At 70.2% G+C, this 55105-nt stretch carries 56 protein-coding genes and 2 pseudogenes (2 of these 58 only partly in view); 29 read left to right on the plus strand and 29 right to left on the minus strand.

The window, feature by feature from the left end:
* A protein-coding gene (locus tag ACIQZO_RS19675; RefSeq protein ID WP_403627654.1) for a phosphodiesterase crosses the window boundary here: on the minus strand, positions 1 to 16 show its start. The gene continues 1160 nt to the left of window position 1, outside the view; the window shows 16 of its 1176 coding nt (coding positions 1–16); it begins with the start codon at positions 14 to 16; its stop codon lies beyond the left edge, outside the window.
* Positions 4 to 609 (minus strand): rRNA adenine N-6-methyltransferase family protein, encoded by a 606-nt coding sequence (locus ACIQZO_RS19680; RefSeq protein WP_403627656.1) that lies wholly within the window; start codon positions 607 to 609, stop codon positions 4 to 6. Before ACIQZO_RS19680 ends, ACIQZO_RS19675 begins: the two co-directional genes overlap by 13 nt.
* 233 nt (positions 610 to 842) lie before the next feature.
* On the opposite strand from ACIQZO_RS19680, the gene ACIQZO_RS19685 reads away from it, so the two are divergent.
* Positions 843 to 2165 carry an XRE family transcriptional regulator gene (locus ACIQZO_RS19685; protein ID WP_403627658.1) on the plus strand — a complete coding sequence of 441 codons (1323 nt, stop codon included), beginning with the start codon at positions 843 to 845 and terminating at the stop codon, positions 2163 to 2165.
* A gap of 89 nt (positions 2166 to 2254) precedes the next feature.
* Here ACIQZO_RS19685 and ACIQZO_RS19690 read toward each other — a convergent pair whose 3' ends face one another.
* The 11 genes and pseudogenes from ACIQZO_RS19690 to ACIQZO_RS19740 all read right to left on the minus strand — a co-directional run.
* Complete coding sequence (locus tag ACIQZO_RS19690; protein WP_403627659.1) at positions 2255 to 2536, minus strand: helix-turn-helix domain-containing protein; 282 nt, start codon at positions 2534 to 2536, stop codon at positions 2255 to 2257.
* Between the two features lie 14 nt (positions 2537 to 2550).
* On the minus strand, positions 2551 to 3000 hold the full coding sequence (locus ACIQZO_RS19695) for a hypothetical protein (protein ID WP_403627661.1): 450 nt from the start codon (positions 2998 to 3000) through the stop codon (positions 2551 to 2553).
* Positions 2997 to 3161, minus strand: coding sequence for a hypothetical protein (locus ACIQZO_RS19700; protein WP_403627663.1), 165 nt, complete (start codon positions 3159 to 3161; stop codon positions 2997 to 2999). The genes ACIQZO_RS19695 and ACIQZO_RS19700 overlap by 4 nt, the downstream gene beginning before the upstream one ends.
* The gene (locus tag ACIQZO_RS19705; protein WP_403627665.1) at positions 3158 to 4975 is read right to left on the minus strand and encodes a glycoside hydrolase family 15 protein; all 1818 of its coding nucleotides are present in this window, start codon (positions 4973 to 4975) and stop codon (positions 3158 to 3160) included. The genes ACIQZO_RS19700 and ACIQZO_RS19705 overlap by 4 nt, the downstream gene beginning before the upstream one ends.
* A gap of 236 nt (positions 4976 to 5211) precedes the next feature.
* Positions 5212 to 6324 carry an HAD family hydrolase gene (locus ACIQZO_RS19710; RefSeq protein ID WP_403627667.1) on the minus strand — a complete coding sequence of 371 codons (1113 nt, stop codon included), beginning with the start codon at positions 6322 to 6324 and terminating at the stop codon, positions 5212 to 5214.
* Positions 6321 to 7535 carry a cytochrome P450 gene (locus ACIQZO_RS19715; protein WP_403627668.1) on the minus strand — a complete coding sequence of 405 codons (1215 nt, stop codon included), beginning with the start codon at positions 7533 to 7535 and terminating at the stop codon, positions 6321 to 6323. Before ACIQZO_RS19715 ends, ACIQZO_RS19710 begins: the two co-directional genes overlap by 4 nt.
* A 183-nt stretch (positions 7536 to 7718) precedes the next feature.
* Positions 7719 to 8357: a hypothetical protein gene (locus ACIQZO_RS19720; RefSeq protein ID WP_403627669.1), complete on the minus strand. Its 639-nt coding sequence runs from the start codon at positions 8355 to 8357 to the stop codon at positions 7719 to 7721.
* Positions 8358 to 8437: 80 nt separating this feature from the next.
* Positions 8438 to 9634, minus strand: a complete 1197-nt coding sequence (locus ACIQZO_RS19725; RefSeq protein WP_403627671.1) for a hypothetical protein — start codon at positions 9632 to 9634, stop codon at positions 8438 to 8440.
* Between the two features lie 76 nt (positions 9635 to 9710).
* Complete coding sequence (locus tag ACIQZO_RS19730; RefSeq protein WP_403627673.1) at positions 9711 to 10028, minus strand: hypothetical protein; 318 nt, start codon at positions 10026 to 10028, stop codon at positions 9711 to 9713.
* Between the two features lie 200 nt (positions 10029 to 10228).
* Positions 10229 to 10492, minus strand: a complete 264-nt coding sequence (locus ACIQZO_RS19735) for a DUF5999 family protein (protein WP_403627815.1) — start codon at positions 10490 to 10492, stop codon at positions 10229 to 10231.
* Positions 10493 to 10528: 36 nt separating this feature from the next.
* Positions 10529 to 11020 (minus strand): annotated as a pseudogene (locus tag ACIQZO_RS19740) (DUF6415 family natural product biosynthesis protein); the annotation flags it as partial.
* 62 nt (positions 11021 to 11082) lie between these two features.
* On the opposite strand from ACIQZO_RS19740, the gene ACIQZO_RS19745 reads away from it, so the two are divergent.
* Both ACIQZO_RS19745 and ACIQZO_RS19750 read left to right on the plus strand, forming a co-directional pair.
* Positions 11083 to 12468 carry a Tat pathway signal protein gene (locus ACIQZO_RS19745; RefSeq protein WP_403627675.1) on the plus strand — a complete coding sequence of 462 codons (1386 nt, stop codon included), beginning with the start codon at positions 11083 to 11085 and terminating at the stop codon, positions 12466 to 12468.
* A 60-nt stretch (positions 12469 to 12528) separates the two neighbouring features.
* Complete coding sequence (locus ACIQZO_RS19750) at positions 12529 to 13029, plus strand: TrmO family methyltransferase (protein ID WP_403627677.1); 501 nt, start codon at positions 12529 to 12531, stop codon at positions 13027 to 13029.
* 167 nt (positions 13030 to 13196) lie between these two features.
* On the opposite strand, the gene ACIQZO_RS19755 is transcribed toward ACIQZO_RS19750, so the two are convergent.
* Entirely contained in the window at positions 13197 to 13712 is a 516-nt protein-coding gene (locus tag ACIQZO_RS19755; protein WP_403627678.1) for a hypothetical protein, read from the minus strand.
* On the minus strand, positions 13709 to 14569 hold the full coding sequence (locus ACIQZO_RS19760; protein WP_403627680.1) for a TauD/TfdA family dioxygenase: 861 nt from the start codon (positions 14567 to 14569) through the stop codon (positions 13709 to 13711). Before ACIQZO_RS19760 ends, ACIQZO_RS19755 begins: the two co-directional genes overlap by 4 nt.
* A 170-nt stretch (positions 14570 to 14739) precedes the next feature.
* On the opposite strand from ACIQZO_RS19760, the gene ACIQZO_RS19765 reads away from it, so the two are divergent.
* The 4 genes from ACIQZO_RS19765 (at position 14740) to ACIQZO_RS19780 (ending at position 18856) form a co-directional block, all read left to right on the plus strand.
* Positions 14740 to 15180 carry an NUDIX domain-containing protein gene (locus ACIQZO_RS19765; RefSeq protein ID WP_403627682.1) on the plus strand — a complete coding sequence of 147 codons (441 nt, stop codon included), beginning with the start codon at positions 14740 to 14742 and terminating at the stop codon, positions 15178 to 15180.
* Between the two features lie 6 nt (positions 15181 to 15186).
* Positions 15187 to 16368 carry a helix-turn-helix domain-containing protein gene (locus ACIQZO_RS19770; RefSeq protein ID WP_403627684.1) on the plus strand — a complete coding sequence of 394 codons (1182 nt, stop codon included), beginning with the start codon at positions 15187 to 15189 and terminating at the stop codon, positions 16366 to 16368.
* A 284-nt stretch (positions 16369 to 16652) separates the two neighbouring features.
* Positions 16653 to 18146, plus strand: coding sequence for a helix-turn-helix domain-containing protein (locus tag ACIQZO_RS19775; protein ID WP_403627686.1), 1494 nt, complete (start codon positions 16653 to 16655; stop codon positions 18144 to 18146).
* Complete coding sequence (locus ACIQZO_RS19780; RefSeq protein ID WP_403627687.1) at positions 18143 to 18856, plus strand: HAD family hydrolase; 714 nt, start codon at positions 18143 to 18145, stop codon at positions 18854 to 18856. Before ACIQZO_RS19775 ends, ACIQZO_RS19780 begins: the two co-directional genes overlap by 4 nt.
* A 67-nt stretch (positions 18857 to 18923) precedes the next feature.
* Here the strand turns inward: ACIQZO_RS19780 and ACIQZO_RS19785 are convergent, their stop codons facing one another.
* On the minus strand, positions 18924 to 19115 hold the full coding sequence (locus tag ACIQZO_RS19785) for a hypothetical protein (protein WP_403627689.1): 192 nt from the start codon (positions 19113 to 19115) through the stop codon (positions 18924 to 18926).
* A 1266-nt stretch (positions 19116 to 20381) separates the two neighbouring features.
* Here ACIQZO_RS19785 and ACIQZO_RS19790 point away from each other — a divergent pair.
* Together ACIQZO_RS19790 and ACIQZO_RS19795 are read left to right on the plus strand one after the other, a co-directional pair.
* A complete protein-coding gene (locus tag ACIQZO_RS19790; RefSeq protein WP_403627691.1) occupies positions 20382 to 20576 on the plus strand; it encodes a helix-turn-helix domain-containing protein in 195 nt (64 codons plus the stop codon).
* 65 nt (positions 20577 to 20641) lie between these two features.
* On the plus strand, positions 20642 to 21790 hold the full coding sequence (locus tag ACIQZO_RS19795; protein WP_403627693.1) for a tyrosine-type recombinase/integrase: 1149 nt from the start codon (positions 20642 to 20644) through the stop codon (positions 21788 to 21790).
* A 1064-nt stretch (positions 21791 to 22854) separates the two neighbouring features.
* On the opposite strand, the gene ACIQZO_RS19800 is transcribed toward ACIQZO_RS19795, so the two are convergent.
* Positions 22855 to 23820: an alpha/beta hydrolase gene (locus ACIQZO_RS19800; RefSeq protein ID WP_403627695.1), complete on the minus strand. Its 966-nt coding sequence runs from the start codon at positions 23818 to 23820 to the stop codon at positions 22855 to 22857.
* A gap of 210 nt (positions 23821 to 24030) precedes the next feature.
* Here ACIQZO_RS19800 and ACIQZO_RS19805 point away from each other — a divergent pair, with 210 nt between their 5' ends.
* On the plus strand, positions 24031 to 24489 hold the full coding sequence (locus tag ACIQZO_RS19805) for a MarR family winged helix-turn-helix transcriptional regulator (RefSeq protein WP_403627697.1): 459 nt from the start codon (positions 24031 to 24033) through the stop codon (positions 24487 to 24489).
* Between the two features lie 220 nt (positions 24490 to 24709).
* Here ACIQZO_RS19805 and ACIQZO_RS19810 read toward each other — a convergent pair whose 3' ends face one another.
* Entirely contained in the window at positions 24710 to 25720 is a 1011-nt protein-coding gene (locus tag ACIQZO_RS19810) for a helix-turn-helix transcriptional regulator (RefSeq protein ID WP_403627699.1), read from the minus strand.
* A gap of 165 nt (positions 25721 to 25885) precedes the next feature.
* Between ACIQZO_RS19810 and ACIQZO_RS19815 the strand changes: the two genes are divergently transcribed.
* Positions 25886 to 26308, plus strand: a complete 423-nt coding sequence (locus ACIQZO_RS19815; RefSeq protein WP_403627700.1) for a VOC family protein — start codon at positions 25886 to 25888, stop codon at positions 26306 to 26308.
* 166 nt (positions 26309 to 26474) lie between these two features.
* Positions 26475 to 27578, plus strand: a complete 1104-nt coding sequence (locus ACIQZO_RS19820; RefSeq protein ID WP_403627702.1) for a winged helix DNA-binding domain-containing protein — start codon at positions 26475 to 26477, stop codon at positions 27576 to 27578.
* 736 nt (positions 27579 to 28314) lie between these two features.
* Here ACIQZO_RS19820 and ACIQZO_RS19825 read toward each other — a convergent pair.
* On the minus strand, positions 28315 to 28875 hold the full coding sequence (locus tag ACIQZO_RS19825; protein ID WP_403627704.1) for an SRPBCC family protein: 561 nt from the start codon (positions 28873 to 28875) through the stop codon (positions 28315 to 28317).
* A 134-nt stretch (positions 28876 to 29009) separates the two neighbouring features.
* On the opposite strand from ACIQZO_RS19825, the gene ACIQZO_RS19830 reads away from it, so the two are divergent.
* The 3 genes and pseudogenes from ACIQZO_RS19830 to ACIQZO_RS19840 form a co-directional block, all read left to right on the plus strand.
* Entirely contained in the window at positions 29010 to 29969 is a 960-nt protein-coding gene (locus ACIQZO_RS19830) for a helix-turn-helix domain-containing protein (RefSeq protein ID WP_403627706.1), read from the plus strand.
* 177 nt (positions 29970 to 30146) lie between these two features.
* Positions 30147 to 31112 carry an SMP-30/gluconolactonase/LRE family protein gene (locus ACIQZO_RS19835; RefSeq protein ID WP_403627707.1) on the plus strand — a complete coding sequence of 322 codons (966 nt, stop codon included), beginning with the start codon at positions 30147 to 30149 and terminating at the stop codon, positions 31110 to 31112.
* Positions 31113 to 31210: 98 nt separating this feature from the next.
* A pseudogene (locus ACIQZO_RS19840) lies at positions 31211 to 31741 on the plus strand (carboxylesterase family protein); the annotation flags it as partial.
* 50 nt (positions 31742 to 31791) lie between these two features.
* Here the strand turns inward: ACIQZO_RS19840 and ACIQZO_RS19845 are convergent.
* Entirely contained in the window at positions 31792 to 32367 is a 576-nt protein-coding gene (locus ACIQZO_RS19845; RefSeq protein WP_403627709.1) for a TetR/AcrR family transcriptional regulator, read from the minus strand.
* 104 nt (positions 32368 to 32471) lie between these two features.
* On the opposite strand from ACIQZO_RS19845, the gene ACIQZO_RS19850 reads away from it, so the two are divergent.
* Positions 32472 to 33353 (plus strand): SDR family oxidoreductase, encoded by an 882-nt coding sequence (locus ACIQZO_RS19850; protein WP_403627710.1) that lies wholly within the window; start codon positions 32472 to 32474, stop codon positions 33351 to 33353.
* Positions 33354 to 33461: 108 nt separating this feature from the next.
* Here the strand turns inward: ACIQZO_RS19850 and ACIQZO_RS19855 are convergent, their stop codons facing one another.
* Positions 33462 to 33653, minus strand: coding sequence for a hypothetical protein (locus tag ACIQZO_RS19855; protein ID WP_403627712.1), 192 nt, complete (start codon positions 33651 to 33653; stop codon positions 33462 to 33464).
* Here ACIQZO_RS19855 and ACIQZO_RS19860 point away from each other — a divergent pair.
* On the plus strand, positions 33645 to 34721 hold the full coding sequence (locus tag ACIQZO_RS19860; RefSeq protein WP_403627714.1) for an FAD-dependent oxidoreductase: 1077 nt from the start codon (positions 33645 to 33647) through the stop codon (positions 34719 to 34721). The two genes, ACIQZO_RS19855 and ACIQZO_RS19860, sit on opposite strands and share 9 nt — an antisense overlap.
* Positions 34722 to 34802: 81 nt before the next feature.
* On the opposite strand, the gene ACIQZO_RS19865 is transcribed toward ACIQZO_RS19860, so the two are convergent.
* Both ACIQZO_RS19865 and ACIQZO_RS19870 read right to left on the minus strand, forming a co-directional pair.
* On the minus strand, positions 34803 to 34976 hold the full coding sequence (locus ACIQZO_RS19865) for a hypothetical protein (protein WP_403627819.1): 174 nt from the start codon (positions 34974 to 34976) through the stop codon (positions 34803 to 34805).
* Between the two features lie 193 nt (positions 34977 to 35169).
* Positions 35170 to 36027, minus strand: coding sequence for a class I SAM-dependent methyltransferase (locus ACIQZO_RS19870; RefSeq protein WP_403627715.1), 858 nt, complete (start codon positions 36025 to 36027; stop codon positions 35170 to 35172).
* Between the two features lie 84 nt (positions 36028 to 36111).
* Here ACIQZO_RS19870 and ACIQZO_RS19875 point away from each other — a divergent pair, with 84 nt between their 5' ends.
* Complete coding sequence (locus ACIQZO_RS19875; protein ID WP_403627817.1) at positions 36112 to 36651, plus strand: helix-turn-helix domain-containing protein; 540 nt, start codon at positions 36112 to 36114, stop codon at positions 36649 to 36651.
* 152 nt (positions 36652 to 36803) lie between these two features.
* Here ACIQZO_RS19875 and ACIQZO_RS19880 read toward each other — a convergent pair whose 3' ends face one another.
* The 3 genes from ACIQZO_RS19880 to ACIQZO_RS19890 form a co-directional block, all read right to left on the minus strand.
* On the minus strand, positions 36804 to 37694 hold the full coding sequence (locus ACIQZO_RS19880; protein ID WP_403627717.1) for an alpha/beta fold hydrolase: 891 nt from the start codon (positions 37692 to 37694) through the stop codon (positions 36804 to 36806).
* Between the two features lie 93 nt (positions 37695 to 37787).
* Positions 37788 to 38792 (minus strand): NADP-dependent oxidoreductase, encoded by a 1005-nt coding sequence (locus ACIQZO_RS19885; protein WP_403627719.1) that lies wholly within the window; start codon positions 38790 to 38792, stop codon positions 37788 to 37790.
* A gap of 170 nt (positions 38793 to 38962) precedes the next feature.
* Positions 38963 to 39649 (minus strand): SDR family oxidoreductase, encoded by a 687-nt coding sequence (locus tag ACIQZO_RS19890; RefSeq protein ID WP_403627721.1) that lies wholly within the window; start codon positions 39647 to 39649, stop codon positions 38963 to 38965.
* A 112-nt stretch (positions 39650 to 39761) separates the two neighbouring features.
* On the opposite strand from ACIQZO_RS19890, the gene ACIQZO_RS19895 reads away from it, so the two are divergent.
* Positions 39762 to 40364: a TetR/AcrR family transcriptional regulator gene (locus ACIQZO_RS19895; RefSeq protein ID WP_403627723.1), complete on the plus strand. Its 603-nt coding sequence runs from the start codon at positions 39762 to 39764 to the stop codon at positions 40362 to 40364.
* A 328-nt stretch (positions 40365 to 40692) separates the two neighbouring features.
* Here the strand turns inward: ACIQZO_RS19895 and ACIQZO_RS19900 are convergent, their stop codons facing one another.
* The gene (locus ACIQZO_RS19900) at positions 40693 to 41670 is read right to left on the minus strand and encodes a helix-turn-helix domain-containing protein (protein WP_403627725.1); all 978 of its coding nucleotides are present in this window, start codon (positions 41668 to 41670) and stop codon (positions 40693 to 40695) included.
* Between the two features lie 146 nt (positions 41671 to 41816).
* On the opposite strand from ACIQZO_RS19900, the gene ACIQZO_RS19905 reads away from it, so the two are divergent.
* The 5 genes from ACIQZO_RS19905 to ACIQZO_RS19925 all read left to right on the plus strand — a co-directional run bounded on the left by ACIQZO_RS19905 (position 41817) and on the right by ACIQZO_RS19925 (position 44150).
* Entirely contained in the window at positions 41817 to 42248 is a 432-nt protein-coding gene (locus ACIQZO_RS19905) for a YybH family protein (RefSeq protein ID WP_403627727.1), read from the plus strand.
* A gap of 151 nt (positions 42249 to 42399) precedes the next feature.
* On the plus strand, positions 42400 to 42795 hold the full coding sequence (locus ACIQZO_RS19910; protein ID WP_403627729.1) for an MmcQ/YjbR family DNA-binding protein: 396 nt from the start codon (positions 42400 to 42402) through the stop codon (positions 42793 to 42795).
* Positions 42792 to 43163, plus strand: a complete 372-nt coding sequence (locus ACIQZO_RS19915; RefSeq protein ID WP_403627730.1) for an MmcQ/YjbR family DNA-binding protein — start codon at positions 42792 to 42794, stop codon at positions 43161 to 43163. Before ACIQZO_RS19910 ends, ACIQZO_RS19915 begins: the two co-directional genes overlap by 4 nt.
* 43 nt (positions 43164 to 43206) lie before the next feature.
* On the plus strand, positions 43207 to 43719 hold the full coding sequence (locus ACIQZO_RS19920; RefSeq protein ID WP_403627732.1) for an AAA family ATPase: 513 nt from the start codon (positions 43207 to 43209) through the stop codon (positions 43717 to 43719).
* On the plus strand, positions 43605 to 44150 hold the full coding sequence (locus ACIQZO_RS19925) for a hypothetical protein (RefSeq protein ID WP_403627734.1): 546 nt from the start codon (positions 43605 to 43607) through the stop codon (positions 44148 to 44150). Before ACIQZO_RS19920 ends, ACIQZO_RS19925 begins: the two co-directional genes overlap by 115 nt.
* Positions 44151 to 44302: 152 nt before the next feature.
* Here the strand turns inward: ACIQZO_RS19925 and ACIQZO_RS19930 are convergent, their stop codons facing one another.
* Positions 44303 to 45208 (minus strand): NADP-dependent oxidoreductase, encoded by a 906-nt coding sequence (locus tag ACIQZO_RS19930; protein WP_403627736.1) that lies wholly within the window; start codon positions 45206 to 45208, stop codon positions 44303 to 44305.
* Positions 45209 to 45488: 280 nt separating this feature from the next.
* Between ACIQZO_RS19930 and ACIQZO_RS19935 the strand changes: the two genes are divergently transcribed.
* Together ACIQZO_RS19935 and ACIQZO_RS19940 are read left to right on the plus strand one after the other, a co-directional pair.
* Positions 45489 to 45866: a winged helix-turn-helix transcriptional regulator gene (locus ACIQZO_RS19935; protein ID WP_403627737.1), complete on the plus strand. Its 378-nt coding sequence runs from the start codon at positions 45489 to 45491 to the stop codon at positions 45864 to 45866.
* Positions 45867 to 46203: 337 nt separating this feature from the next.
* Complete coding sequence (locus ACIQZO_RS19940) at positions 46204 to 46326, plus strand: hypothetical protein (RefSeq protein ID WP_403627739.1); 123 nt, start codon at positions 46204 to 46206, stop codon at positions 46324 to 46326.
* Between the two features lie 238 nt (positions 46327 to 46564).
* On the opposite strand, the gene ACIQZO_RS19945 is transcribed toward ACIQZO_RS19940, so the two are convergent.
* Entirely contained in the window at positions 46565 to 47266 is a 702-nt protein-coding gene (locus tag ACIQZO_RS19945) for a hypothetical protein (protein ID WP_403627741.1), read from the minus strand.
* Positions 47267 to 47475: 209 nt separating this feature from the next.
* On the opposite strand from ACIQZO_RS19945, the gene ACIQZO_RS19950 reads away from it, so the two are divergent.
* From ACIQZO_RS19950 to ACIQZO_RS19960, 3 genes are all read left to right on the plus strand, one after another.
* Positions 47476 to 50064 (plus strand): DUF262 domain-containing protein, encoded by a 2589-nt coding sequence (locus tag ACIQZO_RS19950; RefSeq protein WP_403627743.1) that lies wholly within the window; start codon positions 47476 to 47478, stop codon positions 50062 to 50064.
* A 223-nt stretch (positions 50065 to 50287) separates the two neighbouring features.
* Entirely contained in the window at positions 50288 to 53551 is a 3264-nt protein-coding gene (drmD, locus tag ACIQZO_RS19955) for a DISARM system SNF2-like helicase DrmD (RefSeq protein ID WP_403627745.1), read from the plus strand.
* Positions 53548 to 55105, plus strand: partial view of an Eco57I restriction-modification methylase domain-containing protein gene (locus ACIQZO_RS19960; RefSeq protein WP_403627747.1) — the 5' end (the start) only. Its footprint extends 2672 nt past the window's final position; only the first 1558 of its 4230 coding nucleotides appear in the window; its start codon is at positions 53548 to 53550; its stop codon lies off the right edge, out of view. The genes drmD and ACIQZO_RS19960 overlap by 4 nt, the downstream gene beginning before the upstream one ends.

Below are 55105 nucleotides of genomic sequence, written 5' to 3' on the forward strand. Positions count from 1 at the left end.
CGATCAGTTGCTGCACGTCGACCTCCGGCTGATCGCGAGGACTCGCAGCACGGTGGGCGCGGGAGGCCAGAACGAGGACCGGGCGATGCCGTCGACCTCTTCGGCCACCAAGTCGGCTCTGTCGCTGAGCAGCTCGGCGCTGGCGCTGGGTACGACGACCAGTCCGTACGCCACGCGGGAGCAGGTGAACACGTGCTTGATCAGGTCGGCGGACAGCTTGGGGTCGAACGGCATGATGGACACCAGCGCGCTGCCCAGGTCCAGGCCGCTGTCCAGGTCGATGCGGCGGACGTCGGCGAAGGTGACACGGGCCCGGGTTCCGAACGGGGCCAGCCGTTCCGTGAGGTGCTCCCGCAGCCGCTCGTCCTTCTCCACCGCCCAGATGCGGTGTCCGGCGGCCGCGATCGTGGACGAGAGGGTGCCCAGCCCGGCTCCGACCTCCAGGACGTGTGCTCCCGCCGGAATGCCCGCTCGCTCCAGCAGGGCGCGAGCCGCCTCCGGGGTCCGCAGGAAGTGCTGCCCGAGGTCTCCGCGGGTCTGGAAACCGAGAGCGGCATACCGGTCGGCCACGCCGACGACTTCGTCCACCGTCAAGGGTTGCTTGAGCACTGAGGAAGTCCTTTCGCAGGGCACCCGCTCGGCGTCAAGGGATGCAGGTGGGTGCGCACAGGGGCGCCGTGCAGACGGAGCCTGGGTGATGCGCCGCAGCGCCAGAGGGGTCGCCGGGATGATCGAGTGTCGATCAACTGTCTTTCCCGCCACAGGGTTTGACGGGGGTCCCGTAGGGGTCCCGCCGCTTGCGGCAGTACGCTCAGGCCGTGCCTGCCTGATTGGATTTCGTCGTGGACGATGAAGAGCGCACACCTCACCCGCTGGCCGCGCTGCGCCTCGCGCTCGGCTTGAGCCGCGTGGAGTTCGCCGAGGCCGTGCACGGCGCTGCCCGCCGTCGCGGACTCCGCTCCGGCGTCGACAAACACCGGGTGCGTAAGTGGGAGGTCAACGGGGTGCGGCCCGACGCCGTCTCCCAGATCTACATCGCGGAGGTCCTGGGCATCCCAGCCGGTGATGTCGACCATGCCGCCTGGCCTGCGTGGCTTCCTCTCGTCGACCAAGGTGTGGTGCCGCTCGGCCACGCCAGCACCGTGTCCGCTCTGCGAGAGGCCCTGCACACCATGGACCGCCGAACCCTGCTCAGTGCCATCCCCGGATCCGCGCTCGTCGTCCTGGCCGGGAGCTGGGCCGGAACCGAACCAACGGCCCTTGCCGACGGGCCCCCACGGCCCGGAGCCGCGGTGGGTGAGGAGCTTGTGACCCTGCTGGAAGAGACCAGCGCCCGACTCAACGCGCTGGCTACCGAGCAACGCCAGCACATCGCGCCCCTCTACGACGCCCACCTCGCCCGCGTCACCGACCTGATCGACGAACAGCGCTACACCCGCCCCCTGGGAGTACGCCTGCACAAGCTCGCCGCCAGCCTCTCCCAGACGGTCGCCTGGATCCGCTTCGACCACGGCCAGCACGGCGCCGCCAGCCGCTACTGGATCGCCGGCCTGCACAACGCTCACGCCGGAAACGATCGAGACATGGGCGCCGCCCTCCTCAGCGACCTCGCCTACCAGGCCTCCTGGCGCAACGACCCCACCACCGCCGCTGGCATCCTCACCAAGGCACTGAGCCGCACCACCCACCCCGCAGCCAGCTCCCTGCTGCACCTGCGCCTCGCACGCGCCCAGGCCGCGCTCGGCGAACGCCGCGCCACCCAGTACTCCCTGACCGAGGCCGAACGCCTGCTCGGCGCCGGTGACAACGGCGACGTCCCGGCCTGGTGCTCGTGGATGTCGCCCGCCGACCTCGCTGTCGACTCGGGCCGCTGCCTCCTCGACCTCGGCGACACCACCCAGGCGCACCGCCTCATCGCCGAAGGCCAAGCCCTCCTGCCGGCCAGCCGCGACAAAACCCGCGGCATCTTCCTCGCATACCGAGCTCAAGGCCACCTCAGCCGCCGCGAACCCGAAGCCGCGGCCGCCGACGCCCTCGAAGCCCTCCACCTCGCCGAACGGATCGGAGCCCCCCGGTGCGTCCAACTCGTCCGCGACCTGACCCCCGCCTTCACCCCGTACCGGACGGCACAGGGCGTGGCTGAGCTGCTGCACGCCGTCGCATAACGCGGGCACCGCCATCGGCGGCCCACCCATCGCGCTCACCTCGGAAGACGGCGGGGTTCGCGACCGGCCCACGAGCCCATATAAAGGAGTCATGGGGTACGCGAGCCGCCGCGGGGTCGCAGCGCCACCGTCGCGCTGGTGAGGATCCCCTGGATCGTGGCGAAGGCCCGCCCCGTCTCCTCGGCGATCTGCCGGATGCTTGGCTGCTGCTCGCCGGTGTACGCCTCGATGACGGCCCGGTCGAACTTGGCGCGGTCCTCTCCTGTCAGACGGGCGCCCTTGGATACGCGGGGCAGGCCGAGGACGGGCGAGGTGAGGGCAGACCTGGACGTCCTTCTGCCCGTGGTGTGGCGAGCGTGTATGGCGGACATGGTGTTTCTCCCGGTCAGATGGCGGTTTCGGCGTGGGCCAGGTCGAGGAAGCCCCCGGCACGGCCGAGCTTGTCGAGGAGGGCTTCGTAGTCGTCGGCGAAGGAGCTGAAGTCGGTCTGGGACACCGCGACGATTCCGGTGCTTTCGCCGCGGGTGATCCGGTCCAGGGCGAGGGCCAGCGCGGGGCGCAGGGCGAGATCGGTGCCTGGGCCGGTGGTGTCAGTGAGGGTGCGGGTGATGGCCCACCCTCGGTTCTGAGCAGCGGTGGTGGCGCATTTCGTGCGGGGCCCGGCGTCACGACCGGGTACGACGAGCACGTACACGTCCACGTACAGCTGCTCCTCCACCCCCTGGGTCAGGACGGCCAGCTGGGCCGTGCGCCGCTCACGCAGCGCCTTCGCGCCGGCCGTCTGGGCGTTGATCTGCCGCACCACGACGCCCCGCCGGGAGACCGGTGCCTTCACCGCGAGCTCCCGCAGTGCACCGCGAGGCTGTCCCCGGTGTGGAAGCCGGCGGCTCCCCGTACCGCGGCCTGCTCCAGGTGTGCGGCGGCGCCCACCATTGGCAGTGCCGAGGCGAGCAGGTACACGGCGTAGAGGGCCTCGGTCAGCAGTCGGGCGGTCACAGGGTCCTCCCGGCGGTGCCCGCGTTGGTGAGGCGGAGGATCGAGTCGCACATCGCCACGTGGCTGAACGCCTGCGGGAAGTTGCCGACCAGGCGCTTTCGTGCTGGGTCCCACTCCTCGGAGAGCAGCCCCAGGTCGTTGCTGAGGTCCAGCAGTTTCTCCAGGAGGATGCGGGCCTGGTCGGTGCGGCCGATCATGGCGAGGGCGTCGACGAGCCAGAACGAGCAGGCGAGGAAGGCGCCCTCGTCCCCTTCGAGTCCGTCGACTCCCACCGTGACGCCAGCCGTGGGGTAGCGCAGGAGGAAGCCGTCCGGGGTGGACAGCTCGCGCTGGATGGCGTCAATCGTGCCGATGACCCGCGGGTCGGTGGGAGGCAGGAAGCCCGTCTGGGGCAGGAGGAGCAGCGAGGCGTCCAGTTCCTTCGATCCGTAGGACTGGGTGAAGGTGCCCCGTTGGGGGTCGAAGCCGTGCTCGCAGACCTGGGTGTGGATCGTGTCGCGTACCTGCCGCCAGCGGTCCACGACACCGGGCTCTACGGTCGCCCCGCCGGACTCGACGAGGGTGATGGTGCGGTCCACGGCGGCCCAGGCCATGACCTTGGAGTGGACGAAGTGGCGGCGCGGGCCGCGGATCTCCCAGATCCCCTCGTCCGGCTGGTCCCAGACCGTCTCCAGGTATTCGGCCAGCTTGACCTGGAGGTGGGCAGCGGTCTCGCCCGGCCCCAGGCCGGCCTCCCGCGCGGCGTGCAGGGTCATGGCGACCTCGCCGTACACGTCGAGCTGCAGCTGGTGCGCGGCGCCGTTGCCGACCCGGACGGGCCGGGAGTCCTCATAGCCGGGAAGCCAGTTGAGCTCGACCTCGCCGAGCGAGCGCTCGCCCGCGATGCCGTACATGATCTGCAGGTTCTCGGGGTCGCCGGCCACCGCGCGGACCAGCCAGGTGCACCAGGCGCGGGCCTCCTCGCGGTACCCGGTGCGCAGCAGCGAAGACAGGGTGATCGCGGCGTCGCGCAGCCAGGTGTAGCGGTAGTCCCAGTTACGGGATCCTCCGATCTCCTCCGGCAGGGAGAAGGTCGGTGCGGCGACGATGCCGCCGGTCGGCGCGTAGGTGAGGGCCTTGAGGGTGATCAGGGATCGCAGCAGGGCGTCGCGGTAGGGGCCGTAGTAGGTGCAGTTGGCGCTCCACTGCGCCCAGTACTTCTCCGTCGTCTCCCGGGCGTCGGCGGCGTCGGGGACCGGGGGCGGCGTGTGGTGGGAGGGCTGCCAGCTGAGCACGAACGCGACGCGCTCGCCGGCGCGGACGGTGAAGTCCGCGTAGGTCGTCTCGTCCTGCCCGTACGTCGGGATGGCGGTGTCGAGCCACAGGGAGTCGGGTCCGGCGACGGCGTGGAGGCGGCCCTGGGCCGTTTCCACCCACGGGACGATGCGGCCGTAGCCGAACCGCATCCGCAGGGTGCTGCGCATGGCGGTGGTGCCGGTGATGCCTTCGACGATGCGGATGACCTGGGGGGTGCCCTCGCGCGGCGGCATCAGGTCGGTGATGCGGACGTGCCCGGTGGGGGTTTCCCATTCGGACTCCAGGATCAGGGTGCCGGGCAGGTAGCGGCGCCGTCCGGCCGCCGGTGCGGGGCGGTGGCTCGGGTGGGCGGGGCCGATGCGCCAGAAGCCGTGCTCTTCGGTTCCCAGGAGGTGGGCGAAGACGGCGTCGGAGTCGAAGCGGGGCAGGCACAGGGAGTCGATGGATCCGGTGCGGCTGACCAGCGCCGCGGTCTGCATGTCGCCGATCAGGGCGTAGTCCTCGATACGCGCGGGCATAGGTGTCCTTCTGCGGAGCGCCGACCGGCCCGAAGGGACCGGGTCGGCGCGGGTGAGCTGTCGGGTGGTGATGCGGCCGGGGCGGAACACTGCCCGGCGGCTGGTGGGAGGGTCAGCGGGGCATTTCGGAGGCGAGGATGAACACGGCAAGGAACAGGACGAACGTGCCGATCCGCCACCGGTTCAGCGTGGAGATCCGCCGGTCGGCGCCGTTCCGGGCCGGCGGCCGCCGCCCGTTACGCCGCGGCGGGAAGCGGGGCATCGGTGTGCTCGCGGAGCAGGTCGACCGCGTCCAGGACGGTGGGGACGGTGTGGTCGGGCATCGGGCCGGTGGGCGGCCGCTCTCGGCCGCCGGACACCCACACCGTGCGGAGCCCGGCCTGGCTCCCTCCCCGCACGTCCGCGTCCAGGTCGTCGCCGACCATGACGGCGGAGCTCGTGTCCAGGGCGTCCAGCGCGATTCGGAACAGGTCGGCATCCGGCTTGCGGATCCCGTACTCCCCGGAGATGACGACGGCTTCGAAGAGGTCCGCGAGGCGTGCGCTGCGCAGCTTGAGACGCTGCGCTGCCGGGTCGCCGTTCGTGATGACTCCCAGGCGCCAACCCTCCTTGCGCAGCGACCGGATCGCGGTGCAGACCTGTGGACGGTGGGGGACCAGCTCGGCGGTCCGCTGGCGGTATTGGGCGTGGAGGCCGACCAGGGACGTCTTGATGTCGTACTGGGCTTTCAGGTTGGCGAAGAACCGGTCCCGGCGGCCGGCGCAGCGTACTTCGGCGTCGTCCACGTCCTTGAGAGTGATGCCGTAGCGGGTGGCGAACTCCCCGGCCCACCGGTGGAAGCTGGTGGCGTGGTCGGTGAGGGTGGCGTCCAGATCGAAGAAGGCGATCTTGGGGGAGGGCATGGTGGGCGGCTCCAGGAGGCGAACACGGGGAGGTGGGGCGGCCGGGACAGCTTCCGGGCGGTGCCGGGTCGCGATGTCGGCGAGGACGGCGTGGAGGAGAAGCGGGGCTGTGTAGATGGGGCCGTGGCTCCAGCGGATCCATGCCGTCGCGGCATCGGCATTCGGGGCGGGGGGCAGGGTGAGGGTGGCTCCGGCGCCGACGTAGCGGGCCGGTGCGGGCCAGGCCGGATGGCCGGACTCCTGCGGGAGGAAGAAGCCCCACTCGTCGTGGTGCGTGAAGACCGATCCGACCGCGGTCAGGCCTAGGGCGTCGAGTCGGGCGACGGCTTCGCGAGCGTGGTTCTGGTCGACGAGCACGACGTCGAAGCCCTCCAGGAGCACCGGCCCGGTCCTGGCCAGGGTGAGCGTGTCCGCCAAGAGGTAGGCCCCACCACCGACGAGGTTCACCGCGGACTCTCGAAGAGGTGGGGGAGCGTCGCCCGGCGCGCCTTGGCCCTGTGGACCACGGTGGTGATGGCGATCGGTGCTGTGGTGAAGCCGCGCCGGATGTGGGTCTGGGCGCGGGTCGGGGCGCCGTCGGGGGTCAGGGTGGTGCAGTGGTCGGCGAGGGCCCGCAGAAGCGCCCGGCCTTGCATGAGTGCGAGGTATCTGCCCGGGCATCCGTGGGATCCGGTGCCCAGGGAGAGGTGTTTGTCGGCTCCGGGCCGCCATGGGTTGTATTCGTCGGTGGTCAGCCCCCACTTGCGGGGGTCGCGGCCGGCGGAGCCGATCAGCAGCCACACCCGCTCGCCGGGCTCCAGCCGGACACCGTCGAGGTAGACCCGTTCCCTGACGAGTCGGCCGACTCCCTGGACCGGGGCATCGAGCCGTACCGCTTCGTGGAAGGCGGCCTCCGCACAGGAGGGTTCTTCGCGCAGATGGGACCACTGGTCCGGGTGCCGGGAGAGTTGCACGATCGCCCCGGCCAGGCCGAGGACCGTGGAGTCGATACCGGCCGCCGTGTACGCGGCGGCGAGCGGTATGGCCTCGCGCCCGTCGATCTTCCCGGCCTCGACGGCCTGCACGATGGTCTCCATCCACGATCCGCGTCTCACGGTGCCGCTGCCGGCGGTGGCGCTGAGGAACGCCACCATCGCCTGCTCGGCGGGCGGCCCCGGCACGTCGGCGGCTGAGCCGTCGGCGGATGTGGCGAAGGCACTCGCCAGCGCGGGCACGCGGGTGCTCTCGGGCAGGCCCATCAAGTCCATCACCGTGCTGACGGCCATCTCATGGGCCAGCGCGACGGCGTCGAACCCGCCGCCGACGCTGTGCTTCGCGACCAGCTGCCGCGCTCGGTCCGCCAGCTGTCCTTGGAGGCGCGCGACGGCCCTGGGGGCGAGCCGATGCGCCAGGACCTGGCGCATCCGTACGTGCTGTTCGCCGTCACACGGCAAGATCACCCCCGCCAGGGGGGTGAGGAGCTGATCCCCCTCGGCGCGGAAGACATCGGGGGCGCCCAGGACCGAGGAGACCTCGTCGTAGCGGGGGATGGCCCACACGCCGTGGCGCTCCAGGTAGACCGCCGGCCCCATGCGGCGCATCGCCTCGTACACCGGGTAGGGGCTCTCCAGAGCCCGCTCGTCGAGAAGGTCGATGGAGGAGGTAGCGGTCGCGGACATGAGTATCTCCGGTGGCGTCGGACAACGGGCAGGTGGGTGGCGGCGGAGGTCTGCGCCGCAGGACCGGATCCGGCGTCGGACCGGAACCGGGCGAGGAACCGCGCACGCTCGTGGCGTTGGGGCTGGTGTGGTGGTGCCGGTCCCGTACGGCGGTGTCAGGTCCGCCGTACGGGACCGGCGGCTCTAGGGGGCGGGTGACTTCGGGGCGATCTCGTCCGTGCACAGCAGCCGGGCCCGATGCCCGGCGAGCCATCCGTTGGTCGCCTCGACCGCCCGTCTCTGCTCGGCGAGGGACGCACCGGGGGGCGCGAGGTCGGCGGCGGAGCGGACCACAAGGAGCTGCACCCGCCCGTCCTCGACGTCGCCGCGCAGCCGGGCGAAGCCGGGCCGCTGCTCCAGGGGCCACCCGAAGGCGGCCACGTCGTGCCGGCGTACGGCAACGTGCCGGCAGTACGACGCGCTCGCAGCCTCCAGGCGCCCGTGCTCGACCCAGGGGGGCCGCTCGGAATCCAGGTGCACATAGGTGGCAGCCACCGTGTGCCGGGCCAGGAACTCGCTGGTGACCCGCACGGTGTTCTCCAGCGCCCTGACGAACGCGGGCGCCGGGTTCAGCGCGTCGGCCGGCGCGATCTCCCCCAGCCACCCCCGGGCCCCGGCGACTGCCCGACCCAGCTCGGGCGGGAGGAGCAGTGCGTCGATCGAGTGCAGCACCGCCTCCAGGCCGCGGCGCAGCTCGGCAACCCGCCAGACCCGGACGTGCGACTCACCGTCCACCGGCCCTGCCGGGAGCGGCCGATGGTCCCGCCGGATGGCCGTGCTCACCGCGCACACCGTCTCGGGACCCTGGCGAACGTTCCCGCCCTGTGACCCCAGCCGGGGCGGCTTTCGGCGGTGGGACCCGCTCACCGTCGGCCTCCCGTGTCTCGCTGCGCGGACCGTGCCGCGTCCCCGGCCTCGGGAGTCCCACGATCGTCCGGGGGCACCGCCTGGCCTACGGAGCGGACCCCGCGGCTGAACGCAGCCATCCGGCCGGCACTGGTCGCCCCGGCCGCGGTCACATCGGGGGCGCGACCGTGGTGCTGCGGCTCGTCGGCGACGGGCGCTCGGAGAAGCAGCCGAGAGGGGAGGTGGAGGATGGCGCGGACACCGCCCTGATGGCGGGGGTCCAACCACACCTGGAAGCCGCTGCGCCGGGCGAGGGCACCCACCGCGGGGTGGCCCAGCCGTGTCCCCAGGGAGGTGAGCGGGACCCGGTGCTGTCCGGGCAGGACCGCGGCCGCCCGCTCGTACCCGGCCGGGTCCAGCATGGACCCGACGCTGTCGACGACGATGCTGACACCTCCATGCGCGTACATGCACCCCACGGAGACGCTGCTGCCAGGAGTGGAGTGCCGGGTGCCGTTCTCCAGGAGTTCGGCCAAGGCGACCGCAATCGGCTCGACCACCGGCCCCCGCACGAACTCGCCATGCCGGTTGGTGATCTCCACCCGCCGGTAGTCCCGCACCCGGGACTGCGCACCGCCCAAGACCTCCATGAGAGGGCTGTCCGCGCGGTGACTGCTCACCTCCCGGCCCGTCAGGACGCCGATGATCTGCATCCGCTGGACCAACAGCGTCACCCCGTGGTCGACGGCGTACGCGTGAGCGAGGACCTGTTCGTCCCCGACGTGCCCCAGCAGCTGTCCCATCGCGCTCAACGGAGGAGCGGCCTGGGCCACCAGTGGTCCGAGGATCGCCTGCAGCTGTGTCTGCGCCGCAGTCTCCGTCCGGGACGTGACGGCGGCGACGAAGTCGGCGCTCTGGCGCAGTACCGCCTGAAGCGACCTGCCGAACTGCGTGGTGGCCAGGTGCGGATGGAGCAGAGGCCCGGCCTCGGCCACGCCGGCCGCGATGAGGGCGGGCAGCCGGACGCCGGACAGGTGGCCGGCCTCCTGATCGCGTAACTCGATCTCCCTGCCGAGGGTCGTGTTCTGCTCGCGGCTGTGCCGGAGAGCGGTGTTGGCCCGCCCGGCCGCCCGCCGGTAGTACCAGGTCGCCGCGGAAGCGACGGCCATGCCGGCCGCAACACCGGCCGGCACCATCTCGTTCAGGACCACCATGGTCAGCTCCTCACCGACGAAGAAGGGGAAAGGCGAAGAACGCGGGCCGCAGTCCGCAGGTAAGAAGGGGAGCCGGTCACTGGACGGCTCCGGCCGGCTCTACGGCGCCTTCGTCCTCGACATGCCGCGTGTGCGAGGGGACGGGGCCCGTGAAGGGGATCCACGTCGCCCGCAGAGCCTCGGCCAGCAGCCACGGGTCGAGCAGCGTCCCGGACCCGTCAGGAGGCACCGACCAGAACCGGGAAAGCCTCGCCGCCTGCCCCGGCATCGGGCAGAGCAGCTGCTCACCTCGGGTACCCGTCAGCAGGATGCCTCCGGGGATGTCGCGGCCATCGTGAAGGACCGGGTGGACCAGGAAGGCGTAGACGTGGCCCGCGTTCAGGACCGGACCCATCGGCACACCTCCTGCGGTCAAGTAGGAGCAGGCCCTGCGAGCGGACGCTTCCGGAACCTTCACGACCTCCCACCTTCCGTGCCGTCCGCCGATCGGGAGGGCCGCAATCGGGCTCCTCGCCCACGGGTTCCGGACACTGGTGGGCCGGTCGACGCCGGCCTCCTGCGCCAGCCAGTTCGCCCCCGGCGGCAGCTCACGGCTCATCCGCACACGACGCGCAAGGCCGGGACCGAGCGGCGGGCCGGCTGCGGAGCCGTCCGCTTCGCTGCCGTGCCCGCAACGGTCGGGAGGGGCCGGTGCGGCGGGTAAACCTGTCCGTCCGGACCCAGCGCGCCAGAGTCCTCGAAAAGCACGACTCCGTTGCACAGAAGGCTGTATCCCAGGGCCGGAACGCTGGCGAGGACCAGCGCGGCCGCCCGGTCCGAGGCAGCTGCGGGCGGGCATTCAGGCTGGTGCATGCAGATCAGCCCGGACCGGCCCATCTCGACCAGAACCGCGTGCACGTGCTGCGCGAACTGGCGCAGATGGACGCGTGATTGTACGAAGTCACCCGAGGGCTCCACCCAGGCCAGACGGCGAGCCTCGGCGAGCAGCGCGGGCAGCTCGGTGGAAGCGGACGCTCGGTCGACGAGGGGGCCGAGCTGCATGAGGTGGCCGCGCAGACGCAGGACCACATCGTGCACGTCTTGGTCGCTCTCCACGGCTTCGGAGGCTTCGTCGAGGACGAGCGCACAGGTCTCACGGGTCGCGGTGGCAACCGACCGGACGATCGACGGGACCGTCCGGTCGGACTCCCGTCGCGCCTGCTGCCCCTTCGGACGGCGGGGCTCGTTCCGAGTCGGGTAGTTCATCGGGTTCTCCTCACCTGAGCATCTGGTTCGGGCGCCTCGCCCTGCGATCCGGGGGACGAGAACGACGACTTCCGCACATCCAGGAGCGGTTGGAGGAATATCGTCTTCACGAGACAACCGCTTCCGGCGCCGCAACGACATCCCGGGCGGGGCGCAGAGTCGGTGCACGTAGTGCAAGATCGTTTTGGAGACAGGGGCGCACCATGGGGCGCACGCGCAATGTGCGGCTGGAAGCCGCGATCCAGGAGCTGGGCCTGCCGCACGCGCGTCTCGCAGCCAGATTTCGGGCGGTCGCCGCGGAGATCGGAGCCGCCGAACTGGCCGCGACGGCCCCGTCCTCGATCACCCGGTGGATCTCCGGCACACGCCCGAGCGGCCGAGCGGCGCATATCTTGGCCGAAACGCTCTCGCGGGGCCTGGGCCGCACCGTCACCGTCGTCGACCTCGGTCTTGGCGCCGAAGTGGGTGACGACCTGAGTCCGCTGCAGTGGAGCGTCGACACATTGACGACACTCGTAGACCTCGGGGGCATCGACTTGGACATGGACCGCCGGCGTGTGCTGGCCAGCTCGGCGTACTCCGTCGCGGGCCTGGCTCTTCCCTCTCAGACGTGGTGGGAAGAGGCCGGCGAGCGCGCTCGCGCCCGCACCCCCGTCGCAGCCCACACCGTTACCCTCCAGGATGTCGAGAACGTCATGGAGATGACCGCCTTCTTCTCCCGGCGGGACCAGCAGCGCGGTGGCCGCGGAGCCGGACGCACGGCCCTCGTCGCCTACCTGCGCGCCGAAGTCGCTGACTACCTCGCAGGACGCTTCGTCTCCGAAGGGGTCCGCTGCGCCATGACCTCGGCGGCTGGAGAGCTGGCCTACCTCGCGGGATGGACGGCCTTCGACGCGGGAGAACACCCGGTCGCGCTCCGCTGGTTCACCCTCGCCACGCAGCTCGCCGAGGAAGCCCGGGACGCGCCCCTTGCCGGACACGTCCTGCGCGCCATGGCCCACCAGGCCGTCGACCTCCACCAGCCCGCCGAAGCCGTGCGGCTGTCCACCGCCTCCCTCGAAGGGAAGCGGTACGCGGAGGCGAGCTGGCGGGAGAAGGCACTTATCGGGGTGGTCCACGCCCGGGCCCTGGCCGCTGACGCCCGCAGGAAGGAAGCCGCGGCAGCCCTCCTCCAGGCCGAGAAAGACCTCAGCCGAGCAGGAGGTGACGACGAACCTGGCCGGGTCTGGTTCTTCTCCGAGGCAAGCCTCGCTCACGAGACCGCGGCAGCCCTGCGCGATCTCGGAGACCTCCGAGGCGCTCAGCAGCAGTTCGAGCGCAGCGTCCGCACCCGCGCGAAGCCCTTCGCCCGAACCCACGTGGTCACCATGGGCTACCTCGGATCCGTTCAGGTCGCCCAAGGCCAGGTCGAAGCCGCGTGCGCCACCTGGTCCCGAGCACTGGACGCCATGCCCGGCATCGCCTCCGGCCGCGTCCAGGACACCGTCGTCCAGATGCGCCGGGCTCTGCGCCCTGTCCTGGCCCGCGGCGGCCGCGTGGCATCGGACCTGGACCAGCGGGCCCAGGCGGTGCTGCACGGCGTAGGGTGATCGCGCCAGAACGTGGGGAGCTCGGCGAGAGCGCCGGGCGGGGGGAGTGAGGTTGCGTCTATGACCGAGTCCGAGACGTATCAGCTGGAAGTCATCGCCACGGTGATCGGCGGCCATACCGAGGTGAAAGACGACTACCAGGGGGAGGTGGAGTCGATCATCCGACTCCACGACGGCTACCCCCTGGATACCCTCCAGGGCCTTGACGAGTTCTCCCACGTAGAGGTGCTGTGGAAGATGCACCGGGCGAAGCCGCAGGACGTCGAGCTGCACGCCCGCAGCCCCAGGGGCAATCCGACGTGGCCTGCGACGGGTACCTACGTGCACCGCAACCACCGCCGGCCGAACCAAGTAGGCACCTCCCACCCGAAGCTGGTGCGGGTGGAGGGACGCGACGTCGTGGTCACCGGTCTCGACGCCGTCCACGGGACACCGGTACTGGACCTGGCCCCGTGGTTCCCGCAGATGGGGCCCCAGGGAGACGTACGCGTTCCGACTTGGGTCGACGAGATGCTCGCCGACTACTGGGCGCCGGCAGCCAACCGGCCCCCGGAGCGGTAACCGCGCCCCGGCAGACCGCCGCAGCGCCACAACCGGGCGGGGCGACAGCGGACGTGAGTCCGCCGAATTGGAGGTCATCAGATCTCTTCCACGAGCTTGGCGAATCGTCAGGATGGGGGCGGTCCGTGCACCGCCGAGGCCGGAACGGTTGCGCCTGGCCACCAAGGTCACGGCGGCGGCGGAGCACCGAAAGATCTCAGCGCAATACGGAGCGGGGTTTCGATCGCACCACCAGTCGGCAGAGGGCACGGCTCCTCTGCTCGCGGACTCCACGGCGGCGTATCCCACCTCCGACGGGGCGACGGCGGCAGGATCAGCCGTCCGCCCGGCCCGGATTCGACCAGCACGCCCGCCATGGACTTGAGCCCTGAACCCGTACCCGCCGCGACCAGGACAACGACCTGTTCACGCCCATAGGCCAGAGCCGGTACCTGGTCCAGTGCGCCCCGCCCGAGCAGCACCAGCAAGTCCGCGCCCACCGCGTACGGCACGGTGACGGCGTCGAACGCCGAACACGTCGTGCTCACCACGGCGTCGAGGCTGAGCTCCAGTGCTGCGGAAGCGCACCTCGCGGAGACCAGGGTGTCGTCCACGATCAAGGGCCAGCCCAGCACTCGCTCGTACGCCTCCAGGGACGCGCGGGTGTCGCGGGTCCGCGGCGGCCACTGCGCCACGGCGGTCACCGGACTTCCCCGGCGCCATGGGCAAACGCGCCCGGCCGGGTCGTCCTGTGGGCGCTCGGCAGTACTGCGGTGGCGCCAGCCCAGCTGCGCGCAGTGGCCTGGGCGGCGGCGAAGCCGTCGGTGAGCTGGAACAGGGGGGTGCCCAGAGCGCGTACGCACAGCCGGGGCCCGATGAAGGCGGTCCGGGCATGGAGGTAGCGGTGGTTGTCGATGAGGTACCCCTGTCCCGGCTGGAGGTCGAGCCGGTTCTCGTGTGCGCTGATGGCGCTGCGGAGTGCGGGCAGGTAGCCGGTCACGAGCGGACTGAACTGGCCGAGCTCGTCCTGTCGGAACCGGATGGAGAGCCGTCCTGCAGGATGCGGGGTGAAGATGCTGGACGGATGGCCTCCGCCGCCCCCGTAGAAGGCGGTGCCGCGACGGGACATTGCCTCCATCGCTTCTGGAGCCCGGGTGGCCAGATTGCCCTGGATCGCGCGCCCGTCCGTCAACAGCACTTCCCCGCCCGACGTAGCGGGCCGCAGGCAGACCAGGAGCATCAGCCGGGGCGGCGTCGGCGTTCCGGACCGCTCCGTATGGGCCCGCAGCTCGCCGCTTCCCAGCCCTGCCAGACCTGGCCGCCGTGAGGCACACCCGATGTCTTTGATGGTGGTGAGGCCGTCCGGGTCGCTGTCCGGGTGGGGCGCCAGCGTCATGATCTGCTGGAGGAAGCCGAGCACCGCCTTGCGGGACAGGAGCCCGTCTACGGTCACCGCGCCGAGCTCCCTGAGCTGTCTGGCGATGACGCTCCCGGACCCGTCGTCCCGCGGATCGACGTAGAAGTCCTCGAACCGTGCGCGCGTACGAGTAGGCGTCAGCATTGATGGGCTCCCTCGCGAATCGGCAACGTACGACCAGGGTCCGGACAGCACCGCTGCCCGGTAAAGCGACAGACTGTCGATACGGACAATCCGGGCAACCGGTGCGACAACCGGAAGGCTGCTGCTACGTTCCGAAGCGCCTCTCCACCCAAGACATTTAGGGAGTTCTTATGCCGTACCAACCGTCGCTGTGGCCTGTCTCGGTCAAAGCCGTCGCGCTCGATCAGCACGGACGCGTCGTCCTGCTGCGCAACGAGAGGGAGGAGTGGGAACTGCCCGGCGGACGTCTGGAGATCGGCCCGCCCTCCGGCTCGAACCCGGCCGACAGCAGCCCGGAGGAGGCCCTGGAGCGCGAGCTGCGGGAGGAGACCGGCTGGACGGTCAAGGCCGGGAAGATCCTGGACTCCTGGGTCTACGAGCCGCTCCCCGGCCGGCGCGTCCTGATCGTCACCTACGACTGCACCGTGCTCACCCCTGACGACGTGCCGGTCGTCAGCCACGAGCACACCCGCATCGACCGCTTCACCGAGGACCAGGTCCCGGACCTGACCATGCCCGACGGCTACAAGCGGTCCATCGCCGCCGTGTACGCCGCCCGGGCCGCGAGGTAGACGCCCATGCCGGAACCCGGCGTCGACAACGCGAGCGCGGTGCGCCCCTCGGCCCGGCATGCCGCCTGGCACTGGGCAACACCCGAAGCCCAGGCCGTCCTCGCCACCCGCGACCTCGCGGCGATCCTCCGCTTCCACCGCCGCGTGCACGGCCACAGCCAGGCGGAGACCGGTGTCCTCATCGGCTACGACAAGACCTACGTCTCTGCGATCGAGCTCGGCAAGCGCCGGCTCACCGACGTGGCCGCCCTGCGGCACGTCGCCGACCGGCTCACCCTGCCCCCGCACGTCCTGGGCATCACGGACCCCGCGGACACCGACTTCCGGGCGCTCGTACAGTTCGGACAGTCCACCGTGCGCCTCGCCGAAATCGCTCGACAGGCCGGACACGCCTCCGAAGCCGTGGCCGAACTCTGGCCGCTGGTAGCCCGTCTCGAAGCCCGCGCCAGGGACGGCTACGTCGAACGGGAAGCTCTTCGCCTTCTGGCGGATGCCCGTCTCGGACTTGGCACCGCGCTGGGCAACGTCCTCCCCGAGGAACGGCTGTCCACCGCCGCACACTGGACTGCCAAGAGCCTCGACGTAGTGGACTTCTTCGACGAGCCCGAACTGACCACCACCGCGCTGCGGATGCACGGCAACGAACTCAGGAAGGCGGGTCTGCTCGGCGCTGCGGTCAACCGGCTGGTCCGAGCAGCGTCCCTCGCCCCCAACCCCTCCAGCCGCGCCGCCGTGCTCCCGCTTCTCGCCCGTGCCGCCGGCGCCATCGGCAACGCGGCGCTCTTCGACCGCGCAGTCCGAGAGGCGAAGGTTCTGCTCGATGAGGTCGACCACACCAGCCTCGTCAACCCGACGGCCCTGTACGAGATTGAACTCCGCGGCCTGATCGGCACGGGCCGCACCGGTGCCGCCATACGGCGGGCCGAGCATGCCGCGCCCGCCGCCACCACAAACGTGGCGCCCCAATGGCGCGTCATCGAGCTCATCACGACCGGGCGCGTCCGCCTCCTCGCAGGCGACGAACAGGGAGCGACCGAGCTGCTGGTCGGTGCGGTCCGGGAAGCCCAGTCCCAGCGGCTTCCCCATCAGCTCCAGCGGGTCGTGCGCGCGGCCGGCGAGTCGCTTCCCGCCGCCAGAGAAGCGGCTGGTCGGGCGCTGACCAGATTGCGCGGCGAGATGGCCGCATAGACAAGGAGCGATCAGCAGGCACGCGCTGCTCCGCCCATGAGCCCTCGTCCACTTCGCGTTCACGGGGCTCCCTCCTTCCTCGCGTTCACGGGTCTGACCTGTGGGCAACGCCGCAGGACGCTCCGGCGGGGCGTCGACGCCCTGCTCAGCGAGATCGATGTTGAGGGCGTGCGATGGTCTGGGGATCCGCTGTGGCGATATCGCTGTAGCGATATCGATCAACCCATAGCCTGTTCTCCCACAGGCCCTATTGCGTAGGGCTGACGGTGGGTGATGAGGTGGCGATGTTGAAGCGCGTCTGCAGCCAGTGCGGCGGGGCGGTGAGCCAGTACAACCCCGAGTCCCGGTGCGCCCCCTGTTCCCGGGTCGGTCGAGAGGCGGGTATCCCCGACCGCGCGTGGCGCGACGAATGTGTCTACCGAGCCCTCACAGCCTGGGACTTCGCAACAGTTCTCCGCCTGGTGCGGCATCGCTCCGGACGCTCCCAGAAGACGATCCAGGGGCTTACCGGCCTCGCCCAGAGCTTCATCTCCGACTTGGAAAACGACCGCAAGCAGGTCGAGGGAAGAGAAACGATCATCGCCCTCCTCACGGGCCTGGGGCTCCCCGCCGATCTTCGCCAGCTACTCCTGGCCCCCTTCGGGCAAGCTGCGGCCGACAGCCTTGCCGAGGCCGCCGACCCTGCGCTGCCGTGGACAGCGGCTCGTATGGTGACGGCACTGGATGCTGCCGCCGGAGGGGCAATGAACAGAATGAATCGCCGAAGCGTGATCGCTGCTCTCGGAGGGGCCGGACTCGCGCAATACGTACTCCATGCCGCCATCGCGCCCGCCGAAGCGATGGCCTCCACATCAACGGGCGGTGTCCGCGTTTCGCGCGATATCCTCACCTCGCTCCAGGGCACCACGGACGTGCTGCGGCAGGCCGATGCCAGCCACGGCAGCGGAACCCTTGCCCGCACCGCCAGCACCCACCTGAAGGTCCTTCTCGGGCTCATGAAGGACGGGACATTCGACGAAGACACCGGTCGACAGCTAGCCGCGGTGACGGCGGATACCGCTATCCAAACGGGCTGGTACCTCTTCGACAGCGGTGCTCACTCAGCCGCGCAGAACCTTCTCCTGGGCGCTCTGCGCGCCGCACACGCCTCCGGCGATACCCGACTTCGGGCGGGAGCCCTCTCCTTCCTGGCCATCCATGAGTACTCCGTCGGGGATCCTCGCAACGCCATTACCGCAGCACGGACCGCGCGCCAGATCATCGCGGACCAGGACGCTCCCGCGCTTCACAGTATGCTCCTGACCAGGCAAGCACGGGGTCACGCCCGGCTCCGAGAAGGCCGCCAGGCGGCCGCCGCCCTGGACGAAGCCGAGCAGCTGTGTGCACGCGGCCGCGGTGAGGATGACCCGCACTGGCTCTATTGGATTAACCGCGGCGAGATCCAAGGCCAAACCGGCAGCTGCTACCTCGATCTCGGACAGCCGGTGCAGGCCGCCGAAATCTTCGCCCAGGCCCGCAGTGCCCTCGGGTCCGATGAGCTCCGAACCCGAGCGCAATTCCTCTCGCGCTCTGCCACGGCCCTAATGCGCGCCGGCGACGCCGACGGAGGCTGCGCCGCCGGCCAAGAGGTTCTGTCCATGGTGTCCGGTGTCAAGTCCGCTCGACTGGACGAGAACCTGGCCACCATGCTTGCCGAGGCTCGCCGCTACAACAGCACAGCCCCAGCAAGGGAACTGCTGGAGCGAGGGCAGACCGTCATGCGGGAGCGCGCGGCATGATCCTGGTGCTGTGGGACATCGACCGCACGCTCATCTACACCGGCGACATCGACCGGCGGGTCTACCGTGAGGCTTTCACCGAGGTCGTCGGTCGGCCACCAACTGCCCTCCCCGCCCGCGGCACCGGTGTCACGATGCCCCTTGCCGTACGCGAGCTCCTCGCCGCGAACAACGTTCCGCCGGCTGACACGGAAGCGCTGGCCAAACAGGTCGTTGACCAGCTGCCCCAGCGGCTCCGGGCCTACCGCAGTCTGATCATCACGGATGGAATCGTTCTGCCAGGCGCCGCCGAGGCGCTGGCTGCCGTCCATGGCGACGCACGCTTTGTACCGACCGTCGTTACCGGCAATCTCCGAGGCAGCGCCGAAGCGAAACTTCACGCCCTCGGCCTGATCGACTATGTCGACGTCACCATCGGCGGGTACGCGTCCGACAACGTCCACCGTCCGTCCCTCGTTCGTATTGCCCAGGACCGTGCGCAGACGCTTCATGGAATCGCCTTCGACCGCAAGAACACAGTGATCATCGGAGACTCCCTGGAGGATGTACGGACTGGGCTCGAAGGCGGAGCCCGGGTGATCTCCATTGCCTCTGGCACCACCAGTGCCGACCAGCTACAGGAATCAGGAGCCGACTACGTGTTCCCTGACCTGTTGGACACGCATGGTCTCCTAGGTGCCCTGGTGACACTTGCTCGTGCGACGACGTAGTCGCGGAGAACGCACTTAACGCGCAGCTGGTGGCGTCCTACGCGCGCCACCCAGGATTGCAGCGCGGTCACTTCGCGAAGCCCTTGCGCCATTCGACGAGCAGAGCCTGGGTCGCGGCGCCGTAGGAACGGGCATGGTCCCAAACCTGGTACTGGTCTGTATGCAGCCGACGGGCTGTTTCCTCCTTGCCGGGACGGATCCGGATGCCTGCCGGCGCTTGGCGGCCTTCCAGCCCGACCAGCGTCGTGGTCTCGTACATGGCAGACGAGCGTAGGACCTGCCTGGCCAGGCTGCTTGTCCGGAGTTGTTCAGCCCGGGCGGTGACGGCCGCGACAGATGGAGCATCCGCCGGAAGCCCCAATCCGACTTCCGGCGAGCCTCGGGGGATGCTTCGCCAGACGGTGCCGGGCCGCCGAACCATGGCGACCCACCAGGCCGGGGCCCAAAGGCCAACGCGCCGTGGTTGCGGAAGGTGCGCCGGCGGGCACCGATCGGATGCAGCCCGCGCTAGTAGGCGGGTGGAGGCTCGGAGGTAGGCCACGTCGCAGGCGTGACTGTAGTCCCGAAGCACCGAGAACGCGTCTAGGGAGTCCTCGCGGGCCTGCGCGGTTCCTTCGACGGAGGCGAGCGCAACGCGTGCCGTGGCTGCCTCACCCCGTGCTGCTGCTGAGCACTCGCCCAGCCTCTGCAGCTGCTGGAGTGACCGCTCCCACATTTCCTCTGGAGTCCGCATCAATGTGTCCTTCTCGGCGAAGCTGGCCGCTTGTAATTGGATTCGCCGACGGCAGACAAAGAAATTGCCGAAAAGACTGGACCATTCGGTTACTGGATGTCAATCTACAACACCCCCCGAAGAGCCGGTGCAGATTTCTGGTTGCCCCCCGGCCTATCTCTGGCTTCTCTCTCACCTTTAGATCTACCTTGGGAGGATCGACTGTCTAGCATCGTCCATTTCGCATTCCGTTCGACCGCTCCAGCCCTATTTGTCGTCGGCGCCGGTTGTGCCGCGGATGGGAGTCTCCGCGGTGCCTACGAGGTCACCGCTCTATCGCTCTGTCTCACTGTGTGCGCGGCTGTGCTGTTCGTCGAGGGCGTCGTTCGGGAGGCGTACAGGCGAGACCGATCGGTCCTGGCCTACGTGGCGGCATACCCAAGCTCCACTCCCTATGGGTCTGCTCAGGTGCTCGGAGGCACGGTACGGCGCGCGACTCAGGACTTCGGCCGGCTCTCCCGCGATGACCTGCTGGTTGTAGTTGCTGTGGATGCGGACCCCGCTCGTTGCTCCTACCGGCTGGCGTTGCACGAGCGAGGCCAGAGGGCCTGAACGGCAGTGAGCTCGCTTCCTCATCTCTACATAGCAGACGATCCCCGGTCAGCCAAACCGGGGATTCTCCAGACCATTGAAGAAGCTCGCACCGACTGCTTGGCGGTGGGTGGTGCGAGCTTGCCACCCAACTTCTTTGCCGGAGGCCTGTTTCCTCCGCAAGGCCCCGGTGATCCCCGGGCTTAGGTCGAAGGAAATGCGATGTGCGACAGGTTGCTCTCTGTGCCCAGCGTTGCCCAGATTCTCGATGTCAGTCGGCGGTCCGTGTACCGCTACATAGCTCTGGGGGAGCTGTCTGTGGTCGATCTTCGGACCGGGACCGAAAGGTCGCGGGTTCGGATTCCGAGTGGTGATGTGCGCGAACTCGTCCGGCGACGGACCTCATCAAGTGCCTGAGCAGACCCCTGGCTCTGCCTCTCCCCTGGTCGGCCTGAGTAAGCGAATTGGCAAGAGAAGGGCATATGGCGTACGTACGTAAGTTGGCATCAGGGGCCTGGCAGGTCACTGTCAGGAATCGTGCGGGCGACCGCTTTAGTGAAACGTTCCCGCTGCAGTCCAAGGCCCGTGAGTGGGGTAGGACCGAGGAGGCCAAGCTCACCCGCCGCTCCAAGAGCAACCCTCATGCGGGCAAGACGAAGTTCGACGACTGGTACGAGCGGTGGTGGGACTCCCGCGTCGTCGAACCGCATACACGACGCGGGGACGCGTCGTGCATACGTACGCACGTTACGCCGTACTGGTCAGGGTGGGAGATCGGGGACATCGGCCGTATCGATGTCCAGTCCTGGGTCCGGAGGCTGATCCTGAACGACAAGGGTGCTTCGGCCATCCGGCGTGCCTACAACCTCATGTCCTCGCTCATGCGCGCGGCCGTCGACGAGGACCTCATCGCGGTCACGCCCTGCCGGAGCATTGGCCTGCCGGAGGAAGCGGTTAAGCCTCCTCAATGGTTCACGCTGAACCAAGCGCAGTCCATCCTCGATGAGCTGGATCAGCCATGGCAGACGATGGCGCTCCTGGGCTTGTACACCGGCCTGCGCTGGGGGGAGCTCGCCGGCCTGCACGGGCACCGCATCGACTGGCAGCGGCAAAGGCTGTTCGTAGTCGAGGTCAACACGAAGTCGGGCATCAAGGAATATCCGAAGAGCTCGAAGAGCCGTCGGGAGGTACCGATCCCCGACCACGTCATCGACGTTCTGGGGCGCCACATGCGTGGTCGTGACCGGAAGGCTGTCGTCTTCACCACGGTTACGAAGGGGCGGTCCGGGCGGCTGCTCGACGACGGTAACTGGAGGAAGTACACGTGGTGGCCCGCAGTGCACCAAGCTCGGTTCGCTGACGTCGACGGCACCCTACAGCCCGTGCCGCACTACCCTCCGCACTCCATGCGTCACACCTGTGCCTCCTGGCTGGTCCAGAAGGGCGTGTCCCTGTACGAGGTGCAGCACCTCCTCGGGCACGAGAGCTATCAGACGACGCAGCGGTATGCGCACCTTGCTCCCGACGCGCACCAGGCGGTCCTCGGAGCCTGGACTCGGCTGGAGTCTCAGCTGATCGTTCCCGGGTTCGCGGTCTCTGACTCGGCCCCCGCTGGAACAGAGCGTCAGTGACCGCGGGTCACCCCGGCAACGATAGCTTCATCGCACCACGGTTTTCTTCGGCGCTGGTGGCCGTACCCAAATCTGGGTATGGCCACCAGCGCCGGCTTCGTTTCCGCTATCGTTAGGAGTAGTTGGGCGACGAGCGAGTCCGGCGGATGCAGCAAAGGCGCTTGTGACGCACGCCTGATGCTCTCCGAAATTTGTGACGCTCGTTTGACGCACGGCAGGCTTTGAGAGCTTCTGATATGGCTCTGACCTGCATGTTTCCCCCGTGCCCCTGGTCTCTACCTCTTCCCGATGACCCACCACGTGGAGTGCGTCGCGATCCTTGAACCGATCGCGAAGAGCTCCTGACCTGCAGGTTTGTCGATGTGCATTATGTGCTCGTTGTGGGCGTAACGGGCGATATCTTGACGCCGGTTTGACGCTCGTGACGCTCGTGACGCTCATTTGACGCTCGCCGGGAGCGTTTCTTGATGGGGTGTCAGTCTTGGCTGATGGGGCGTCAGTGGTGGGGAGGCCGTCTTCTGGGTCAGGCTGTGTGCCCGGTCGGGGAGGCGGCTTCCTGCATGCCGCGGTGCCGGATGCAGGCCTGCCGGTGCGGTGCGCGAGGTCTCGTGTCGATCACGCTCTGTAGCGAACCTGGGGCGCCGCTGCAAGGGCGGCCAGAATGCGGCTTGAAGGACCGCCGCCCTGGCTGGTGATGTCGCACGGCGGCCTCGGCCAGCCGGGCCCGCTCGACCGCGGCGCCTACGCGCGCGGCGAAGGTGGAAAGGACCCGGACTGCTGCCGTGTGTCGTGACCGGTGAGGTGACGCCTGAGCTCCTCGACCGGCTGTCGACTGAGCGGGACCTTATCGAGACCCGGATCGGCACCTTGTGAACACCCGGGACAGGCTGGACGGCATCATCGCCGCAGCTGCGGCCACCCCGCAGAGTGGCCGCCCCTGCTCCTGGCGGGTGCGTTCGAACGGTGGCGGGGCGACCCTGGCCGGCCGGGGCGTGTCCGGATGAGCCCTCAAGAGGCTTGTCCGGACATGCGGTTGTGGATGTGCCGGCCGTGGTCCGGGCTGGTCAGGCGGTGCCGAGCGCGGTGCGCAGGGTGGCGACCGCCTGGCTGATGGCGGCCTGGGCGGCGTGGGTCCCGCGAAGGGCGTCGAGCATGACGAAGTCGTGGATGACGCCCTGGTAGCGGACTGCGGTGACCGGCACTCCGGCTGCGCGCAGCTTGTTGGCGTAGGCCTCGCCCTCGTCGCGCAGGACGTCGGCCTCGGCGGTGATCACCAGGGCGGGCGGCAGGCCGGTGAGCTGCTCGGTGGTGGCGCGCAGCGGGGAGGCGGTGATCTGGGCCCGCTCCCGCTCGTCGGTCGTGTACTGGTCCCAGAACCACTGCATGCCGTCGCGGCGCAGGAAGTAGCCTTCGGCGAACTGGTGGTAGGAGCCGGTGTCGAAGGCGGCGTCGGTGACCGGGTAGAAGAGGACCTGCTGGCGCAGGTCCAGCCCGCCGCGCTCCTTGGCCATGAGTGTCAGCGCGATGCTCATGTTGCCGCCGACCGAGTCGCCGGCCACGGCGATCCGGGTCGGGTCGAGGTCCTTGGGGGCGCCGTTGGTGACGATCCAGCGGGCGACGGTCCAGTTCTGTTCGATCGCGACGGGGTAGCGGTGTTCGGGCGACAGGTCGTACTCGGGGAAGACGACGGCCGCGCCGGTGCCGACGGCGAGTTCGCGGACGAGGCGGTCGTGGGTGTGGGCGTTGCCGAACACCCAGCCGGCGCCGTGGATGTAGACGATCACCGGCAGCGGGCCGGACGCCCCCGCCGGGCGGACGATCCGCGCCTTGACCTCGCCGGTGGGGCCGCCGGGAACGGTCACCCACTCCTCGTCCACGTCGGGCTTGGCGATCTGGCCGGACTGGGCGTCGTCCACGGCCTTGCGGCCCTCGGCCGGCGCGAGCTGGAACAGGAACGGGGGCTTCGCGGTGGCCTCCGCGAAGCCGGTCGCGGCGGGTTCCAGGACCGGACGTGCACCGTTCTCAGTCATGTCGGGTTCTCCAGAGCGTAGGGCGCCGAGGACGGACGGTCCTCAGGTTGCCGTGCCCGCCGTCCGGCAGGCATGAGCAGAAAGATAGCGCTCGATTTAGTTGCGCACAACTAAATCGAGCTCGATATGGTCGTGCGCGCTTTGAGCGCTAGGATCAGTGCGCGGGGGACAGGCGGCGGTAGTAGCGGCAGGATCGGACGGGTAGGGCACATGGAGAACGAGGCGACCGAGGACCCGGAGCACCGTTCGCTCAGGCTGGAGGACCAGCTCTGTTTTGCCCTCTACGCCGCCTCGCGTGCGGTCACGGTGCGCTACCGACCCCTGCTGGACGCACTCGGACTGACCTACCCGCAGTATTTGGTGATGCTCGCCCTCTGGGAACGGGACTCCCTCTCCGTGCGGGACCTGTGCACCGCGCTCCAGCTGGAGTCCAGCACGCTCTCTCCCCTGCTGAAGCGCCTTGAAGCCCACGGCCTGGTCCTGCGCGAGCGGCGCGCGGACGACGAGCGCTCGGTCGCCGTCCGCCTCACCGAGGCGGGTGCGGACCTTCGGGACAAGGCCGACGCCGTGCCGCTCGGCATCGGGGACGCCATGAACCTGACTCCTGAGCAGGAGGCCACGGCCAAACACCTGCTCGGTCTGATCACGGCGAACGTCACCCGCAGGTGAGCGCCGCCCCGGGCCACCCGGCCGGAGGCGTCGTCGGCCTGCTGGCCTGGATGACCTCGGTACAGGTTCGTGAGGGAGGAGACGCGGCCAGTCCCGGACTCCTCCAGGGCGCGGGCCCGCTCCTGCTCGAAGGCCGGTGCTCGGAAGTTGGCGCGGCGGTCGGCGCGCAGCTTGGTCATGATGGCCGAGCGCTGTAGTCGGCCACCATGCCTGGTGGTTGTCAGTGCGCGGGGCCGGCGGCTTCCCTTGTGGAAGGGTCGGCGGTGCGCGCGGCGTTGGCGTAGCGGACGGCGAGGTCGGCGAATGCGGTGGCCAGTTGCGGCGGGCCGATGACTTCGATGTCGGTGTCGAAGCGGCCGATCGTGGCGGCAAGGCCGGTCCATGACCAGGAGCCGAGGGTGAGGCGGCAGCGGTCGGGGCCGAGTTCTTCGACGAGTCCGTCTCCGGTGAAGGGGGCGACTTCGACGGCCGGGAGGTCGAGGACGACTTCGCCTTGGCAGGGCCAGTCGGTGGTGGTGCCGTCGTTTCCGCGGAAGCGGCTGGTGAGGAAGGCGGAGACGCTGCCTCCGGGCAGGGCGCGGGGGGTGAACCGGGGGCCGGTCGGTGTGCGGGGGAGGATGCGGTCGACGCGGAAGGTGCGCCAGTCCTCGCGGTCGAGGTCCCAGGCAACCAGGTACCAGCGGCCCTGCCAGGTGACGAGGTGGTGCGGTTGTACCCGGCGGGTCACTTCGGCTGACGTTCCTCGGTCCGGGGCGTGGTCGAAGCGGAGTTCCTCGTGGGCGTGGATGGCTCTGCTCAGGTCCATGACGACCTGAGCGTCGATCCGGGCCGCGTCGCGGCTTTCGGCTGGCTGGACGGCTGTGATGCGCAGCAGGTCCATGCGGTGGCGCAGGCGCGGTGGCATGACCTGGCGGATGGTGGACAGGGCGCGTGCGGCGTCCTCGGCGACCGTCGTGCCGGTGGCTGCGGTCTGTAGGGCGACGGCCAGGGCGACGGCCTGGCCATCGTCGAACAGCAGCGGAGGCATCTGCGTGCCGGCGTCGAGGCGGTAACCCCCGGCGGGCCCTTTGAAGGCCGTGACTGGGTAGCCGAGTTCGCGCAGGCGGTCGATGTCGCGGCGGACCGTGCGCGAGGTGATGTCGAGCCGTTCGGCCAGTTCCTCACCGGACCAGTCGCGGTGCGTCTGGAGCAGCGAGAGCAGCGCGAGCAGTCGCGAGGACGTCTTCTGCATGTCTCCCATGATGGGCGCAGTAGAGGACACTCCCTGTCCGCTACCCGTGGAATGTTTGTTTCCGAGCCACCGAGGAGGGATTTCGCCTCAGGCGCGATCGCCGAGCCGTGTGTTCGGCCGGTGCAGCGGGGCTCATCCGTCGAATCGAAGGCAAAGGAGCAGGCCATGTCTGTCACGACCACCACCCACCTGAACTTCCGGGGCGCCGCGCGTGAGGCGCTGGACTTCTACCAGTCCGTATTCGGCGGACGCGCCGTCGCCGTCACGTACAAGGACGTCGGCAACGTGCAGAACGAGAACGAGGGGGACTGGCTGATGTGGGGCGAGGTGGTGGCGGACAACGGCTTCCACGTCATGGCCTACGACGTGCCGTCCCAGCTGCCCTGGAATCAGGGCGACAACCCGTTCTTCGTCTCTGTCCGTGGTGATGAGACCGGCGAGATCAGCGCCCTGTGGCACAAGCTCGCCGAGGGCGCGACGGTCGTCCGGCCGCTGGAGCCCGCGCAGTGGGCGCCGCTGTACGGCATGCTCACCGACCGGTTCGGCGTGACCTGGGTCCTGGACGTCACCGCCCCGTACAACGGCTGATCCAGCCGACTGCCACCGGACGCCGTCCGGGCCGCCGCAACCACGCGGCGGCCCGGACGGCACGCAGTCAACCCGTAGCGAAGGCGAAAGGAAAGCGGCATGCCCCTCACGTCCCCGGGCCTGATCCGACGCCCGCCCCACGAACCCGCCGCGGCCTGAGCGCCCCGTGACCGTCCTCGACGCACGCGCTCTCAACCGCGCGACCCTCGCCCGCCAGCACCTGCTGGAGCGCACGGACACACCGGCGCGTGACGCGGTGACACACCTGTGCGGCCTGCAGGCACAACAACCCCAGGAACCGTTCGTCGGCCTGTGGTCCCGGCTGCAGGCCTTCCGGCCTGCGGAACTCGATGACGCGCTGACCGGCCGAACGGTGGTCCGCACCCACCTGATGCGCCGCACCGTCCACCTCGTCGCCGCCGACGACGCACTGGCCTGGCGGGCCCGCCACGACGCCATGCTGCGCCAGCGGGTACTGGCCACCTACCGGCGCGAACTCACGGGCATCGACCCGGACGAGGTCGCCGCCGCCGGCCGCGCGGTCATGGCCGACCACCAGCCCCGCACCATGGCCGAACTCGTCCAATCCCTCCAAGACCGCTGGCCCGGCCCGCCACGCCGTGTCCTGGGCGAACTCCTTGTCGCAGCCCTGATCCCCATGGCCCAGCTCCCGCCGCGCGGCCTGTGGCACAAGACAGCCGGCGTACGCAACCTGCCCCTGGCCATCTGGCTCGGACGGGACATCGACCCACTCCACGCCGATGGCAGCGATCAGGTCGGGCAACAGCTGGTCCGCCGCTACCTCGCCGCCTACGGGCCGGCGGCCACCGCGGACCTCCGCGCCTGGTGCGGTCTCGCCGGACTCCCCTCGGCAGTCAAGGCCGTCCGAGAAGAACTCGTCACCTTCCGCGACGCACGGGGCCGGGAACTACTCGACCTGCCCGACGCACCCCGCCCGCACCCGGACACGCCCGCCCCCGTGCGGTTCCTGCCGGCCTTCGACAACGCGATCCTCGGCTACCACGACCGCAGCCGCCTCATCGACGACGCCCACCTCGGCCTGTCCGTCGCAGGCCACCGCGCCGTCCTCGTCGACGGACGTGTCGCCGCCACCTGGACGGTCCGCGACCAACGGCTCGACGTCACCCCACTGCGCCCCCTCGACACCTCGCAACGGGAAGCCGTCCACGCCGAAGCCCAGGATCTGGCCACCTTCCTGGACCAAGGCGTGGACGACATCCGGATCACAGCCAGCGGCACCGAGAACTGAACGCACACGCGATGACGCTGTCGCACGCTTGGGCACACGAGAGCTGACCCGCCAGGAGTCCTGGCGGGAGCCGACGAGCCCGGGGTGATCTCACGGGGCTTTGATGCGGTCGCGGCTCTGTCGGGCTCGCCCGGTCCGAGGCCTTCTCCTCCGCCTTGACCTCAGCCGGGCTGAGGTGGTCCGTGGCACTCTCGAGGAACTCGACATCCTGCGGGGCGCGGCTGCCGCATCGGACGGCGCGATCCACCTCGCGTTCCAGCACGACATCGATTTCTCGGGGGACTTTCAGGGCGTTTGCGTAGCGGATCGCCGCAGTGTCCAGGTGATCGGCGAGGCTCTTGCGGGTTCGGGCCAGCCGTTCGCCGTCTCCGGGGCGCCCGCGGAACTTGGATGCGTGGCGTCCGAGGGAGACAGGCACGGCCTTGGCCCGGCTACGTCGGCCTCGGCCGTCGGCCCGCAAGCCCGGCTGCCACCGCCGAGTGGTGCTCTCCCCGGCCTGCCTCGGTGTCCGCTCCTCCGCCGGCGGCTCCCCGGGCCGTTCGCGGCGCCGGAGGCAGCGGCTTCATCGCGGCTCTGGTCCGCACGGCCCGCGACGAGGGCGTCTGTGGCTACTTCGGCGAAGGAACCAACCGCTGGCCCGCGGTGCACGGCGGTTTCCCCGCGCCGAGGCGGGGCGTAGGTACCCGAACGGGCACGCCCAGTCATGCCCGTTCGGGAGAACCGGAGGTGAAATCGCTTATCCGATGGCCTGGTTCTGTCGAAGTGCCGGGTGGGCCGCCTCCGTGCTGCAGTCGCCGGCGAAGAACTGGGCCATGGATGACAGGGTGACCTCTACGCTGTCCGCCATGTAGCGGCGCAGGTCGTCCAGGTCGGCGCGGGTGGTGCCCAGGACCGGGTCGAGGCGCAGGAGTTGCCAGGACTGCTCGACGATCGTGCCGCGACCTTGGGGATGGAAGGTCCAGTCCCACTGCACGATGCCGTTCTCGACGCCGCCGACTATGAAACCGAATGCGGCCGCGGGTTCGGCCCGTACGACTTGGGAGCGGGTGGTCCACTCCCGTCCGTCTTTGCGGTTGTGGCCGCTGAACCAGGCCCCGATCCGGGGGCCTGCGTCTTGGTCGTAGGCGGCGTCGGTCGCGTTGGGGCTCCAGCGGCTGATCGCGGACACGTCGCCGACCAATTGGTAGACGCGAGCCGGTGGGGCGTCGACCCAGGCGCTTCTGGTGAACGCGTAGCCGGCCGGGTCCAGGGATTCGAGGGTTGCAAGGGGGTCGGGTCGGGCGGCGGTGGTGCTCACGGGGGTGCTCCTCGGTAGGCGGGGTGATCGGCTGTGTCCACTTCAGCGGCGGTGCGGCTCGGGAACCAGACCCGCTCGTGACTATTCACAGCTGGGGCAGGCTGGGTGTCCGCGGGACGTTGATACTCGGAGCCATGAACGGGAAATCGCAGCTCGGGGAGTTTCTGCGGACGCGGCGGTCCCAGCTGCGTCCCGAGGATGCCGCAGTGCCCACCTACAACGAGCGCCGGCGCGTGTCCGGGCTCCGGCGCGAGGAGCTGGCGCTGCTGGCGGGTGTGAGTGCGTCCTACTACACGCGGCTGGAGCAGGGCCAGTCGCAGAGCGCCTCACCGGAGGTGCTGGACGCGATCGCCGGGGCGCTGCGGCTGGATGACTCCGAGCGGCGGCATCTGCACGACCTGGCACGGGCGGACCGGCACCGGCCGCGGGCCCGGCGGCCCGCGCCGGAGCGTGTGAGTGAGGCGGCACGGCAGTTGCTGGACGTCCTCTCGGACGTACCCGCGGTCGTTCTCGGCCTGCGCAGTGACGTGCTGGCGTGGAACCGGCTGGGACACGCCCTGTTCGCGGGGCATCTGGACCCCGGGGGCCCGGAGATCGCGGGGCGCCGTCCCAATATGGCCCGCCTGGTGTTCCTCGACGGTCATACCCGCGAGCTGTACGCGGACTGGCCGAGCAAGGCCATGGCAGTGGTGGGGAACCTGCGGCTGGTGGCGGGCCGCCATCCGCGGGACGCGGCACTGCACGCGCTGGTGGGTGAACTGAGTTCGACGAGCCAGGAGTTCGCCACGATGTGGGCGGACCACCGGGTCAGGGCGTGCACTGTGGCCGCCTATACGATGCGCCACCCGCTGGTCGGAGCGGTGAACGTCATCCAGCAGACCCTGAGCCACGGACCGGGCCCCAGCATCGTCGTGGCCACCACGGAGGCGGGCTCCCCTTCGCGTGCGGCGCTGGCCTTGCTGGGGCAGGCCACCGCCCTTGGCACCGCGCAGGCCGGGCCGGGGCACGAAGCCGCCCCGGCCGCCCGGACCGCTCCGCGAGTCCCGGTGGATCCGGCAGGTCCTACCCGATCGGGGCCTCCTGCCGCCGGCTGATCCGCCTACCACTGTTACCGGGCGCTGTCTCTGCTCGTACCCGGCTCACCCCTGCCCGGACGGCGGCCGTCGGCCGCCGCCAGTGGCCTGGCGGCTTCTTGCCGGCCCGGCCCACAACACACCTCCCGCATGCGTCGGCGCGTGGCTGCCGCATGCCCGAAAACGACTGAAGGAACCATGACCAAGAAACTCTCCCCTCTCGCCGCCACGGTGGCCGCCCTGACCGCCGCGGCGGTTGTCGCGCTCGGACCCGCCCAGGCATCGGCCGCCTCGACGCCCCTGAGCGACGCCCGGATCACCGAGCACTTCGACCTGGCCAAGGGCCGGACACCGGAGAACATCGCCCTGGCCCCGGACGGCGACGCGTACGTCACCTTCGCGGCCGGCCGCCAGGTCGCCAGGATCTCCGCCCACGGCGGCACCCGGATCCTGGCCACCCTGCCCGAGCCCGCCGACGGCGGCATCCACACCCCGGTCCTGGGCTTCGCCCTGACCACCGGCATCGTCCGCGCCCACGACGGCACCCTCTACTTCCTGTATGCCACGGGAACCCCCGACCTGACCGGCCTGTGGCGCCTGCGCCCGGGCGGCCGGCCGCAGCGGATCGCCGCGCTTCCCGCGAACGGCCTGCCCAACGGCCTGGCGCTGGACGCACGCACCCGCACCCTCTACATCACCGACTCCGTCCTCGGCACCATCTGGCGCGTCCCCACCCGGGGCGGCACCCCCGCAGCCTGGTCCACCGCGCCCGAACTGGCCTCCACCGGCTTCCTCGGCGCCAACGGCCTAAAGATCCGCGACGGCGAGATCTGGGCCACCAACCTCGACCAGGGCACCGTCCTGCGCATCCCGGTCCTGCGGGACGGGCGGGCCGGCCGGGTCCGTACCGAGGCGAGCGGGCTCGAGGGGATCGACGACTTCGCCTTCACAGGCCGCGGCGACCAGCTCCTCGCCACCCTCAACGGCTCCAGCCAGGTCGCACTGGTGCGGCCCGGCGCCGAACACAAGATCGTGCTGAGCCCGGCCGACGGCCTGCAGAACCCCACGTCCATCGCCCTGCGCGGCGACACCGTCTACGTGCTGAGCGCCGCGTACGTGACCGCCAAGGACCCCAACCTGCTCGTCGCCCGTCTGAGCAAGTAGAGGAGAAAGACCATGCAGGACGCACACGAGATCGCCCTCGGCGCTGTCACCGTCACCCGCGTCGAGGAGATGCACGGTCCGAGCATGCCCGCGGACCAGTCGGCCCGGTCCGAGGCCGCCGCCACGAACACGGCGCCGTCTTCCTCGACGTGCCCTACGCCGCCCCGCCCGTCGGCCGCGAGCGTTTCACCGCACCGCGCCCGCACCCCTCATGGACCGAGGTACGGGACGCGGCACGGCCGGGGCCGACCGCGCCCCAGCCCGTCCGGGACGCCTTCGGCACCCTCGACATGTCCCCCTACTTCGGCCCGGGCTGGCAGCGCGGCGAGGACTACCTCACCGTGGACATCTGGGCCCCGCGGACGGACGGTCCGGGCCGGCGGCCGGTCATGGTGTTCGTCCACGGCGGAGGCTTCGTCGCCGGTTCCAACCGTGCACCGCTCCACGACGGTACCTCCTTCGCCCGCGACGGCGTGGTCCTGGTGACCGTCAACTACCGCCTGGGCATACCCGGCTTCCTGCACCTGCCCGACGCGCCTGACAACCGCGGCATGCTCGACGTCCTCGCCGCCCTGCACTGGATCCGCGACAACATCGACCGCTTCGGCGGGGACGCATCGGATGCCACGCCGCCGCCTGTGCGTCGAACGCGCCGCGTGGCTGACTCGTGTCGCCGCGCTCACGCAGGGCCGTGATCCGCGGCGACGTCCCGCAGTTCCGTCATCGACGCGCGGAGAACGCTCAGTAGGTCCGATGGGCCCGCCTGCGCGATCCAGCGGGCGAAGGCCACCTTGAACACGGCGATCCCGGTCTCGGCGGCCAGACTCGCCGCCGGTTCGGGGACGCCGCGGTCGCGCAGCGTGTCTGCCATCACCGCGGCGAGCCCGGCGAGTTTGGCCAGTTCGCGCTCCCGTAGCTCCGCATTGGCCGAGACCACGGCGTCGCGCAGTCTGACCCGTTCGGGATCCTCCTGGAGCCGGGCCCCCAGGGTTTCGAGGGCCGCGCCCACCGCGTCCAGTGGTGCGGTCCGGTCCGGCGCTTCCGTGAGGGTGCGCACCAGCAGGTCCTTCGCCATCTCCGTGCCGTGGAAGAGCACTTCACGCTTGTCCGTGAAGTGCCGGAAGAAGGTCCGTTCGGTGAGTCCGGCCCGCGCGGCGACCTCCGCCGCCGTGGTCTTCTCGAAGCCCTGCTCGGCGTAGAGCGTCAGTGCCGCCTGTGCCAGCCGGCCGCGCGCGTTCGGTTCCCATCGACCCATGGCTCGATCCTAACGTGATGACAGTCTCTGACATCAGAGGTAGCCTGACGGCAGCGGCTGATGTCAGTCACTGTCATCACCTTCATCGAACGAAAGGCCTTCCCATGCGGGTGTTCGTCACGGGCGCGTCCGGCTGGATCGGCTCGGCCCTCCTCCCCGAACTCGTCGGGGCAGGTCACGAGGTCCTGGGCCTCGCCAGGTCGGACTCCTCGGCCACCGCCATCACCGCCACCGGAGCCGAGGTCCTCCGCGGCGACCTGAAGGACCCGGAGGTCCTGCGCACCGGGGCCGGTGCCTGCGACGGTGTCGTCCACCTCGCCTTCGACCACGACTTCACCCGGTTCGCGGCGTCGGTACAGACCGACGCCCGCGTCATCGAGACGTTCGGCGCCGCGCTCGAAGGCACCGGCAAGCCCCTGGTGATCGCCTCCGGCACACCCGCGCTGCCCGGTCACGTGGCTACCGAACGCAACGAGCCCGCTCCCGGCTCACCCGCATCGGGCCGGGACGCGACCGCGCGGCAGACCGTCGCAATGGCGGCCCGCGGCGTCCGCCCGTCCGTGGTGCGCCTCCCCCGGACCGTGCACGGCGACGGCGACCACCACGGCTTCATCGCCCGCCTGATCGCCACCGCCCGCGTCAAGGGCGTCTCCGGCTACGTCGGCGACGGGACCGGCCGCTGGCCCGCGGTGCACGTACGGGACGCCGCACGACTGTTCCGACTGGCCCTGGAACAGGCCCCGGCGGGATCGGTGCTGCACGCCGTCGCCGACGAGGGCGTGCCGGTCCACGACATCGCCGCGGCGATCGGCCGCCACCTGGGCCTCCCCACATCCTCCGCCCCGGCCGAGGACTTCGGGTTCCTGGGCAGGATCCTTGCGGTCGACCAGCCGGCGTCCAGCGCACTGACCCGCGAACTGCTCGGCTGGCACCCGACCGGCCCTGGCCTCCTGGAGGACATGGACCAGGGCCACTACTTCGCCTGAGCGAGCCCTCGCGCCGACGCGGGACCGCAGAGCCACGCGAAAGCCGGGTGCGATACCCCGCGCGAAGGTCCGGGATACCGGGGCCGCATGCTCGATGCGGTGCCGTCCTCACGGCGAGGAGGGGACGGACACCTTGGGAGCGGGCTTGCCGAACAGGGCGCAGACGGCCGCGTCCACCAGCGCCCGGTGCGCGGCCCCGGGTTCGGGCTCGGCGAAACCGAAGATCGTGGACGTGAAGACCGAGACGGTCCGTCGCGCGGAGCAGGTCTGGGCGGCCTGACGCTGGCCCGCGTGCTGCACGTGCACGGCATCCCGGCCACGGTCTACGAGGCGGAGCCCACGCCGGACGCCCGCCGCCAGGGCGGACTGCTCGACCTCCACCCCCACAGCGGGCGGGCCGCTCTGAGAGCGGCCGGCCTGATCGAGGAGTTCCGCAAGCTGATCCTGCCGGGCCGCGAGGCGTACCGGGTCATGGACCAGGCGGGGAACGTGCTGCTCGACCTGCCCGACGACGGAACCGGCGAACGCCCGGAGGCACCGCGCGGCGGACTGCGGCAGATGCTGCTCGACTCCCTCCCCGCCGGCACCGTCCGCTGGGGCCACAAGGTCACCGCGGTGCGGGCCCTCGGCGCGGGCCGCCACCAGGTGGACTTCGCCGACAGCACCACCGTTGTCGCGGACCTGCTCATCGGTGCCGACGGCGCCTGGTCGCGCGTACGACCGCTGCTCTCCGAGGCCGCTCCGGAGTACTTCGGCGTCTGCAGCGTGGAGACGTTCCTCTTCGACGCAGGAACCCGCCATCCCGCCTCCGCGGAGGCGGTCGGGGCCGGATCGCTGTTCGCGCTCGCGCCGGGGAGGGGACTGCTGGCCCACCGGGAGGGCAGCGGGACCCTGCACACCTACGCGCAATTGAACAAGCCCCAGGACTGGTTCGCCGGCCTCGATGCCACCGATGCCGCAGCCCTCACCGTGCGGGTCGCGAAGGAGTTCGACGGCTGGGCTCCCGAACTCACCGCCCTGATCACCGACAGCGACACCCCGCCGGCCCTGCGCCCCGTCTTCACGCTGCCGGCCGGGCACAGCTGGAACCGCATACCGGGGGTGACCCTGCTCGGCGATGCCGCCCACCTCCGGGCGCCGAACGGCGAAGGCGCCAACCTGGCCATGCAGGACGGCGCCGAACTCGGCCGGGCCCTCGCCGCGCACCCCGGCGATGCGGAGGCCGCCCTCGCCGCGCACGAACAAGCCATGCTCGCCCGCGCCGCCGCCGTGGAAGCGGACGATGACGGCTTCTACACGATCATGATCAACGACCATGCGCCCCACAGCCTGCTCGCCCTGATGACCGGCACCGAACAGGACGCGTGACCCCCGCCTCCGCGCGCGGCGACCGGGCCGCCCGACGCAGTTCCCCGCTCGGCGACCTGCGGCCCGGCCGCAGGCATCGGCTCAGTCCTCGCGGCCGTCGTCGTCCTCGTCCAACTCCGGCGCGTCCGGGTCCCGCAGCGGGCGCAGGGCGCCGGCGGCCGGGGTCGAGGCGGTGAAGCCGTAGCGGCCGAGCAGGTTGAGGCTGCGGTGCTTGAGCTGGGAGTCCGGGGCCAGGACCTGGGACCGAAGCGGCATCGGGTCTTTCGAGGCACTCCCGTGTGTCACCTGCGCCGTGCCCCCGCCTTGGGCGTGAAGCTGTGGTCACGCTGTTGGAGGGCGACGAAGTCGGCGTGCGCCGACTCGACGGCCTATGGGTACGTCTGGGAAGAAGTAGCGGTGAGAACAAGGGCGCGGCGGACCGGACGGGCATCGGCCCGGCCTGCGCGGCTCAGGGGCGGCGGGCGATCCAGGTGGTGCGGGTGGTGCGCACACCGAGGTCGCCGCGGCGCGTGATGCTGTGCGGCTGCGTCTGGTCCAGCAGGGCATCCCAGGCGGCCAGGTCGTCCGCGTCGAGGACGTCGGTGGCGTGCGAGCGCAGCTTGGCCAGACAGATCTGGGCGTAGTCGTTCAGGGCCGGCCCGGCCTGTGTGCGGTCGAGACGGATCTCGAAGGGGCGTCGCTCCTCGACGGTGAATCCGGCGTCCTGGAGCTGGTCGGTCCATTCGTGGGGCGGCAGGGTGTTCGTGGCGGCATGCAGGCGGACCTCCAAGCCGGGTCGGCCGATGCCGGTGTCCTCGGGCAGGAAGCGGGGGAAGAAGTCCATCTCGCTGACGGCCAAGAGCCCGCCCGGCCGCAGGTTCTCGAACGCCTGGGCCAGGGTGCGGGCGGGATCGGCCACGTGGTGCAGGAAGGCTGCGGCCCACATCAGGTCGTACGACCCGGCCTCACCGGTCTCGGTCCACGGCTCGTCAAGGTTCGCCTCCAGCGTGCTGATCCGCTCGGCAACGCCGTGCACGGCGGCCTGCTTGTGCAGGCGGTGCAGCATCTGCGGAGAGATGTCCACCGCGGTGACCGCCGCCGAGCCGAACCGGTGGGCGAGAGCGAGGCTGCCAGTGCCAGGGCCGCTGCCCAGGTCCAGGATCCGGACCGGGGCGGGGCGCGCGAGATCGGCGAGCCAGCCGGTCAGCTCCGTGAGATACGGCGCTAGGACTTCGGCGTCCAGTTCCAGCAGTTGTGCCAGCGCGATGTCGGACGCGCCCGCGCGGGAATGCCCGATATTGCCGTGTGTGCCGTGGTGTGTGTTCATGCTTCGACGGTAAATCGATCACTGCCGCCACGTCATACACTCTTGCCGGTGGAGCAAGAATCGACATTGGACGGCACCGTCAGGATGCGGATCAGGTCCCTACGGAAGACGCGCGGCTGGTCACTGGACAACCTCGCCGAACGAGCCGGCATCAGCCCTTCCCAGCTCAGCCGGATCGAGACCGGGCACCGCCGCCTCAGCCTCGACCAGCTCACCGCCATCTCCGCCGCGCTGGGCAAGTCCCTCGACGAGCTCGTCGAGTCCGCCGACGACTCCGACATCGTCATCCGCCCCGACCGTGACGACAGCCGCGGCCTGACAACCTGGCTCCTGAGCAAGGACAACGGCCCCCACGGCCTGACCGTCGCCAAGATGCGCATCTCCGACCAGGCGGGCGGCGGCGTCACTCCCGACGACCTCGGTGTCCACCCCGGCAGGGACTGGTTCACCGTGCTGTCCGGCACTGTTGTCCTCTACCTCGGCGAACGCGTCATCCGCATCGAAGCCGGCCAGGCCGCCTCGTTCTCCACCATGACCCCGCACGCCATCCGCAGCGACCGCGGCCCCGCCGAGATTCTGTGCATCCTCGACCACAACGGCGAACGCAGCCACCTCCACCACTGAGTGGTCTGTGTGGATTCGGCATGCGGTGTCGAGGGCGTTCTCAGGGGTGCCGCTGGGCCTGCCGGTGGGCAAGAGGGCGTCTGATCGGGGTCGGGCTGGCTCGCCCGGGCCCGCCTCGTCCCGGCCGCGCCCGGGGGATGTGGCATCAGCAGTCAGGCGTCGGGCCTTGCTTCGAGGAATGCGAGGGCCCTGGCCACGAACGCGTCGTGGCACTGGAAGATCCCTCCGTGTCCGGCGTCCGGGTAGAGGGGGACGAGTTCGCCTCGGGGAAGCCGTGCGGCGAGGTCGAGGGTGTTCTCGCTCGGCACCATCCGGTCGTTCTCGCCGTTGGCCACCAGGACTGGCTGGTGAATGCGGGACAGGTCGGCCGGCGCCTGCAGGCCCCATCGGTGGATGGCCTTGAGCTGGGCGCGGAACGACGTCAGAGAGATGGCTTTGTCGCGGTCGTCCGTGCGCTCCTTGAGCCGTTCCAGGAAGGCGCGAGCTTCCTTTCGACCGTGCTCGGTGTCGGTGAAGAAGAGGAACTGCTTGGGGTCCTTGCGGGTCACGAAGCCCTTCAGGATGTCCTGGAGGGTGAGCGCGGTGACCTTGTCGATGCCGGGGCCTCCGGCGGGGCCGGTGCCCGCGAGGATGACCCTGCGGACCAGCTGCGGTTCCTGTGCCGCGATGACCTGGGCGATGAAGCCGCCCATCGACAGGCCGAGCAGGTCGACCCGCTCGAAGCCCAGGGCGCGGATGAACAGCACGGCGTCGCGGGCCATCGCCTCGATGGTGTCGGGCGTGGAGCCGCCCGACGCACCGACTCCGCGGTTGTCGAAGGTGATCACCCGGCGCCGGGCGGCGAGTCCGTCGACGACGCGCGGGTCCCAGTTGTCCAGGACCGCGGTCAGGTGGTGGAGCAGGATCAGCGGTACGCCGTCTCCTTCCGGGCCGAGCTGCCGGTAGACGAAGTCGACGCCGCGCACGGACACCGAACGGGTCGGCGCGTCCTTGTACGACGACCGGGCGGGCGTGGGGGTGGGCGAACTGCGCGGTGCGCTCATGATCGGTTCCTCTGTGGGGTGTGGAAGTCGGGGGTGGTGGGAGGCTGGATCCTCTCGCTGCCCGGGGCCTGTCGGTGGTGTAGGGGGCTGGCCTCACACCATCGCAATGACGACCTTGCCGGCCTTGGCGCGGCCCTTCTCGGCGTACTCCATGGCCTCGCGGGTCTGGTCGAAGGGGAAGACGCGGTCGACGACGGGGCGGATCTCCCCGGCGTCGATGAGCCTGGCGAGTTCGCGCAGCTGGTCGCCGCCGGCCTTCATGAACAGGAAGGAGTAGGTCACGCCCTGACGCTTGGCGTGGCGCCGGGTCTTGAAGCTCAGCGCGTTCATCGCCTGGCGCAGAACCGGGTTCGCGCCCAACTCGCGGGCGAAGTCCGCGTCGGGGGGCCCGGCGACGCTGATGACCTTCCCGCCGGGCCCCAGGACCCGCAGGGACTTCTCCAGGGTCTCGCCGCCGAGGGTGTCCAGGACTACGTCGTAGCCGTCCAAGACCTCCTCGAAGTCCTGGGTCTGGTAGTCGATGACGACGTCCGCGCCGAGTTCCTTGACCAGGTCGGCGTTGGCCGCGCTCGCGGTGGTGGCCACGTGTGCGCCCAGGTGTCTGGCCAGCTGGAGGGCGATGGTGCCCACCCCGCCGGAGCCCGCGTGGATCAGGACCTTCTGGCCCGGCTGGACCTGCGCCCTCTCGACCAGCGCCTGCCATGAGGTGAGGGCGACCAGGGGGAGGGAGGCGGCCTGCGTCATGGTGAGGGTGACGGGCTTGGGGGCCAGGTCGTCCTGGTGGACGGCGATGAGTTCGGCGAAGGTGCCGATGCGGTCCTTGTCGGGCCGGGCGTAGACCTCGTCGCCCACCGCGAAGCGGGTGACGGCCGAGCCGACCTGGACCACGACTCCGGCGAGGTCGTTGCCCAGGACGAGGGGCAGACGGTACGGCAGGATCATCTTGAGGCCGCCGTCGCGGATCTTGAAGTCCAGCGGGTTGACGCTCGCCGCGTGGATCTTGACCAGGACGTCGTCGGCACCCGGCTCCGGTTCGGGCATCTCGGCGGCGCGCACCGCGGACTGGTCACCGTACTTCTCGATCAGATAGGTCTCCATCGTCGTCTCCGTTTCTCGTCCGCAGGGGGACGGGGTCTCCGCTCGCTCCGGACTTGACCAGTACGAGATACCTTCTGGTACTTACTGCTGGTTACTGCTAGTTACTGCTGGTTCATGGCTCCTCGCGCCGATGCGGCGGACGGCAGGCCACCGGTGCGGCGCGGCGCGCCTCACGCCGCGTTCGGTGGGGCGGCCAGGCTCTGCTTCACGTACCGGGTGGTCTCGTCGGCGAGGATCTCGGGCAGTCCCGTCTCGATGCCGGACAGGGCTTGGGCGGCGACCTCGGCGGGGTCGGCCTTCTGGTCGGCGGGAACGCCCGCGGCCATGTCGGTGTCCATGTATCCGACGTGCAGCGCCGTCACGGCGATGCCGCGGGGCGCCAGCTCCTCCCGGGCCGCGCCGGTCAGCGCCCAGGCGGCGGCTTTCGCCGCGGCGTAGGAGCCGAGGCCGGCCGGGTGCAGCCAGGACAGGACCGACAGCACGTTGAGCACGGCGCCGCCGCCGTTGGTCTCGATGACCGGGGTGAAGGCCCGGGTCACGGCGAGCGGACCGAAGAAGTTCACCTCCATCTCCAGGCGCACCGCGCCCGGGCTGCCCGCGATCAGCGGCGTGCCGGTGGAAATGCCCGCGTTGTTCACCAGGAGCGTCGCGTCGCAGGCGGTGCGGGCCGCATCCCGGATCGACTCCTCGTCCGTCACGTCGAGCCGCAGCGGGATGACGCCCGGAAGGTCCACCGCCTCGGGGCGGCGGGCCGCCGCGTACACCTTGGCCCCGCGTTCCACGAGCTGGGCGGCCAGATGCCGCCCGAGCCCCCGGTTGGCGCCGGTGACCACCGCGACCGAGTCCTTCAGTTCCATGCCTGCCTCCTGACGTCGAGGGCATAACGCCCACACGGGATAGATGATGACTGAAATCTAAAATCCAGTCTAGGATAGATTTCAATCGACATCCAATCGGGAGGGGTGACTGATGGGCCGCGTATCGCAGGCACAAGCACAGGACAACCGCCGACGGGTCGTGGAGACCTCCTCGCGGCTCTTTCGGGAAGAGGGCACCCACGTCAGCGTCGCCGACCTCATGAAGGCGGCCGGCCTGACCCACGGCGGCTTCTACAAGCAGTTCGCCTCCAAGGAGGCACTCATCGACGAAGCCACCACCCACGCGTTCGCCGAACTCGCCCAGCACCACAAGGACGGGCTCGATCGGTACGCCGGCCAGCGCGACGCCGCCCAGCGGGCGCTGATCGACACCTACCTCTCCGCCGAGCACCGCGACGGCGCGGCAGACGGGTGCCCCGCCGCCGCACTCGCCACCGACATGGCCCGCGACGGCGGAGACAGTGAGGCCCGCCGCGTCTACACCCGGGGAGTGGGCGACTTCGCAGACTTTCTCGCCACTGAGGACCAGGACGGCATCACCCGGCTGTGCACCATGCTCGGCGCACTCGTCCTGTCCCGGGCCACCAAGGGCTCCCCGCTCTCCGAGGAGATCCTCACCACCGCGCGCGAGGCACTGAGGGGTCCCAGTAGTTCTCGCGGAAAAAACAACGCTAAGCCGTGCGGCTGCCTCTGATCTGGTCTGATCTCGGGGAAACGGCGTGGTGACCACAGGTGGGTCGGTAGCGTCGCGGCCATGCTGAGTGCCGACGAGTCGCCGTTGAACGACCTGAGTGCCGAGCAGATCCAAGAGCTCCTGGGCCCGACGATGGCGAACCTCCCGGATTAGAAGATCCGCGCCCATCAGGCGCGGCAGGGTAGCGCAACCCCCTTACTACCGAGGCCAGTTCGGGGGTTTTCGTCTGCCTGCGGCCACCGGCCGCTTCGGACCGTGAGCGTTGACGAGCCCGGAGCCGGGCTGTAGTCGGCGCCCCGACCCCAGTGGGTGCGGTCGGGGCGGCATCCTATGGCCCCGGATCGGTGTCCGGGCCGGAGCTGTTTTCCTGGTGCTCCGCCTGTGCCGCGTAGGCGGCGGGGGTGAGGCCCGTGTGGTTGCGGAAGAAGCGGCCGAAGTCGGCGGCGTCGGGAAAGCCCAGGTGGACGGCGACGGCGCGGGCGGTCCAGCCCGCCGGGCCGAGCAGGCGGCGGGCTTCGAGGAGCCGGCGCTCGTCGACAACCTGCCGCGCTCCGGTGCCGGCGACGTCCTGTGCGGCGCGGGTGAGGGTGCGTACTGAGCAGCCGAGCAGGCGGGCGTAGTCCTCCACGCGGTGCAGCTCGCGGAAGTGCAGTTCCAACGCGTCGAGGAATTGCCGGTGGACCGTGGCGCGGCGGCCACCGTGCGCTGCGGGTGGCGGTGAGGCCGTGGTACCGGGGCTGTGGGCGAGGCGGAGCAGCAGGACTTCGAGCAGACTGCGCCGCAGGGCGTGGTGGAGGTCGAGGGGGCGGCGGCCCAGGGCGCGGTGTTCGTCGAGGAGCTGGAGGGCGGTGCGGTTCGCCCAGGGGGCGTCATCGGGGCGCGGGGTCAGGACGGCGGGCGCGTCGTGCGCGGTGACGCCGGTGAGCAGGCGGGCGGTCCCGGCCCGCAGGACGGCCGGTTCGAACAGGATGAAGGGGCCTGTCGCGGTGCCGGGCGGGTGCCAGCACTGCGTGTGGCCGGGGCGTACCCACAGCCACTGGCCGGGGCCGACCGTCCGGGTGACGTGGTCGACGTCGTGCTCCAGCACGCCGGACGTCACGAGGATGAGGTAGTGGAACGTGGCCCGGCCGGGGCGGGGAGGGTTCCACGGCCAGTCGTCATGGTCGGCGAAGAAGTCCTCAATGGTGGTGACCTCCAGGCGGTACGGGGTGCCGACCGGGGGCTGGAACCCGTACAGCGGGGTGGCGACGCCTACGGGAGGGGCGGATGCCTCGCCTCCGGCTGATTGTCCGCTGCTGACCATCATGTGTCCGCAGCCTACCGCCCGATATGCCCGATCCCACGGGAGAGTGGCTGGTGAGGCCCGCACAGGCGGGCCGCCTGCGCCGCTCGGCGGCAAGGATCTGCACGCTGGCCGGCGTACCGGCCGTAGCACCAACGAAAGGCAATCTCGTGAGCGTCGACGAGGATGCGATCGGCAAGACCGTCATCGAGCTGGAGAAGTCGTTCAACGAGCGGTGGAGCGCCGGCGACAACCGCGGCTACCTCGACGCGTTCGCCGACGAGGTCAGCTACCTCGACCCGATCCTCGAGAACATCCTGGTCGGCCGGGACGAGGTCATCGCATGGATCGACTCCATCTACTCCAACCCGCACATCGTGCGCAGCGAGTACCTCAACCCGCAGGTACACGTCAGCGACGCAGGCGACCTCGCCGTCCTGGCGTACAACCTGAAGACCTTCGTTCTCGACGAGGACGGCAAGGAGAAGCAGCTCCGCGCCTGGAACGCCACCCACGGCTACCGCCTGATCGACGGCCAGTGGCGCATCGTGCACTCCAACTGGGCGTTCTCCCGGACCGTGACGGAAAAGATCGCCTCCTGACCGGGAGGTGCCGCCGGACCGCGGGTGTGCCCCTACGCCGCAAGCAGCGGGAATCCTCGTGTGAGCGTCTGCGAAAGAGGGGCCGGGAAACGGAACAGGCGGCCTGCCGATGGTGGAGTCCCGTCGTACGCGGAGCAAGGAGCTGAACGTCATGAACGGCAAGAAGCTGCAGCAGATGGCCGCCGAGTGCGCCGAGGGCCTGCCCGGCACCGCATTGGAGCACCCCTTCGGCCCGGAGTGGGACGTGCACAAGGTGCGCGGCAAGGTCTTCATGCTGATGACCGACGTCACCGGGGAACCGTTGGTGATCCTCAAGTCCGCCCCCGACGAGGCGGCGGCGCTGCGCGAGCAGCACGCCGAGATCACCCCCGGCTACCACATGAACAAGAGACACTGGATCACCCTGCACGGCGGCGACTCCCTCGACCGCGGCCTGGTCGAGGAGCTGGTGACCGACTCCTACCGGCTGGTGGTCGCGGGGCTCCCGAAAACACAGCGGCCGGTGGACCCGGCAACGTACGCACAGGCAGACCGGGCCCCGCGATGACCCTCACCGGGCTCCGGCTGCAGCAGGCGGCACGCCGCGCGGCCGAGGCGCTGCCCGGCTCCGACAGCAGCCGCCCCTTCACCGAGAAGTTGGACGTCTACAAGGTCGCCGGGAAGGTCTTCCTGATCGTCACGGACGATCCCGGTGAGCGGATCATCACGGTCAAGGCGGAGCCGGAACACGGGCGGCGGTTGCAGGACGAGTGCCCGTCGATCACCGCCGGACGCTATCTCGACAAGAGGCACTGGATCTCCGTGGGCGCCGGCCGGGGTATCACAGCGGCCCTGGTCGAGGACCTGGTCACCGACTCCTACGACCTGGCACTCGACTCGGCGCCCCGCAGCCGACGCCCCGCCGCGCGGACCTGACTGCCCGCCCCGACCACCATCGCCTACCCGAAAGCCCCGCCCCATGGACCACTCCGAACCCGCGCTCGCCCTGTTCGGCAGCGACGGTCCCGACCTCGGCGGCACCGGTATGACCGACACCACCGTGCCGGCCATCGACGAGCTCTCCCGTCCTCTGGCCGACCGGCTGCGCCCGCGCACCCTTGGCCAGGTGGTCGGCCAGGAGCACCTGCTGGCCGATGAGGCGCCGATCGGGCGGATGGTGCAGAGGCGGCACCTGGTGTCGGTGATCCTGTGGGGGCCGCCGGGCTGCGGGAAGACCACCATCGCCCTTCTCCTCGCCGATGCCGCCGGTCTGGTCTTCGCCCCGCTGTCGGCGACCTTCTCGGGCGTCGCGGACCTGCGCCGGGTGTTCCGCGACGCCGAGCAGCGACGGGCCGGGGCCAGGGGACGCTGTTGTTCGTGGACGAGATCCATCGCTTCAACCGCGCCCAGCAGGACAGCTTCCTGCCGTACGTGGAGGACGGCACGGTCGTCCTGGTCGGCGCGACCACCGAGAACCCGAGCTTCGAACTGAACGGCGCGCTCCTGTCGCGCAGCCAGGTCTTCGTCCTCGAACGCCTCGACGAGCAGGCCCTTCAGACGTTCACGGCCCGCGCCGAAGAGCTGACCGGCCAGGTCCTCCCGCTGACCGGCGAAGCCCGCCAGGCCCTGCTCGCCCTGGCCGACGGGGACGGCCGCTACCTGCTGAACATGGCCGAACAACTCCAGGCCCTCCCCACGGACACCGGCCCGCTGGACGACGCGGCCGGACTCGCCCGGCAGGTACAGCAGCGGGCCCCGCTCTACGACAAGGGCCAGGAGGGCCATTGCAACCTGATCTCCGCGCTGCACAAGGCGATGCGCGGCTCCGACCCGGACGCCGCCCTGTACTGGCCGGCCCGCATGCTGGAGGGCGGTGAGGACCCGCTGTTCGTCGCCCGCAGCCTGGTCCGCTTCGCGAAGTAGGACGTCGGCATGGCCGACCCGCAGGCCATCCACCAGACGCTCGCTGCCTGGGACGTGTACGAGCGGCTCGGCCCGCCCGAGGGTCAGCAATCAGCGCCGGCCCACCAGGATCGTCGCTTGGCGGGCCGGCGCATCTGCGCCGTGCCCCCGCTTCAGATGCTGATCACGATCTTTCCGCGTGTGTGTCCGCGCTCGGCGTGCGCGTGGGCGTCGGCGATCCGCTCCAGGGGGTAGGTCTGTTCGATACGGGGTGTGTAGCGGCCTCGCCGGCCCAGTTCCGCAGCCAAGGACAGGAGGGTGGAGTCGTTCTCCGCGTTGACCACATGCGTGCCCAGGCGCTGCCCGCCTGCGTGGTCGGCGACCGTCGCGACGCGTGTCGGGTCGCCCGTGATCGCGACGAGGTCGTCCAGGGATCCGGAGGCCGCGGTGTCGAGCGCGATGTCGACGCCGTGCGGAGCGAGAGCGGAGAGCCGCTGTGCGAGGCCGGGGCCGTAGGTGGTGGGAACGGCGCCGAGAGAGGTGAGGAACTCGTGGTTGCGTTCGCTGGCTGTCCCGATCACGGTGGCACCTTGTGCCACGGCGATCTCGACTGCCGCGCCGCCCACGCCTCCGGCGGCGCCCTCGACGAGAAGGGTGCGCCCCGCGAGGGAGCCGAGCGCGTTCAGGCCACGCATCGCGGTCACGGACGCGAGGCCGGCGCCCGCGGCCTGCTTATCGTTCCACGTGTCGGGGGCGTGGGCCCAGGCTGAGAGGATGACCAGCTCGGCGGTTGCACCAGTGACACCGCCCAGCCCGAAGACGCGGTCGCCGATACTCACCTCCTGCACCCCGTCACCGATTTCGTCGACCACGCCGGCTGCGTCGCGTCCGGGGATGGCGGGCAGCTCCAGGGGAAGCAGCTGGCGCAGGGCGCCGGCGCGCAGCTTCCAGTCGATGGGATTGACGCTGGCCGCCGCGACGCGGACACGGATCTCACCAGGTCCGGGGTGGGGGTCGGGGGCCTGCTCGATCACCAGGCTCTCCGCTCCGCCGTATTCGTGGAAGCGGGCTGCACGCATAATGTCCTACCTTGCCTTTGTAGGTCGAAATGATGGTGTTCATTCGATGCCCGTTACTGCACATCTGACGTTGACTTGAGGTGCGGCAAGCCGACTGCCTTCCGGCCGGAGGAGGGCGGGTGAGGATCGGTGAGGTTGTCGAGCAGTCGGGCAGTCACCCGCCCCGACGATCACGATCCTGCCCATCGTCGGAATACCTCCCGTTGAGTCGACGCTCCGGAAGATATCCAGAAGATTGGTTACCAGCTGGATACCAAGACCTTGAGGCGGGAGACCTTCAATGACGCAACGGCCACCGCTGCCACCCGACTTGTTCGACGAGCTGTGCCCGTCCTCGCTGCTGCCCTTCCGCTTCGGTGACAAATGGGCATCCATGGTCCTCCTCTGCTTGGACGACGGCCCGCGCAGATACTCCGAACTCCGCGTACCGCTGAGTCGCGTCACCCCGAAGGCGCTCACCCAGTCGCTCCGCGGCTTGGAGCGGAACGGGTTCGTGTCACGCACCGTGCACGCCGACCGGAAACTGCGGGTGGAGTACGCGCTGACACCGCTGGGCCGCAGCATGCTGGAGCCGCTGGCCGCCGCGTGCCGATGGGCGGCCGAGCACTGGGACGAGCTACTCGACGCCCGCGAGGGCGGCATCTCCTCCATCGGCTGACTCTGTGTTGACTCGGGGAATCGCCAACAGCGGTGTCCACGGCACCAGGGAGCTGCTGTCCAGCGTGAAGTTCATGGTGCAGACCTCGCCCCGCCGGGGAGCTCCAGAGTGAGTTGACTTACGACGGGCTGAGGGCGGCCGAGGCCAAGGGCAACAAGGGCGGCCGCCGCCCGGTCGTAGGGGCGGGGAAGGTGGACGCCGTGCGCAACGCGTACCTGGAGGCCGCTTCATCGCCGCCCTCGCGCGTGACCACGACGTCAGCCGCGGCGCCATCCGAACCACCGTCGCCGACCTCCTGCCCGAGTACAGCCAGGGCTGCACCCTGCGCGTCACTGCCGTGCCGGCGATCCACTGCCGGCTCCTCGACGGCAGCCCAGGAACCTCGGCGGTCCCGGCACAGCGCAAGGCCCGCCGCGAGTACGAGAACCGCGTCAGCACCCTCGCGGGCGACACCCCGTAGCGGGCCATCCGGGCTCCAAGATCATCCCGTGCCGGGTTTCTGCGTATCTGGGTCACACCCCTACAGCAGGCCGGCTTCATCTCACCCTGGCCGTGGCCAGCGGCGAGGAGGTAGTACACCTCGTCAGCGGCCCGGCATGCGCGGGCGTTCAGTTGCCGGCAGTGCGTCCAGGGCGGTGAGCAGGTTCAGATCCAGTTGCATGGGAGTAACTCTACAAGTGGCAAGCATGCACTTGTTGTTAATGATCGGGGGCCCTGCCTTCGAAGTGCGGGGGCGAGACAACCGCCCCGCTTCGCCCGATCCCAGGGAGACCACCATGGGCACAGCCATGCCTTTCGACGCCGGTACGACGCTCCTGTCCGACGTGACCGCTGCGGTGAAGACCGCCGGCGTCACGCTGCGCGACCGCTACGCCCCGCACGCCCGGGGCGTGAGCCTGGACGAGGTCGTCGGCGAGATCCACGCCAACGACGACGCGGTACTGGACGTGCTGCGGGAACCGCTGCTGCGGGCCCGGCAAGGGTCGCAGTGGGCCGAGGACGAACTGGCCGGCGGCGCGCTCCCGCCTCAACGACCAACCTCTGAAGGTGCCGTACGAGGGAAGCAGATCGGGATCGATGCCGAGACGGGTGAGCTCCTTGTCGGAGACCTTGGCGAAGAGGCGCTCCTCCGCCACGTGCACGGCTTGGCGTACGTCGGCGGTCGCGCGCTCCAGGGCGATGTCGTCGCGCAGTTCGATGCCCTGGGTCGCCGAGTTCACCGTCGCCCGGTGGCTCAGTGCCCAGGCGATGGCGTCGCCGTGTGCCATGACCTTCAGGAGAAGGAAGCTGTCGCCGGACTCCGGCGCGAGGACCACACCGCGCATGAACTTGCTGACGCGCAGGGTGCGGATCCGGGAGTCGCGGGGATTCTCCAGTTTTTCGAGGTGAAGCCCGGGCATGGCGGTGCTCGCGGAACTTGTCGAAGACTTCGTGGACCCGCTTCTGGACGGGCTTCTCGAGTCGGGCGAACTCCAGGAGGAAGTCCTTGGATTCCCAGCGTAGCCATGTGTGCCCCCGGGTCGTACGCGTGTCGATGTTTCGACTGATCACCGTACGGGATGGGGCCACAATGGCTCGTCGGTACCGAGGGTTTGGGGAGAGGACGGGCGTGCACGCTCAGGAGACCACGTTCAGCAAGCTGGTCCAGGGGGAGCAGCAGTTCCAGGTCCCGCTCTATCAGCGCACCTACAGCTGGCAGCGCGAGGAGCTGCGGCAGTTGTGGGACGACGTACAGGAGCTGGTCGAGGACCGGCAGGAAGGGCGTTCCGGCTCGGGTCACTTCCTCGGTTCGGTCGTGCTGGCGCCCGAGCGGGTCGTCGCGGGCGGGATGCAGCGTTGGCTCGTCGTTGACGGGCAGCAGCGGATGACCACCCTGATGCTCGCGTTCACCGCCCTGCGGGACCACCATCGCGGCCAGGGCTCCGTGAAGAAGGCCGCCCGTATCAACGACCTCATCCTGGTCAACACCTACCAGGACGGGCACGACAGCTACCGGCTGCTGCCGACGCAGGCGGACCGCGAGGCGTACACCGCCTGCGTGGACAGCCTCCCGAAGGCCGGCGGCGCCGGGAACGTGGGTGCTGCCTACCGCTTCTTCGTCGCTGCCCTGACCGAGGGGGCGGAGAGCGCTGGTGAGGCCTGGGTGGACGCGGTCGAGTCCGTCCTCGGTGACTGCCTCTCGATCGTCGCGATCACCGCCGCCGAGGGCGACAACGTCTACCGGATCTTCGAATCCATCAACAACACCGGAGTGGGGCTCAGTCAGAGCGACCTGCTGCGCAACTACCTCTTCATGTGCCTGCCCACCAGGGGCGAGGACGTCTACCGCAAGCGGTGGCTTCCCATGCAGGAGCTGCTCGGCCCCGCTCATCTGGAGCTGCTGGTGTGGCTGGACCTCGTTGTCGGAGGGAACAGCCGGGCCCGGCAGAGCGAGATCTACCGGGATCAGAAGAAGCGCCTGGAGCCGCTGAGCGGGGACGAGGCGGCACTGGAGGCCGAGATCGCCCGGTTCTCCCTGCGCGCCGACCGGCTCATGAGGATCCTGGAGCCCGAGCGGGAGAACGACGCCACGTTGCGCTCGGTACTGGAGCGCCTGTCGCGCTGGGGCGGCCAGACCCACTACCCGTTGGCCCTGCACCTCCTCGACCTCGTGGACGAGGACAGGACGACAGCCGCGGAAGCGGCGGACACCCTCGCGTTCGCGGAGAGCTACATGGTGCGGCGCCTCTTCGCCGGCCTGTCCACGACGGGCAGCAACCGGGTGTTCATGGAGCTCCCCAAGGAACTGGACAAGGACGGCTCCCCGGCCGAGGCGGTACGCCGCTTCCTCTCGCGCCCCCGTACGGGCGCCCGTGTATGGCCGGGCGACGACGAGGTCCGTGAAGCCATCCGCACCCGGCCCCTCTACAAGACCGGACGCAGCAACCAGCGTTTCCAGATCCTGCGCCGGCTGGAGGAGAGCTATGGATCGAGCGAGCCCGTGGACTACGACAAAGCGCAGCTCACCGTCGAGCACGTGCTGCCCCAGAGCCCGGCCCAGCAGTGGTTCGACCTGCTCGCCGAAGAGGCGGGGGACGGCGAGAGTCCCCAGGAGATCCACAACCTGCTCGTGCACACCCTCGGAAACCTCACTCTTTCCGGTGAGAACGCACGGCTCTCCAACCACCCCTTCCACCGCAAGCAGGAGCTGCTCGACTCCAGTGCGCTGCGGATGAACCAGAGGATCGCCGCACACGAGCGCTGGGGCCGTACGGAGATCCTCGCCAGGGCCGAGGAACTGGCCGACCGGGCCGTGGCTCTGTGGCCGGGGCCGCTGGACGGAGTCGTGCAGTCGGACGACGAGTGGGCGGGGTGGCGGGAGCTGCGGGAGATCCTGCTCGCCGTGCCGGCCGGGACCTGGACCTCGTACGGCGAGCTCGCCGCACTGATCGGTACAAGCGCCATCGCCGTCGGCAACCATGTGGCGGCCAGGACGGGCCTGCACTGCGCGTACCGCGTGCTGACCGCCGACGGCCGGATCGCGGGCGGGTTCCGGTGGACCGACGACCGGCACTCCGGTGACCCCAAGGTCGTCCTGGAGGCCGAGGGCGTGCCCTTCGACGAGAACGGCCGGGCCTCGAAGGCCCACCGACTGAGCAGCGCCGACCTGGCCGTACTGGTGGGCAAGGACCTCCCGGACCAGACCTCGGCGGGGGCGGACGCGTCGCGGGCCGGCGGCGACGAGGCGGGCACCCGCTTCGAGACGCTGCTGCGCGCGAACCAGACACCGGAGGTCGTCGAAGGGGTGCTGGCCGCACTCCGCTTCTGGGAGGAGCAGGGCGGTCACCAGGTCTACGGCAAGGCGACCGAGACCAGCTGTTTCCCGACCGTGGATGCGGGAGGGCCGCGCTCGCCGCGTGCCCTGTGGCCGATCGGCATCTACCCGGTGAGCGGCACGGCGGAGGTCGTCTTCCAGTACCTCAAGCGCCGCCCGCCGTTCGACGACGAGCCTTTGCGCCGCGCCCTGATGGAACGGTTCAACGCCATCGACGGCATCGACTTGGCCGAGGCGAAGCTCGACCTGCGCCCCTCCTTCCCGCTGGAGGTGTTCGCCGCGCACGGCGAGGAGATCCGTTCCGTACTGGAGTGGTTCATCCATGAGGTCGCCTTGGCGGAATCCCGCCGGCCGATTGACGACGGCGATCCGGCCGTGTTCTGACCCGAGCGGGCCGGCCCTCACGCCGGCACGGGCCGTATCGGGCCCATGCCGGCGGTAGCGCGTACAGGGACGGGCATCACCGCCTTCGACGTGCTGTGACGGGCCGGCCGCAGCCGGTGCACGAAGTTCCGCGGACGTGGCTGCGCGGGCTTTCGTACGTGTTTGAATGACTGTGTTTGAAGTGAATCGCCCCGGCGGGGCGGTATGGAGGGGCGGAAACCCGATGACGACGCCGACCACCGACCTGGCGGGTGTGGCGCAGCGGGCGGTACGCCGACGCGCCGACGCGCAGGACCACACTGCCGTCCCCGAGATCAGCGATCTCGTCGAGGTACGGGGGCAGCGCTGGGTCGTGGCCGACATCGATCACGGCACGGCTTCCCCGGCGATCAGTTCGGCCGGCACCCTCGTCACACTCAACAGCGTCGAGGACGGCCGCTACAACGACACCCTCTCCGTCATCTGGGAGATCGAGCCCGGCCGCCGCCGCCTTCCCGCCGGTTCCCTTCCCGAGGTGGCCGCGGACCGCTTCGACCCGCCGGAGCGCCTGGCCGCCTTCCTGGACGCCGTCCGATGGTCCGCGGTCACCTCCGCCGACGTACGCACCCTCCAGGCGCCGTTCCGTTCCGGCGTCGCCGTCGAGCCGTACCAGCTCGAACCCGTCTCCCGGGCCGTGGCCGCGCCCCGCGTGAATCTGCTCCTCGCGGACGACGTCGGCCTCGGCAAGACCATCGAGGCGGGCCTGGTCGCGCTGGAGCTGATCCTCCGCAACCGCGCCCACAAGATCATGATCGTCTGCCCGGCCGGCCTCACCGTGAAGTGGCGCGACGAGATGGCCGAGAAGTTCGGCCTCGACTTCACGATCATCGACTCGGAGCGGGCCGCCGAGGTCCGCCGCACCCACGGCAGCGCCGCGAACCCGTTCAACATCCATCCGCGGTGCATCGTGAGCCTGCCCTGGCTGCGCGGCCCGAAGGCCCAGCGGCTGCTCGCGGAGGTGCTCCCCACCCTGGACACGGAGGCGGTCGTCCCCGGCAAGCGGGCCTTCGACCTGCTCATCCTCGACGAGGCCCACCACGTGGCGCCCTCCGCGCCCAAGCAGTACTACCCCGTCGACTCCCAGCAGACCAAGCTGATCCGCCGGCTCGCCCCGCACTTCGAGCACCGGCTGTTCCTGTCGGCCACCCCGCACAACGGCTACCAGCAGTCGTACACCGCCCTGCTGGAGATCATCGACAACCAGCGGTTCGCACGCGGCGTCGAACCGGACCCCCAGGCCGTCGAGGGCACCGTCGTTCGTCGCCTCAAGACCGACATCCGTGACCCGGAGACGGGCGAGCGGCGCTTCCTGGAGCGTTCGACCACGTCGCTGTCCGTCGAGTACACGCAGGACGAGCGCCGCATCCACGCCCTGCTGAAGGAGTACGCCCAGCTTCGCCGAGCCAAGCTCGGCACCCGCTTCAAGGGCGGACGCAAGGCGGCCGACCTGGTCACCCTGCTGCTCAAGAAGCGGCTGTTCTCCTCGCCCGACGCCTTCGCCCGCACCATCGCCGTCTACCTGGAGACGCTGCGCACCAAGAAGCAGCAGGCGGCCGAGGAGGTCGAGGACTGGCAGGAGACCTTCTTCGACGACTACGCGGACTACGACGACGAGCCCCTCGCCGAGGCCGAGGACGACGCCATCGCCCGCGCCACCACCCTCCAGCCCAGCACCGACGGCGACGAGTCGGCCCTGCTGGAGCAGATGCGCGACTGGGCCCAACGGCACCAGGCACAGGCCGACTCCAAGGCCCGCGAGCTCATCACCTACCTCAAGGCGAACTGCCTGACCGCCGAGGGCGGCCACTGGCTCAACGAGCGCGTGGTCGTCTTCACCGAGTACCGCGACACCCAGATCTGGCTCCAGAACCTGCTGCGCGACCACGGCCTCGGCGGCGACCGCGTCGCCCTCCTGCACGGCGGTCTGAAGACCGAGGACCGGGAGCAACTGCGCCTGGCGTTCCAGGCCGAGCCCGCCGAGAACCCCGTACGCATCCTGCTGGCCACCGACGCGGCCGGCGAGGGCATCGACCTCCAGCGGCACTGCCACCGGCTGGTCAACTACGACATCCCCTTCAACCCCAACAAGCTGGAACAGCGCATCGGCCGGATCGACCGCTACGGCCAGCGCACCGCTCCCGAGGTCGTGCACTTCGTCGGCAGCGGCTACGAGAAGAGCACCGACACCTACGAGGCCGACCTCGAATTCCTGGCCCGGGTCGCGGTGAAGGTCGCCCGCATGGAAGAGGACCTCGGCAGGGTCAACGCCGTCCTCGCCGACGCCGTGCAGCGCCGGATGACCGGCGACCTCGGCAGCGACTTCGATGTGGAGCGCGCCGAGGTCTACGCCGGCCGCAAGGCCAGGAAGGGCGGTGGGAACGTCGCCGCCGAGCGCGATGCCCAGGCCCAGGCCCAGCGCCTGAGCGAGCAGGTCGCGGGCACGGTGGCCGCCCTCGGCCTCACCCCCGAACGCATCGCCCGCGTGGTCTCCACCGCCCTGCCGCTCGCCCGCCAGCAGGACATCCGCCCCGCCCTCGACGACAAGGACGGCGCCGAGGGCTTCTACGAGGTTCCCACCCTCACCGGTTCCTGGGAGCGGGCCGCCCACGGCCTCGCCGACAAGCTGCGCCCCGAAATCCAGCGGCCGGTCACCTTCGACGCGGCCAACCTCAAGGACCGCGACGGCAAGGACCGCGACGACGTCGTCCTCGCCCACCTCGGGCACCCCCTCGTCGCGATGTCCACCCGGTTGCTGCGCGCCGCCGTGTGGAACAAGGAGCAGACCGGCCTCGCCCGCGTCAGCGCCGTCATCAGCGATCACCCGGAGCTGGAGACGACCCTCGTCGGAGCCTTCGCCCGGTTCGTCCTCGTCGGTGCCGACGGTGTCCGGCTGCACGAGGAGGTCCTCCAGGCGGGCGGCTGGCTCCGGGCGGCGGACGGCGCCGGCCAGCCCCGCTTCAGCCGCCTGGAGAAGGTCACCACGGTCCGCGAGATCCTCGACGACGCCTTCGCCGACCACGCCACCCAGGCCGCTCCGGTCCTGCGTGGCAGGCTCGCCGATGCCTGGCCGCACGTGAGCGAGGGCCTGGTCACGGCCCTGGAATGGCGGGCCCGCAACCGCCAGACCGCGCTGGAGACCCGCCTGGAGACCCGCCGCCGTGACGAGGCCGAGCGGATCACCGCGCAGATCGACCGCTTCCGCGAGTCCCTGCGCCGGGCCATCGGCAACCCCGCGGAGCAGGAGGAGGAAGGCCAGCTGGAGCTCGCCTTCGACGAGGTCGAGCAGCAGCGCCGGGACCGGGAGAACTGGGAACAGCGCCGGGACGCCCTGGAGAGCGAGAAGCAGCGCGAGCTCGCCGCGATCGCCGCCCGGTACGACCGGCCCAAGGCCCTGCTGTTCCCCGTCGCCGTCGTCTTCGTCGTTCCCCGCCGGGAGGCCGTGAAGTGAGCACCACCCACCGTACGAACACCGGCCGCGGACGCACCCGGAGCGGAGCCCCCGCCCCCGACGGCCGGCAGGACCACCTGGACTGGCTCAGCCTCGTCGACGTGTCCGGCCCCTTCCTGACCCTGCCCGTCCTGCTCAAGACCTGGCCGCAGCTCGACTCCATCGACAAGCCGCTGCGGGCCCGGCTGCGCTACGAGCACGGGGTCTGGCAGTCCCACCCGGCGGCCGGGCAGCAGGCCTGGACGGACTTCGTCCTGAACGAGCTCCTGGGCTGGGGCGACGCGCTGCGCCAGGGCGCGGCGCTCTCCGAGGCACTCGCCGTGGACGTCCCCGAGCACGAGGAGCGGATCGCCCCCACCTTCGCGCTGCTCGAACCGGGCAGCGCGGCCGAGGACAGGGCCGGTCTGGTCGCCGACTGCGCCATCCTCGGCATGACCGTCCCTGCGGGCCAACACCCCTCTCAGCGCGTGCCCGGCTCGGCCTGGGCGGCCACCCCCGTCGACCGCATGGCCCACCTGTGCCGCCACCACGGGGTGGAGCTCGGCCTGGTGACGGACGGCCGCTGGTGGACGCTGGTGTGGGCGCCGCGCGGCGGCGTCACCACGTCGGCGCTCTTCGACTCGGTCGCCTGGACCGAGCCGGTCGAGCGGGTCGTCGTGCGCGCCTTCCTGTCGCTGCTCAGCCGTCGCCGCTTCTTCGCCGTCGAGGACGCCGAGATGCTGCTGCCGCTGCTGAAGGAGTCCCTGGACAGCCAGGAGGACGTCACCGACGCCCTCGGCGTGCAGGTCCGCCAGGCCGTCGAACTGCTGGTGGAGGCCATCGGCCGCGCCGACGTCACCGAGCGCGCGCGGGGCGGCAACGGCCTGGCCGACGTACCGGCCCAGGACGTCTACCGGGGCGCCGTCGCCGTCATGATGCGGGTCGTCTTCCTCCTCTTCGCCGAGGAGCGCGGGCTGCTGCCGAGCGACAACGAGCTGTACGTACAGGCGTATTCGGCTGGGCGGCTCTGTCAGGAGCTGGAGGACCGGGCCCGGGAGACCACCGAGGACGACCTGGAACAGACCGGGGTGGGCTGGCACCGGCTCATCGCGCTGTTCAACGCGGTGTACGGGGGAGTGGACCACCCGGCGCTGCGCATGCACGCGTACGACGGCTCGATCTTCGACCCGAACTCCTTCCCGTGGCTGGAGGGTCGGGGTACGGCCGACGGTGACCCGACGGACCCGCTGCCCATCGACGACCGGACCGTCCTGCACATGCTCCAGTCGGTGCAGCACGTCTGGATCGGCACGGGCAAGAAGCGGGAGCGGCGCCGGCTGACCTTCCGGACGCTGGACGTCGAGCAGATCGGCTACGTGTACGAGGGTCTCCTCTCCTACCAGGGCCGCCGGGCGGAGGACACCATCGTGGGTCTCGTCGGCAAGGCGGGCCTGGAGGCGGAGGTGCTGCTGACCCGGCTGGAGGCGCTGGCCCGTACGGAGGGCGAGGGGCTGGGCGCGGCGCTGGCTGAGGAGTACAACAAGACGACGGGGCTGGGCAGTCCGGCCAAGGTGA

Source organism: Streptomyces sp. NPDC097617 (genome assembly GCF_044761485.1).
GTDB lineage: Bacteria > Actinomycetota > Actinomycetes > Streptomycetales > Streptomycetaceae > Streptomyces.

Coding starts and splice junctions, on each gene's coding strand:
- ACIQZO_RS19690 (WP_403627659.1), bottom strand. CDS start 2,536: ATGTCCGCCATACACGCTCGCCACACCACGGGCAGAAGGACGTCCAGG.
- ACIQZO_RS19705 (WP_403627665.1), bottom strand. CDS start 4,975: ATGCCCGCGCGTATCGAGGACTACGCCCTGATCGGCGACATGCAGACC.
- ACIQZO_RS19715 (WP_403627668.1), bottom strand. CDS start 7,535: ATGTCCGCGACCGCTACCTCCTCCATCGACCTTCTCGACGAGCGGGCT.
- ACIQZO_RS19725 (WP_403627671.1), bottom strand. CDS start 9,634: ATGGTGGTCCTGAACGAGATGGTGCCGGCCGGTGTTGCGGCCGGCATG.
- ACIQZO_RS19730 (WP_403627673.1), bottom strand. CDS start 10,028: ATGGGTCCGGTCCTGAACGCGGGCCACGTCTACGCCTTCCTGGTCCAC.
- ACIQZO_RS19745 (WP_403627675.1), top strand. CDS start 11,083: ATGGGGCGCACGCGCAATGTGCGGCTGGAAGCCGCGATCCAGGAGCTG.
- ACIQZO_RS19750 (WP_403627677.1), top strand. CDS start 12,529: ATGACCGAGTCCGAGACGTATCAGCTGGAAGTCATCGCCACGGTGATC.
- ACIQZO_RS19760 (WP_403627680.1), bottom strand. CDS start 14,569: ATGCTGACGCCTACTCGTACGCGCGCACGGTTCGAGGACTTCTACGTC.
- ACIQZO_RS19765 (WP_403627682.1), top strand. CDS start 14,740: ATGCCGTACCAACCGTCGCTGTGGCCTGTCTCGGTCAAAGCCGTCGCG.
- ACIQZO_RS19770 (WP_403627684.1), top strand. CDS start 15,187: ATGCCGGAACCCGGCGTCGACAACGCGAGCGCGGTGCGCCCCTCGGCC.
- ACIQZO_RS19775 (WP_403627686.1), top strand. CDS start 16,653: ATGTTGAAGCGCGTCTGCAGCCAGTGCGGCGGGGCGGTGAGCCAGTAC.
- ACIQZO_RS19780 (WP_403627687.1), top strand. CDS start 18,143: ATGATCCTGGTGCTGTGGGACATCGACCGCACGCTCATCTACACCGGC.
- ACIQZO_RS19785 (WP_403627689.1), bottom strand. CDS start 19,115: ATGTACGAGACCACGACGCTGGTCGGGCTGGAAGGCCGCCAAGCGCCG.
- ACIQZO_RS19790 (WP_403627691.1), top strand. CDS start 20,382: ATGTGCGACAGGTTGCTCTCTGTGCCCAGCGTTGCCCAGATTCTCGAT.
- ACIQZO_RS19795 (WP_403627693.1), top strand. CDS start 20,642: ATGGCGTACGTACGTAAGTTGGCATCAGGGGCCTGGCAGGTCACTGTC.
- ACIQZO_RS19800 (WP_403627695.1), bottom strand. CDS start 23,820: ATGACTGAGAACGGTGCACGTCCGGTCCTGGAACCCGCCGCGACCGGC.
- ACIQZO_RS19805 (WP_403627697.1), top strand. CDS start 24,031: ATGGAGAACGAGGCGACCGAGGACCCGGAGCACCGTTCGCTCAGGCTG.
- ACIQZO_RS19810 (WP_403627699.1), bottom strand. CDS start 25,720: ATGCAGAAGACGTCCTCGCGACTGCTCGCGCTGCTCTCGCTGCTCCAG.
- ACIQZO_RS19815 (WP_403627700.1), top strand. CDS start 25,886: ATGTCTGTCACGACCACCACCCACCTGAACTTCCGGGGCGCCGCGCGT.
- ACIQZO_RS19830 (WP_403627706.1), top strand. CDS start 29,010: ATGAACGGGAAATCGCAGCTCGGGGAGTTTCTGCGGACGCGGCGGTCC.
- ACIQZO_RS19835 (WP_403627707.1), top strand. CDS start 30,147: ATGACCAAGAAACTCTCCCCTCTCGCCGCCACGGTGGCCGCCCTGACC.
- ACIQZO_RS19845 (WP_403627709.1), bottom strand. CDS start 32,367: ATGGGTCGATGGGAACCGAACGCGCGCGGCCGGCTGGCACAGGCGGCA.
- ACIQZO_RS19850 (WP_403627710.1), top strand. CDS start 32,472: ATGCGGGTGTTCGTCACGGGCGCGTCCGGCTGGATCGGCTCGGCCCTC.
- ACIQZO_RS19865 (WP_403627819.1), bottom strand. CDS start 34,976: ATGCCGCTTCGGTCCCAGGTCCTGGCCCCGGACTCCCAGCTCAAGCAC.
- ACIQZO_RS19870 (WP_403627715.1), bottom strand. CDS start 36,027: ATGAACACACACCACGGCACACACGGCAATATCGGGCATTCCCGCGCG.
- ACIQZO_RS19875 (WP_403627817.1), top strand. CDS start 36,112: ATGCGGATCAGGTCCCTACGGAAGACGCGCGGCTGGTCACTGGACAAC.
- ACIQZO_RS19880 (WP_403627717.1), bottom strand. CDS start 37,694: ATGAGCGCACCGCGCAGTTCGCCCACCCCCACGCCCGCCCGGTCGTCG.
- ACIQZO_RS19885 (WP_403627719.1), bottom strand. CDS start 38,792: ATGGAGACCTATCTGATCGAGAAGTACGGTGACCAGTCCGCGGTGCGC.
- ACIQZO_RS19890 (WP_403627721.1), bottom strand. CDS start 39,649: ATGGAACTGAAGGACTCGGTCGCGGTGGTCACCGGCGCCAACCGGGGG.
- ACIQZO_RS19895 (WP_403627723.1), top strand. CDS start 39,762: ATGGGCCGCGTATCGCAGGCACAAGCACAGGACAACCGCCGACGGGTC.
- ACIQZO_RS19900 (WP_403627725.1), bottom strand. CDS start 41,670: ATGATGGTCAGCAGCGGACAATCAGCCGGAGGCGAGGCATCCGCCCCT.
- ACIQZO_RS19910 (WP_403627729.1), top strand. CDS start 42,400: ATGAACGGCAAGAAGCTGCAGCAGATGGCCGCCGAGTGCGCCGAGGGC.
- ACIQZO_RS19915 (WP_403627730.1), top strand. CDS start 42,792: ATGACCCTCACCGGGCTCCGGCTGCAGCAGGCGGCACGCCGCGCGGCC.
- ACIQZO_RS19920 (WP_403627732.1), top strand. CDS start 43,207: ATGGACCACTCCGAACCCGCGCTCGCCCTGTTCGGCAGCGACGGTCCC.
- ACIQZO_RS19930 (WP_403627736.1), bottom strand. CDS start 45,208: ATGCGTGCAGCCCGCTTCCACGAATACGGCGGAGCGGAGAGCCTGGTG.
- ACIQZO_RS19935 (WP_403627737.1), top strand. CDS start 45,489: ATGACGCAACGGCCACCGCTGCCACCCGACTTGTTCGACGAGCTGTGC.
- ACIQZO_RS19945 (WP_403627741.1), bottom strand. CDS start 47,266: ATGCCCGGGCTTCACCTCGAAAAACTGGAGAATCCCCGCGACTCCCGG.
- drmD (WP_403627745.1), top strand. CDS start 50,288: ATGACGACGCCGACCACCGACCTGGCGGGTGTGGCGCAGCGGGCGGTA.